Genomic DNA, 57,671 nt, shown 5'->3' on the forward strand with positions numbered 1-57,671 from the left:
ACGTGTCCACTTTTTCAGGGGAACCTCACTCGGCAATCGGGAACGCCGCACCCATCACCAGGTTGGACAACCTGGCTGGGCATCACATCTAGCCAAGCAGGGTGAAGGCGTCGATCCGCGCACCGTCTTGGCGGTCCGGGTTTTCATTCCGACTGGCCGAGATACCAGACGGGGCATCAATAACGCGTCGGCGACGCTGTTCTTCGATCTGTGAAACGGTGCCTTCCTGTCAAGCGCTCGCTGCACTGCGCGTCGACGCTCCTCATCGGTGGGTTCGTGACTCGAACCCGCTGCAAACAGTTTCTCGACGTCCGTAAAGTTGCGTGCAGTCATCGCGCCGATCAGCGGAACGTTGTGAGCGAGTTCGTCGATCGCGTGGCGCGCGTCTGGGTGGTCGTCGCCCCCGAAGTCCTGAACCTCGCGCCGCGATGCCTTCAATCGATCGGACAGACTTGTTGTGATCGAGGCCTCGACCTTCGGGCGATTCCTTGCAAACTCGTCGTTGATGAGCGGCGGGACAACGAGTATCAGTTCGTCGTCGTGCACGAGTTCGTCCAAGACCCGGATCAGACGTTGGCCGTCGCGCCGCTTACCTAGATCGAGCCAGGTCGACGTGTCGACGAGAAGGTGTAACACCAGTTCAGGCTATCCAAGGCTCTGAGTTCGGCTCGCCCCGGTTCCACCCGGTACGCGAGGGGAGATCTCAACGGCTCGTAGGCGTTCGGCGTCAGCGTGGAATCGACGGTCAACGGCGTGCAATCGTACCCTTGAACTGCGGCGATACAGTCGGCCCGGGCGCGTTCCGCAGGTAGGCGCCGTGTACCGGATAGCGGGCCGTCCGTTCCCAAGATCTGCCCAGTGTCGGTTCGAGCCCGACTGGGGGCACCACGCGAGATGCCCCGGCCCGATACCGAAGTCGTCGCCCAAACTTCTGAAGTCTCGGTGAGCCATACCGTCGCCGGCCCGGGAGCTCAGCCGGCAGGGTGGATGACGGACGCGGATGGTGTTCGGGTTGCCGGACAGCCGCTTGCTGGTCGTGTGTCGACGGAAGGATTCCGATATGGCCGAGAAGGTCTGGTTCATCACCGGTACGTCCCGCGGTTTCGGGCGGGAATGGGCGATCGCGGCCCTCGAGCGCGGCGACAAGGTCGCGGCGACGGCGCGCGATACGTCGGCTCTGGCGGACCTGGTCGACAAGTACGGTGACGCGATCCTTCCGATCCAGCTGGACGTCACCGATCGCGCCGCCGACTTCGCGGCGGTCGAACAGGCGCACCAGCGATTCGGTCGTCTCGACATCGTGATCAACAACGCCGGGTACGGGTTGTTCGGCTTCGTCGAGGAGGTCAGCGAACAGCAGGCTCGCGATCAGTTGGAGACCAACGTCTTCGGTGCCTTGTGGATCACCCAGGCCGTGTTGCCGTTCCTGCGGGAACAGGGCAGCGGTCATATCCTTCAGGTGTCGTCGATCGGCGGCATCAGCGCGTTCCCGAACGTCGGCCTCTACCACGCCTCGAAGTGGGCGCTGGAAGGCTTTTCGCAGTCGCTGGCGCAGGAGGTTGCGTCGTTCGGGATCCACGTGACGCTGATCGAACCCGGCGGTTTCGCGACGGACTGGTCCGGGTCGTCGTCGCAGCGGGCGACCGAATTGCCCGCCTACGCGGCCGCGCATGCGGAGGCGGATGCGGCGCGCAAGCAACGGGTGTCGACCCCCGGCGACCCGACGGCGTCGGCTCGCGCCCTGCTGCGAATCATCGACGCCGAGAAGCCGCCGCTGCGGGTCTTCTTCGGTACAGCCCCACTCGCGATCGCCAAGGCGGACTACGAGAGTCGACTCGCGACCTGGGAGCAGTGGCAGCCGGTGGCGATCGAGGCTCAGGGGTAGGCGCGTCGCCGCGCCGGGCGGCCGGCCGCGATCGGTCGCCCGGCTAGCGGAACGCTCGGATGTTGGTCACCACCACACCACCGATCACCACGATCCCGCCGATGATCTGCGCGGCCGTATACGGATGGCCGGCGAGGATGGTGAACGCGGCGGTGAAGACGGTGATCAGGTTGAGGAAGACCCCGGCGCCGCCGGCCGGGATCACCGTCAGCGCGCGATTCCACAGCAGGTACGACAGCACCGACGGGAAGATCCCGATGAAGATCAGCGCCCACAGGGTGCTCGCCGTCGACGGCAGGGTCGGACCGCCGGTGGCGACACTGATCGGCGCCAGCACCAGCACCGCGATGACGGCCTGGATCGCCGTCGAGGTGATCGGCGGCAGCTTCGGTGCCAACCGACCGGCGATCGTATAGGCCGTCCACACACAGATCGCGCCGACCATCAGCAGTTCGCCGCGGCCGAATCCGGTGCCGAACAGCGTGCCGATATCGCCGCGGGAGAGCACGACCAGCACCCCGACGAGGGCTATGGCAACGCCCACGATCGCGAGAGGGGTGAGCCGTTCCCGCAGGAAGATCGCCGCCGCCAGGGTAATCAGCGCTGGATTGAAGGCGTTGATCAGCGAGGCGTTGAACGCATCGGTGTACTGCAGCGCCCCGTAGAGGAACAGGTTGTATCCGAGCAGCCCGAAGGCGCTGAGCATGATGAGCCAGGGCCAGGCGCGCAGCACCTGCCGCCAGTCCGGGCGCTCGACGAACTGCGCGATCAGCAGGAGTGGAACGACGGCGATCGCCCACCGCAGCAGCACGAGGCTGAGCGGATCGATCGTCGCGACCGCCGCGCCGCCGATGACATAGTTGCCGGCCCAGAAGAGGGTCGCCCCGAGCAGGGACGCCACCGCCACCAACAGACCCGTACGGCCGGAGCCCGTCGCCTGTCGCGCCGTCGAGGTGTCCCGGGGCGTCTCGGAAGGGTCAGCCACGGCAGCCGGACATCGATCGGATCCTTTCGCGGGGTGGGGATGTGCGTTCGCCATCTCGTCCCGTCGGACACCCTATGCCCGGTGGGACCCGAGCCGCGACATCCTCCCGTCGCGGGCCGATCGGTCACGGCTGCCCGGGAGTTCGGGTCGGCGGCGGCCGCCGGTGCTACCGTCGAATGGTCGTGACCGATCGAACGGAGGTGAGACCCATGTATGCCGTATCCGCAGCGGGTGCTCCCTCACCGATCACGTTCGCGCGACTCGCCTAGTCGCCCACGGGAGAGCCCGCGAGGACCCCTCGCGAAAGGCCTCCCATGCCCACTTTCTCCACCTCCGACGCGCCCTCCGCCGCACCTGCGGACCGCAACCACCCACAGATCGACGCAGCGAATCGGTTGCCCGGTTCCGGTGAACGAGCCCTGGTCCTCGGCGGCGGGGGTGCGGCCGGCAACGCCTGGCTGATCGGCGTCATCGCCGGCCTGCTCGACGGCGGTCTCGACGTCACCGACGCCGACCTGATCATCGGCACCTCCGCCGGCTCGACCGCCGCCGCGCAGATCACCACCGCCGACCCCGCGCGGCTCTACGCCGATATCGTCGGCGCACCGGCCGGACCGGGTGCGGCGGCGCCGGTGGGAGGCGGTCGCGGGACCGCCGGGACAGTCGCCGACCTGCTCGACCGGACCGGGCGGGTCATCGCCGAGGCCGCGGACCTGCCGCAGATGCGCCGCACGATGGGTGCGATGCTCGCGGCGGCGAGTGCTCCCGGCGGGACCGCGAGGTGGCGCGCCACCGTCGCGAACCGGCTCCCGCGACCGGAATGGCCCGACCGAACGGTGCTGATCACCGCGGTCGACACCGACACCGGCGCACCGATCCTCTTCGACCGAGCGAGCGGCATCGACCTGGTCGACGCGGTCGCGGCCGGTTGCGCCGGCGGATTCGCCTACGAGATCGGCGACCACCGGTACATCGACGGCGGCTACCGCACCAACGCCGACAACGCCGACCTCGCCGCCGGATATGAACGGGTGCTGGTGCTCTCGCCTTTCGGCGGTCGCGCCCGCACCCCCGTGGAATGGGGCACCCACCTCGCCGACCAGATCGATCGGCTCCGACGGGCCGGCAGCCGAGTCGAGACGATGTTCCCGGATACCGCTGCTCGCAAGGCCTTCGGTGAATCGATGATGGACCTGTCGACGCGGGCACCAGCCGCCACCGCCGGCTTCGCGCACGGTCTGCGGCTCGCCGGCCCCCTTGCCAACCTCTGGCGGTGATGTCGGTCGGTGGCGGCTACCCGTCGCGCGACGTCCACCGATACCGGACCTGCGGGCGGCCGGTGCGCCCGTATTCGGTGCTGCGCGCGACGATTCCGTCGTCGGCGAGCGCCTCGAGGTAGCGCCAGGCGGTCACCCGGGAGGAGCCGACGACGTGCGCGGTCTCCGACGCGGTCAGCCCGGCATCGGCATCGCGAATCGCCCGGGCAACGGCGTCCGCGGTCTCCGGCGCGGTGCCCTTGCGGGCGGTGCTGCGCGGGGCGACCGAGCGCAGCTGGGCGAAGGCTCGATCGATATCGCCCTGGCTGACCGCGTCGGAACCGGTCGACATCGCCTCCCGGTAGCGCACGTACTGTTCCAGTTTTTCCCGAAACGCGGCAAAGGTGAACGGCTTCAACAGATACAGCAACACCCCGTGGGCGACGGCGGTGCGTACGGTGTCGAGATCGCGTTGTGAGGTCACGGCGATCACATCGGGTGGCGGGTCGATCGCCGCGAGCGTCGACACGATGTCGATCCCGGACGCGTCGGGCAGTCCGATGTCGAGCAGGACCAGGTCGATCGGCGACTCCTCCCGTGCGGCATTGCGGGCGGCCAGCACGGCGGCGCGGGCGGTCCCGGCGGTCGCGACCACCTCGAATCCGTCGAGGCGGTCGAGATAGGTGTGGTGGCTGCGGGCGATGATCGGTTCGTCCTCGACCACCAGGACCCGAATCACGCGGTGTCCGCCGGGATCGCGTGATCGGCGGTGACGCCGGGCCGGATCAGGTGCACGCTGAGCACCGATCCGTAGGTCTGCTCCGCCGTCGTGGTACCGCCGCGTCGGTCGACGATCCGATCGATCAGATGCAGCCCGAGCCCGCGGCCCAGCTCGTCGCCGCCCGACTTGGTGGAGTATCCGCGGCGGCGGGCTAGTTCGAACTGCTCGGAGTCCATCCCCGGCCCGCTGTCGGCGACCGTCACCCGCAACTCGTTCGCGTCACCGATCACCGTGATCTCCACCCACGGGTCATCCGGGTCGGCGGCGTCCAGGGCGTTGTCGACCAGATTGCCCACCACCGTGTGTAATTCGGCCGGCGTCAACAACGCCGACACCGACGCGTCCAGCCGGGAATCGTCGGTGACCGTCATCGCGATCGACCGGTCCCGGGCGCGGGCCAGCTTGCCCAGCAGCAGGGCCGCCACGCCGGGGTCGCGGATCAGCGCCGACACCCGGGCGATGTCGTCGTCGCGGACCGCGAAATCGCCGGTCGCCAACCGCACCGCCTCCTCGGTCTGCCCCATCTCGACCAGCGACGCGATCGTGTGCATCCGATTTCCCCATTCGTGCGCCTGAGACCGGAGATGCTCGGCGAACTGCGTCATCGCCGCCAACGACCCGGTGGCGGACTGCAACTCGGTGCGATCGCGGATCGTGATGACCGCCGACTGCGCCCGATCGGGCACCGGTGCCCGGTTGACCAACAGGATGCGACCCCCGGCGGCGACATGTGTTTCGTCGATGATCGGTTCGACCCCGTCGGTGATGAACGCCGGCAGGTCCTCGTCCCGGCCCGATTCGGTCAGGCCGAGCAGGCGGCGGGCCTCGTCGTTCACCAATACCGGGCGTCCGCGCTCGACCACCACCAATCCCTCACTCACCGCGTGCAATACCGCGTCGTGATGTTCGTACATCACCCGCAGCTCGTCCGGCGCCAGGCCGCCGGTCTGCCGCAGTAGGCGCCGGCGCAGCAGCCACAATCCGGTGAAGGAGAACGCCAGGGCCGTGACCGCGATCCCGCCGACGATCGGCAGCTGCCGCTGCCAGGAGGCGGTGAGTGAATCGAGGGTGAACCCCGCCGCGACGAGGCCGACGACATCGCCCCGATCGTCGACTACCGGGGCAATCGTGCGAATCGACGGGCCGAGGGTGCCGGTGTAGACCTCGGTATACGTCCCGCCGGCCAGCGCCTCGTCCCGCGAACCGAGATAGTCGCCGCCGATCTGCGCGGGGTCGGTATGGGTGAAGCGGGTGCCGTCCGGGCTCATGATGGTGATGAACGCGGCGCCCGTCACCGCGCGCACCCCCTCGGTCACCGACTGCAGCCGCGCGGTCGGGTCATCGGAGAGCAATGCCTCGAGGGTCGACGGCGCCGACGCCAGGCTCGACGCGATCGCGGCGCTCTGCTTCTCCGCGGTCGAACGCGCGTGCACGTACATCTCGTAGGAGCCGAGCGCCCCGGCGACACACACGATCGCGATCACCATCGCGATCTGCAGGGCGATGGCCCGGCCCGCCAGGGTGCGCGGGCGCGGAAAGCGTTGGGTCCACCGATGAACGAAATGAACGCAAGGGTGACCACCATCACTGTTCACACCCACGATTGTGCACGTCATCGTCGCGAATAGCCGCCGGGTGGGCCGTATCCCGGGCGCGGCGATGGAAGGACCCGCCGTGACCGACTCGACCACCCATCCCACGCCACCCGCTCCGCCCAAGAAGCGTGACCGCACCCACTGGCTGTACATCGCCGTGATCGTCGCCGTTGTCGCGGGTGTGGCGGTCGGCCTCGTCGCCCCCTCGGTGGGCAAGGATCTCGGGATTCTCGGGACCCTCTTCGTCTCGCTGATCAAGATGATGATCGCCCCGGTCATCTTCTGCACGATCGTGCTCGGCATCGGGTCCGTCCGCAAGGCCGCCACCGTCGGCCGCGTCGGCGGCCTCGCCTTCGCCTACTTCCTGGCGATGTCGACCGTCGCCCTGGCGATCGGCCTGGTCGTCGGCAACTTGATCAAGCCCGGTACCGGCCTGAACATCTCCGCCTCGGCCGGTCAGGGTGCGGCGCTGGCGGAGCAGGCACACGAAGCCGGCGGCACCACCGAGTTCCTGCAGGGGATCATCCCGGACACCCTGGTCTCGTCGCTGACCTCGGGAAGTGTGTTGCAGGCGCTGTTCGTCGCGCTGCTGGTGGGCTTCGCCCTGCAGGCTCTCGGCGAGTCCGGCGAGCCGATGCTGCGTGCGGTCGCCTCGTTCCAGAAGGTCGTGTTCAAGGTCCTCGTCATGGTGCTGTGGGTGGCCCCGATCGGCGCCTTCGGTGCGATCGCCAACGTCGTCGGCCAGACCGGGTGGGCGGCCGTCGGCCAGTTGCTGACGCTGATGCTCGCCTTCTACATCACCTGCGTCATCTTCGTCTTCGGCATCCTCGGCTCGCTGCTGTGGTTCACCTCGCGGGTGTCGATCCTCAAGCTGGTGCGCTACCTGGCGCGCGAATACCTGCTGATCTTCGCGACCTCGTCCTCCGAGTCGGCGCTGCCGCGACTGATCGCCAAGATGGAGCACATCGGCGTCCAGCCGACCACCGTCGGAGTTGTTGTGCCCACCGGGTACTCGTTCAATCTGGACGGGACCGCCATCTATTTGACGATGGCGTCGCTGTTCATCGCCGACGCGATGGGCGATCCGCTGACCCTGGGGGAGCAGATCGGACTGCTGGCCTTCATGATCGTCGCCTCCAAGGGCGCTGCCGGGGTCAGCGGCGCCGGGTTGGCCACCCTGGCCGGCGGCCTGCAGGCGCACCGGCCCGAAATGCTGGACGGTGTCGGCCTGATCGTCGGTATCGACCGCTTCATGTCCGAGGCGCGCGCGGTCACCAACTTCTCCGGAAACGCGGTCGCCACCCTGTTGGTCGGGAGCTGGACGCGGACCGTCGACCACCAGCGGGTCAACGACGTGCTCTCCGGCGCACTGCCGTTCGACGAGGACGCGATGGTCGACCCGCATACCTTCGACAAGCCCGCCGACGACGTAGAGCTCACCAAGCGGTAGGCAAGTCCCTCCGTATCCGCCCCCGGTCGCGAGCCCGGGGGCGGTTGCGTGTGTTCGCCCGCGAGAATGACCGGATTGGGGAGCGTGGGAGCCGGCGGGTGGATGCAGAACTCCCCACAGGGTTCAGGGTTCGATGGTGAAGGACTTCAGGGCGCCGGAATAGGACTTCGGGAGCGGGTGGGCGAATTCGCCGCGGTCGGAGGTGCGCAGTCCGAGCCGCACGAGGCCTTCGACCAGCACCGTCGCGGCGGCGACCCCGTCGATGACCGGCACCCCGAGCTGCTTGGAGATCGCCTCGCAGAGGTCGGCCATGCCGGCGCAGCCGAGCACGATCACCTCGCTGCCGTCGGACTCCAGCGCGGCGGCGCAGGCGTCGGTGATGCGTTGCTGCGCAGCCGGATCGGATTCGAGTTCGAGGACGGGGATATCGCAGGCGTGGTAGCCGCCGCAGAAGCGGGCCATCCCGTAGTGGGCGGCGAGATCCTCGGCGCGGCCGATCGTGCGGTCGAGGGTGGTGACCACCGAGAAGCGGCGGCCCAGGAAGCTCGCGGTGTGCATCGCGGCCTCGGCGATGCCGATCACCGGCCCGCGGGCCAGCTCGCGGGCGGCGTCCAGACCGGGGTCGCCGAAGCAGGCGATCACGTAGCCCTGCACCCCGTCGGCGTCCCCGCGCCGGATCTCCTCGAGCAGACCCGGAACCGCGAGGGCTTCGTCGTAGTGGCTTTCGATCGAGGCGGGGCCCATCGACGGGTTGACCGCATCGACGGAGGTGCCCGCGGCGACAACGCCGCGGGCACACCGCTCGATCAGGTCGGTCATCGACGCCGAGGTGTTCGGGTTGATGACGCGGATCTTCGGCGTGGTCACCTGGGTCTGCACACGCCTCAGGATGCCGGCTGGGCGTCGGGGAAGTTGGTCACCGCGAGCTTGGTCCGGGTGGCCAGCAGGTAGTACACCGCGAATCCCACACCGCAGCCGATGAACCAGCTGTACTTCGACGCGGTGGACATGCCCGGGATCTCGGGGATCGCCGCGACCGCCCCGTTGAACAGCACGGTGAACATCGCCAGCGCCGCACCGGCGATCGTCGCGTAGACCGCAGCCGGATTGTAGCCCTTGTTGTACCAGTAGGCGCCGGTGGGTGAGAGGGTGAACAGGGCGTCGATGTCGACGTGCTGCTTGCGGACCAGGTAGTAGTCGGCGATCAGCACGCCGAACAGCGGCCCGATGAACGCGCCCAGGGTCTCGAGCGTCAGGTGGATGACCTCCGGGTTGTTGTACAGATTCCACGGGGTCAGCAGCACCGAACCGACGGCGGCGATCATGCCGCCCGCCCGCCAGCTGATCCGCTGCGGATCGACATTCGAGAAGTCGAACGCGGGCGAGATGAAGTTGGCGACGATATTGATGCCGATCGTGGCGATGGCAAAGGTCAACGCGCCGAGCACGATCGCAAAGGTGTTGTCGATCCGGGCGACCGTCTCGACCGGGTCGGTGATCAGCTCACCGAAGACCGGCACCGTCAGCGACGCGGTGATGACCACCAGGAGCGAGAAGACCAGGAAGTTGACCGGCAGGCCGAGGAAGTTGCCGCGCTTGACCGCGTCGAACGACTTTCCGTAGCGGGAGAAGTCGCCGAAGTTGAGCATCGGGCCGGAGAAGTAGGACACGACCAGCGCAATCGCGCTGAGCATCACCGGAATCGACGACAGGCCGGTGTGCTCCACCTCGCCGAGGGTCAGGTTGATCGATCCCCAACCGGCGCGATAGATCAGGTAGCCGGCGAGGATGAACATCACGACGTAGACCGCCGGGCCGCAGAAGTCGATGAACTTGCGGATCGATTCCATACCGCGCCAGAAGACCGCCGCCTGCAGGACCCACAGCAGGGCGAACGATGCCCACCCCAGAGCGGGCAATCCGAGGAATCCGTACTGGGCGACGTCCGCGTACGGAGCGAGCGACGGGAACAGTTTGATCAGCACGACATCCAATGCCGCGGATGCGAGATATGTCTGAATTCCGTACCAGGCGACCGCGATGAGGCCGCGAATAATCGCCGGAATATTCGCCCCCTTGACGCCGAAAACCGATCGGCAGATCACCGGATAGGGAACGCCGGCCGCCTGGGACGGCTTCGCGACGAGATTGCAGAAGAAGTAGACGATGACGATGCCGACCAGCAGGGCGACGAGCACCTGCCAACTCGCCAGTCCGAGGGCGAATAGTGAACCGGCCGTGACGTATCCGCCGACGCTGTGTACATCGGACATCCAGAACGCAAAGATGTTGTACGACGTCCAGGTTTGCTTCTTCAGAGGAGCGAGGTCCTCGTTGGTCAACGCCGGGTCGTAACTCGGCTTGATGACCACTGCTCCGTTGTGTGCGCTGGATGATCCGTCGTCGACGGGCGAACCCGTCGGAGCGGCAGACGTATCGGACATGGCGTTATCCGTTCGTAGCAGAGCTGTGGGGAATTCGGCAGCATTGACGGCCACAAGTAATAGGACTGGAGATTATGACCGCCCTGTTGCTGGTCGGTTAGATCGAGTTGCCGCCGTGTTTCCCGAAAGATATATCCGGGAATTACCGGACGAATTGCCGCTTATGTCCGAAAATGATAAAGAATTCTACGGTGCCAACAAGCCGATATCGGTGGGCAGCGTCGTCAACACCGCGTTGAGCCGGCGATTGTGTTCCTTGGCCGCGGCCAGCAGCGCGTCCTCGTCGCCGGAGACGAAAGCGTCGAGCATCTCCGCGTGATCGGCGTGCAGACGGTGCCGGTTCTCCGCGGTCACGTGCACCATCGGCTGGACCGGTTCGGTGACGTTCCACGCCGAGTCGAGCATGTGCAGCAGGCGGACCATCCGGGACGGTCGGACCAGCGCGATGTGGAACTCCCGCGAGAGGCGGTGATAGGCGAGCGGGTCCTGCGCCTCGAGCGCGCCGCTCATCGCCTCGTGCACCCGCCGGGCCTCGGCCCGTTCGGCGTCGCCGGCCGCCGGCACGGCCGCCGCCAGCGCCGCGATCTCGAGCGATTCCCGAACGATGTACAGCTCCCGCAACTCCTGGGCGGTCAACTGCGCCACGGCGTAGCCACCGCGCGGGGTGTGCTGGACGAGGCCCTCACCCTGGAGGGTCTTGAGGGCCTCGCGGATCGGGATCGGGCTGACCCCGAAGACCGTGGCGACCTCACCGACGGGGATCAGGCTGCCCGGCGGAACGCCGCCGTGCAGGATCGCGCGGCGGATCTCGTCGAGAATCTCGGCTCCGGACCCGCCGCGGCGGGAGACCGAGAGGGCCGCGACCAGGGGGGAGCGTCGTCGGTGCGGCGGAGCCATCCGCCAAGCCTAGCGGTCCGCGGCGGCCGATACGGTGTGGCCGAGGGCGGGCCGGGCGGTCGGAAGGGTGTGTCGAGGTGACGGGTGAATCCGGCGGACGGGTCCGCGACGCGGGCGCGGCCGCGGTGCCGGTGGTTCTGATTCTGTTGGTGGCGCTCACCCTGCGTCCGGCGTTGACCTCCGTCGGGCCGGTCCTCCCGTGGCTCGGCGCCGACGAGGGTCTCGGGGAGACCGCGCTCGGGCTGCTGGTCGCGCTGCCCCTGGTCGCCTTTGCGATCGTCTCGCCGCTGGTGCATAGGTGGTCCGGACGGCTCGGCATCGAGCGGACCATCGCGGTAGCGATGGTGGTGTTGACCGTCGGGACGGTGCTGCGGTCCTACGGTGGGGCGCCCGGTCTCTGGATCGGCACCCTGGTGACGGGCGGGGCCATCGCGGTCGGCAATGTGCTGGTGCCCGCGGTGATCCGCCGCGACCACCGCTCCCGGGTATCGCGCACCACCGGCCTGTTCTCGGCGTCGATGGTCACCGCCGCCGGCCTCGCCTCGGCGTTGGCCGTACCGATCGCGCAGGGCACCGATTGGCGCTTCGCGTTGGCGATCTGGGCCGGCCTGTCGGTGCTGGTCGGGCTGGCGTGGTTGCCGCGGGCGCGGCGATCGGCCGGCGACCGTCCGACGGTCCACGTGCCGACGGAACCGGGCGACAGCGTGTGGCGCCGACCGACGGCCTGGCTGGTCACCGCGTATATGGGCGTGCAGTCCACCAGCTTCTACATCCTGGTCAACTGGCTGCCCAGTATCGAGCAGGCCGCCGGGATCTCCCTGTCGGTCGCCGGGGTGCACCTGCTGATCTACCAGGTGGTCGGCGTCTTCGCCGGAATGGCCGTGCCGCTGCTGATGCGCGGCGAGAGCCAGACGACCGCGGCCGTCGGCAGTGCGGTCCCGATGGTGATCGCCGCGGCGGGGTTGATCCTGGCGCCGCAGTTGGCGGTGCTGTGGATCTTCTGTGCCGGGGTCGCCTCGGGGGCGGCGCTGGTGGTCGCGCTGTCGCTGATCGCCCTGCGCAGCCGAGCCGAACACGAGACCGCGCGACTGTCGGGCATGGCGCAATCGGTCGGATACGGATTTGCGGCCCTGGGACCGATCGTCACCGGTTACCTGGCGCAGCGCACCGGCGGGTGGGAGGCATCGCTGCTGGTGATCGCCGGCCTGGGGGTGGCGCAGGTGATCATCGGATTCGCCGTCGGCCGGGATCGGTCGGCGCGACCGGTCGCGGGGCGGTGACCGGTCAGGCGCCCGATGTCGGAGGTCGGCCGGCGCCCGAGATCGCGCCGACGGCGGTGATCACCGCGCAGATCAGGACCGCGACGACGACGCCGTGGAGCAGGTCGACGATCGACAGCCGCAGTGCCAACCACGACAACAGGGCGGGCAACGCGAAGCCCAGATAGGTCAGGGCGTAGTAGAGACCGGTCAGCCCCGCGAGGTTGTGGGGGCCCGCCATCGCCTGCACCTCGATGAGACCGGACAGCATGCAGACCCCGAAGGCGCAGCCGAGCAGGATCGCGGCGACCACCGTCAGCCACGGGGAGACCGGGTCGGTATTGACCGCCAGCACGACCGTGCCGATCGCCAACAGCACCAGACCGACCGCGCCGGAGGCGCCCCGGGTGACCGCCATCAGCCGGCGCACCCCGCTTTGAATCAGCAGGCCGGCGCCCAGCGAGACCAGCGACAGCATGCCGGCGAAGGCGATCCCGTAGCTGCCGAGCCGGTCGGCGGCCAGCGCCGGTGCCACGGCGAAGGCCAGCGCCGGCGCGGCGAAGACCCACGGCGCCATCGGCACGACCACCAGCCAGAAACGGCGGCGATATCCGGGCGGAACCGCGATGTCGACCACCAACGAGGTGACCTCGGCGTCGAACGAGCGCGTCTCCGGCACCCGGAACAGCAGGCACGCGGCCGCCGCGGTCGCACCGACCTGGACGACATAGGGCAGCACCGTCGGCCACGGCGCCCACTGCGCCAGGGCGCCGGCGACCACCGCGCCGAGCATGAAGCCGGCGGTCATGGTCAGCGATGCGCGCCGCGCGGCCGTGGCTGCGGGCACCCCCACCGACAGTTCCTTGATCCAGGACGTGCCGACGACCATCCCGATCCCGACCGAGCATCCGGAGATCAACCGCCCGAGCATCATCATCGCCGGCGTGGCGCTGCCGAGGGCCAGCACGATCGCCGCGATCAGGCACAGCGCCAACGCCACGTTGATCAGCGGTTTGCGGCCGTACCGGTCGGACAGGGACCCGGCGACGATGAAGGTGGGGATGATCCCGAGGATGTAGGCGCCGAAGAAGAGGTCGACCTCGAGGGTGGAGTACCCCTCGACCTGCCGATAGAGCAGCAACAGCGGGGTGAACTGGTTGCCCGCCCAGGCGAGCATCAACACCGTCGGCATCGCGGCGAGCCAGGTGCGAGCGCCTATGGTGCGGCCCGCAGTGCCGGGGGACCCGGTTCGGTCCGCAGGGCCGGGGGACCGCCGGTAACCGACCACGCCCGAGACGATACCGACGGCGTGCGCGGTCGCCGGCCGCTTTCGTACACAACGGGCGTATGTCCGCAGCGGCCCATTCCATCGGCATGACGACGGCCGGCCGGTTGTCGACGGCGTGCCGGCCACTCGGGTGAGACGTCCGGTCGACAGACCCGATCACGAGGCAGCCGGGCGCCGCCGTGGTTTCGATCGGCAGCGCCCGCCGTGTTCCGACCCGCGAGTAACTTACCGTGCGGTAAGGTCGCGGATGTGAGCGCAACCACCCCCACGTACGCCGCCTGGCGCCGCCTGCCCTCGAATGCGATCGGCTCGATTCTCTTCTCGGCGGCTATGTGTGCCCGGGTCCCGTACTTCGCGACGATCCTGCCGAGGGTGCGAGAGCTGCGACCGGGCTACTGCGAGGTGACCGCGCCGAAGTGGTTCGGCGTCTACAACCACATTCACACCTTCCACGCGATCGCCGCCTGCAATCTGGCCGAGACCGCGATGGGCATGCTGGCCGAGGCGACCGTGCCGACCACCCACCGCTGGCTTCCGAAGGGGATGACCGTCGAGTACACCGCCAAGGCGACCTCCTCGTTGCGGGCGATCGCGCAGCTCGATACCCCGGACTTTTCGACGATCACCGCGCAGTCGGGCGGGCGGGAGATCGAGGTGCCGATCTCGATCACCGACCGATCCGGCGCCGAGGTGGTCGCCGCCGTCATCCGCATCTGGGTGACCGCCGCCTGACCGTCGCCTCCCGATGGATACCGCTCGGCGGATGCCTGTCGCTCGAGCGCTGCGGCACGTTCCGGACCGGACACCCGGTTGGAGCATCATCCGGAGTGACACCCATTTCGGTGTCATTCACGCGATTCTTTGAACGGCTCGCCCGGACCGATCGCCTGCTAGAGTTTCCGTTTAATTCGACCCTCGACGCGAAAGAATGTCGGGGATCAATCGAGACATATTCAACCGGGGGCTCCATGTCGACCACGGCTATCGGTAACGGAACGGATTTCGAAACGGATCGGGCGAATCGCTGCGATTCACATATGCGGGAGGTTCCTATTCCGGCCGATCCCGTCGGGGATCGCATCTGTCGGCTGGGTGCCGTCGACGATCACGATGTGATGATCGCCGGGCTGCGCAGCCTGCTCGCCGACTACGGCGACGTCCGACTGGAGGCCGGTGCGCGCACCGTCGATCAGTTGTTGTCCGGCGGCACCGCTCTCGATGTCGTCCTGCTCGACCTGCGGTTGGCCGACGGCAGCGTCCCGGAGGCGAACATCCAGCGTCTCGCCGAGGCGGGCGTCAAGGTGCTGGTCTACACCTCCGGTGAGGATCCCTATTTGATGCGTTCGGCGTTGCGGGCCGGCGCCGGCGGGGTGATCCTCAAGTCCGAATCGGTCGAATTGATCGTCGGGGCGATTCGTCAGATCTATCACGACGGCAACGTGATGGGCACCGATCTCGCGCTGGCCATCGACGGCGACGAGGACTTCACCAATGTGCATCTGAGCCCGCAACAGCGTCGGGTCCTCGAGCTCTACGCGTCCGGCGAAACGGTCGGTCGGGTTGGTCGCATGACGGGATTGTCGGTGGACACCGTCAATGGCTATCTGATGCGCATTCGCCAGAAGTACGCCCAAGCGGGTCGTCCGGCGCAAACGAAGACCGAGTTGTTGAAAAGGGCGCTGGAGGATGGGTGGCTGCCGATTCCACGAGTAGCACGGCGTTGGCAGCGCGGGGTGGCGCCCGGGAGCGCCTGACCGTTCTACTCGCTCGCTTCATCGGCGGTGGGTATGTGGCGTTTCTGATACTGCTCGCGCCGAGTATTCGGCGGGAGTATCACGAATATGCCCCCTGGTGGCCGGTCCCGGCGGTGGTGCTGACCTTCGGGCCGCCGGTGTGGATGATGTGGGCGAGCCTGCGTGGCGACCGCGTCGGCGTGGGTCGGGCGGCGATCGCTTGTGCTGTCGGGTACGGGATCGCGGCCGTCACCTGGCCCCTCGCGTGGAACGGAGAGGTGCTGGGCGAAGCACCTCAACCCCCCTGGTTGGGGATGATTCCCGGGTTGCCGGCGCTGGCGTTGGCCCTGGTGGCCAGGATGCCCGTGGCGGCGCCCTATGCGGTGGTCACCATAGTGGTGACCGAGTGGTCCGAGTTCACGCGGATCCCCGGGCCGACGATGCTGCCGCAGATCCTTTCGGGTGCCGGCTTCAGCCTGATCTATGCCACCGCGGTCCGGATGCTGCTGCGCACCGCACAACTGCTCGACAACACCCGGCGAACCAGCCGCGAGCTCGCGGTGGCCGCGTCGGCGAAGCGGGCGGAGGCGGACGAGCGGGCGCGTTTCGACGCCCTCACCCACGACTGGGTGATGTCGACGCTGCTGTCGGCGGCCCGCGGCCCGACCGATCCCGCCGTGCGCCGGCAGGCCCGCGACGCGATCGAACGGCTCGAGGGGCTGCGCGGCGGAGTCCTCCCGGATGGCACGCTCGACGGGGAAGCGGTTGCCGCGCAGCTGCGCTCGGCGGTGACGTCGTTCGACCCGCTGCGCTCCGCGACGATAGACGTGGTGGTCGAACGCGACGGTGACGGGGAGTACCCGGCCGACGCGGTGGCGGCCCTCGGCGCCGCCACCGCCGAGGCGGCCCGCAACAGTCTGCGGCATGCGGGAGCCGATGCGCGGCGGTCGGTCGACATCACGCTGCTGCCGGCGGCGATCCTCGTGGTGATTCTGGATGACGGGATCGGCTTCGATCCCGCCCGGGTGCCGCCGGATCGGCTCGGCGTCACCGCTGCGATCCGCCAGCAGATGGCGACGGTGCCCGGCGGATCCGCCGAGGTGAACTCCGCCCCGGGGCGCGGGACACGCGTCACCCTGCGGTGGGCGGCGGACGATGCCTGAGTCGTGGGACGACCGCCCATACGGCGGCGCGTGGACACTGTTGGGCGGTCGTACGCCGCAGGCGCGGGCGTTTGCGGTCTATCTCGTCGCCTGCAGCATTCTGCAGGTGATGTGGCCGGTCGACGGTGTCGAGAGGTCCTGGACGACCGCGCTGGCGGTGCTCCTGCTGGTGATCACCGTGACGATCATGATGGCGGTATCGGCCGAACCGCTGCCCATGGCGGCCACCGTGGCGTTGATCGTCTTCGGCACCGGGTCGACGGCGGTCGCCCTGGTCGCCGTCCCCGGCCGGATCCTCGAACCCCCACAGGTGTGGGAGGTCGGCTCGCTGATCGTCGTGTACACCTTCCTGTGCATCCGGGGGCGCATCCTGGCCGGCTGGATCGGGACGATCCTGCTGGTCGTGGTCTGTTGTATCTGGGCCTACGCGCGGGGTCTCGGGGTGGCCTACGGACTGTCGTTCTCACTGGTCAACGTCGGACCGATGTTGATGGCCACCGTGTTCGCGATGGTCGTCGCCCCCGCCGCCGCCGAGATCTACGCGCTGCGTCGTGAATCGGCGGACAGGGCGGTAGCCGAGGCGGCCGCGGCCGCCCGGTTGGCCGAGCGCGATCGACAACTCCAGCGTTTCGACCGGCTCGCCCGTCCCAGCCTCGAGCGCATCGCCGCCGGTGGGCCGTATACCGACGGGGAGATCGCCGACTTCGCAGCCCTGGAAGCGCATCTGCGCGATCTGGTGCGCGCCCCCGGGCTGGTACATCCCGATCTCGACGCGGCGGTCTGGGAGTTGCGGCGGCGCGGTGTCGGGGTGCGGATGCACGACGGCCACGCGCTCGACGGGGCACAGTCGAATACCCGCGAGGACATCCGCCGCCGCATCATCGAGGAGATCTCCGGAATCGACTCCGGCACGGTGACCGTGCGCATCCTGCCGCGCGGGCGCGAGCACCTGGCGAGCGTGGTCGCCGACGGGGACGACGGGATCCGCCGGATCGACTTCCTGCGCGACGGCACGATCATCGAGGACGTGGACGCCATCCCCGATGCCGTTGTGGTCGACGCGGCGTCGGATTCACTGCCGGGCGAACGCCTCCCGCCAACCGACGGTGCGCCCGACCCGCAGGATCGATCGCTGGTAGATCCGAGCGGCGACCGCGGATAGCAGCGCCGTCGCAAGGATCATCAGCACGACGGTGGTCACGATCTGCAGCGGTGTCGCCACCCCGGACGCGATCCGCAGCGGCATGAGGATCGCCGAGAACGGCGGTATCCAGCTCAGCGTGGCGATCAGGGTGTTGTCCGGATTGTTGATCGAGAAGATCGCGGAGAAGAACATCGCCATGATCAGCAGGGTCAGGGGAGTCGTCGTCGAGCTGACGTCCTCCTGCCGCGATACCAGCGAGCCGCCGGCCGCGTAGAGGACCGCGAAGAACAGGTAGCCCAGGACGAACCAGCCGAGGACGCTCGCCAGGGTGCCGAGGGCGGCGCCGGTGATCGTCAGCGTTCCGGTGGCCAGGCCCGTCGCGACACCGACGACGCCGTAGACGGTCATCTGCGCCAACCCGACCGCCCCGATGCCGAAGATCTTGCCCCACAGCAACTGCATCGGTCGCAGGGTCGAGAGCAGCAGCTCGACCACCCGGCTCGACTTCTCCTCGACCACCCCCATCGCCACGTACATGCCGAACAACAGGATCTGGCCGTAGAGCAGGATCACCGCGATCATCGAGAGCGCCACCCGCTGGCCGCGTTCCGGATCGGGCGGGTCGATCGCGGAGACGGTCACCACCGCGTCGGCGGTGCGGGCGGCGATCTCGGCGGGGTCGACCCCGACGGCGACAAGCGCCGCAGCCCTGGCCTGTTCGGTCACGGCGGTCTGCAGGATCGACTGCAGCGTGGCGCCGAGCTCCGATGCGGTGATCGCCGTGTAGCTCCCGCCGTCGCCCGGTACCAGCGCCGCGTCCAGATCCCCGGAGGTCACCCGGTCGCGCGCGGTCTGCGCATCGGCGACCTGCTCGACGTCGACCGGCGCGCCGGCGGCATCGCCGACCGCCGCGATCGTCGCCGCTATCGACTGGTCGCCGACCAGCCCGACCGATGAACTCGACGGTTGGCCGTTGCCGGAGAAGATCGAGTAGGCGATGATGCCGCCGACGATCACCACGAGGGTGATCAGGTTGCTGATCAGGAAGCTGCGCTTGCCGACCTGGGTGCGGAATTCGCGACGCGCGACCAGAGCGATCGCGCGGCCGGTGCCGATGGTGCTCACGCGGAGACCACCTCTCGGAAGAGGTCGGTCAAACTTGTTGTTTGTCTGGAGAATTCGTGGACCGGTCCGGTTCGAAGGGCGGCGGTCAGGACCTGTTGGTCGTCGGTGTCCGGGTCGAGGTCGAGCAGGGTGCGCGAGCCGTCGGTCGCGACGGTGCGCACGCCGGGAAGCCCCTCGGCCCAGCCGGGCGGGGCAAGGGGGGCGTCGACCACCAGGCGCACGGGGCCACCGGCCCGCAACTGATCGACGGTGCCGACGGCGCTCATCCGTCCGCCGGCGATGATGCCGACCCGATGACACAGCCGTTGCACCAGATCGAGCTGGTGGCTCGAGAAGACCACGGGCACCCCGGTCGCGGCCTTTTCGACCAGCACCTCGCTCATGACGTCCACCGCCACCGGGTCGAGCCCGGAGAACGGTTCGTCCAGCACGAGGACGAGCGGATCGTGGACCAGCGCCGCCGCCAGCTGGACGCGCTGCTGATTGCCCAGGCTCAGCGCGTCGACCTCGTCGCCGAGCCGGTCGGCGATGCCGAGGCGGTCGGTCCACCGCTCGACCGCCGCGCGGGCGTCGGTGGGCGAGAGCCCGTGCAGTTGGGCCAGATAGCGCAACTGACTGCCGACCTTCATCTTCGGATACAGCCCGCGTTCCTCGGGCATGTAGCCGATCGTGCGGCGTACGTCGAGATCGACCGGTCGACCGCCGAGCCGCACCTCACCGGAGTCGGCGGCCAGCACGCCCAGCACGATCCGCATGGTCGTGGTCTTGCCGGCGCCGTTGCTCCCGACGAAGCCGAAGATCTCGCCCGGTTCGACCGCGAAGCTGACGTCCTCGAGTGCCACCACGTCGCCGTACCGCTTCGCGAGATGTTCGAGGGTCAGTGTCGGTGCTGCCATCGCATGCTCCCCGGGTTGTTCCGACCCGCGGGCCGGTGAAGGGTTCGTCGAAAGGTCTCGGGTCGGATTCTCCGGTTCGGTTGTGGATCGGGTGGGACCCCACGCGGGAAGTATGGGACGTGTCGGCCGGCCGCACGGCGAATTGCGCACACCGGCCGGACGGACACCAACGGCGCGCACCCGGTGGACCGGGCACGCGCCGTTGGTGACGGTGTGGGGAATCGCTTACGGGCGCACGTTCTCCGAGGAGATCATCCAGGCGAGCTTCTCGAGGTCGTCGATGATCTGGTGCAGCAGATCGGCGGTCGAGGGATCCTCGGCGTCGACCCGGTCGTGTACCTCACGCACGGAGGCGACGGCGGCCGCGAGCGCGCCGGTGATCAGGTCGACCACGATGGCGGTCTGCTGCAGGCCCGCCGGGAACGCCGGCAGGGAGGTGGTGGCCGCGACGGTGTCGGTGCGACCGTCGGCCGCGGCCTGGAGGGCGCGCATCCGCTCGGCGATGGTGTCGCTGTGGGCGCGGGCGGTGTCGACCACCTCGTCCAACTGCAGGTGCAGGTCGCGGAAGTTCGGTCCGACGACGTTCCAGTGGGCCTGCTTGCCCTGCAGGTGCAGCTCGGTCAGCTCGACGAGCACCTTCTGCAGGTCGGCGGCCAGTTCGGCGGAGGCGGTGAAGCGCAGGCCGTCCGCGTTGGGGCGCCGCGCACCCGTGGTGATGGTCGATGCGGTCCGTTCGGTCGTGGTCATCTTCGCTCCGTTTCGCTACATTCGTCAGCCGTTACAGCTCATCGGTTTCTGCCGGAATTGGGCTGCTCCGGCACATTTCGTACAACAGGTGCATGCGGCCCGTAATTCCGAATCACGCGGATCTGTGATCGACGTCTCGGCGAAAAGCTCGGGCCGCTTTTCCGCGTTGTCCTCACTATCCACATATGACAGTCTTGCTGTCCAGTATGGCGAGGCTTAGTGAGGTTTGCATGGGTACACACTCGACCAAGTTGCCAGCCTTGCTGGACATGTTAGATAACCCAATGGCATATTAAGTTAGGCAAACGTAAGTCGGAGTTTTGTTCCGAGTGTCGGATCAGGTGATGAAAGTGAATGCAGCGCAGTCGTCGGGTACGGACTCGGCGGAACGTTTTTCTCCCGAATATCGGGAGCGGGTCCAGGCGCTCAGCGGTGATATCGCCGCGTTCTGGCGACGTATGCGCACCGAGCGGGTGGACCACATGCTCACGCCGAGCCAACTGCAGGCTCTCGGCCATCTGCGCCGGGAGGGCGCGATGACCGCCGCACGGCTGGCGCACTTCGAGCAGGTGACCCCGCAGTCGATCGCCCGGACCCTCGCGATGCTCGAGGAGCAGGGCATGATCCGTCGCGGCAGCGATCCCACCGACGCCCGCGCCACCCGCGTCGAGATCACCGACACCGGTCTGGCCACCCTGGCCCTCGACGCCGAGATGCGCACGCTGTGGCTGTGCGAGCTGCTCGACGAGCGCTGCACCGCCCACGAGCGCGAGATGCTCTTCGTCGCCGCGGCGATCCTGCGGGATCTGAGCCGGTGACGGCCACCCGATCCGAGCCGAACGCCGTCGAGACCGCGACGCGCATCCCGCTGTCGACATCGATCGGCCTGGGCACCGGCTCGATGTTGCAGCCGCTCAACTCGTCGATGATCGCGGTGGCCGTGGTGGCGATCGCCGCCCACTACGGCTCGCCGTCGGCGGCCACCTGGGTGATCTCGGCGTTGTACATCGCGACCGCGGTGACCGGACCCGCCGCCGGTCGGCTGGGGGAGTTGTTCGGCGCCCGGCGGGTGTACACCGCCGGCCTGGTGCTGATCGCGATCGGCTCGATCATGGGCACGCTCGCCCCGAGCATCGGCTGGCTGATCGCCGCCCGGGTGATCCTCGGCATCGGAACGGCGACCCAGTATCCGACGGCGATGACGATCGTGCGGACCATGGCCGAACGCACCGGCGCGCGTACCTCCTCGGCGATCGCGGTGCTGTCGGTCTGCGCCCAGTCGATGGTCGCCCTCGGGCCGACGCTCGGCGGCCTGCTGGTGGGGCTGCTCGGCTGGCAGTCGATCTTCTGGGTCAACCTGCCGATGGTGGTGGTGACGTTCCTCTGGGTGCGGCGGGTGACGCCGGCCGATACCCAGCGGATCGGTGGGCTGCGGCCCGCGCTCGCGGCCCTGGACGTACCGGGGCTGGCGCTCTTCCTGGGGCTGCTGACCTCGACGATGTTCCTGCTGCTGTCCCTGGGCGGGAGTCCGGCGTGGTGGCTGCTGCCGGTGATCGTGGTGCTCGCCGCCGGATTCGTCGCCCGGGAGCGGCGCACCACCGGACCCTTTATCGACGTGCGGGCCCTCGTGCGCAACCGGGCCCTGACCCTGACCCTCGGGCGCACCTTCGCGGTCTACACCTGCTTCTACTGCATCTTCTTCGGGGTACCGCAGTGGTTGATGACCGAACGCGGCTTCTCGGCGATGACCGCCGGGCTGTTGATGCTGCCGGTGGCGGTCACCGGGATCTGCGCGACGATGCTGGCCACGGCGATCAATACCCGGGCCGGGGCGCGGGTCACCCTGGCGATCGGCATGGTCGGTCTGCTGATCGCCGGTCTGGCGCTCGGGCTCGCCGAGACGGTCGAAACCCCGCTGATCGGCCTGGTGCTGGTGTCGTTCCTGCTCGGAATACCGAACGGGTTCAACAACATCGGGAATCAGAACGTCATCAATGCGGTCTCGGGTGTGCACGAGGTCGGAACCGCGATCGGCATGTACCGCACCGTGCAGTACATGGCGGCGAATATGGCCGCGGTCGTGCTGGAATTGGCGCTGCGTCCCGGCGACGGAGGACTGCGGACCGTCGGTCTCTTCCTGGTGATCGTGGCCGCGCTAGGGTTGGTCGGCGTCCTCGCCTCGCGGACCCTGCGTTCGGTGCGGTAGTCGATCGGCGGGTGCTCGCACGATCGCCGTCGATTCGAGGAGCCGCCTTGTCCCTGCGCAGATTTCACCAGGTCGACGTCTTCGCCGGCGCTCCTCTCGGTGGCAATCCGGTCGCGGTGATCGTCGACGCCGAGGGGTTGTCGGATCAGCAGATGGCGGCGACCGCGCGCTGGACGAACCTGTCGGAGACGACCTTCGTGCTGCCCCCGACCGATCCGGCCGCCGACTACCGGCTGCGGATCTTCACCCCGGGCGGCGAGTTGCCCTTCGCCGGGCATCCGACCCTCGGCAGCGCCTTCGCCTGGCTCTCGACGGTCGGCGATCCGGGGCGCGACCTGATCCAGGAATGTGGCGCCGGACTGGTCGCCGTCCGGTTCACGCAGGGCCGCCCGGCCTTCGCCGCGCCGGCCCTGGTGCGGACCGGGCCGGTCGACGAACACGCCCTGGGTCGGGTGGCGGCGTCGCTGCGGATCGCCCGTAGCGACATCCTCGATCACCAGTGGGTCGACAACGGACCCGGCTGGCTGGGGGTCCTGCTGGAGTCCGGAGCCCGCGTTCGCGCGCTGGAACCGGATTTCGGCGCGATGGGCGATCTCGCCGTCGGGGTGGTCGGACCGCAGGTGCACCGCGAGGAGACCGCCTTCGAGGTCCGTGCTTTCGCCCCCGGTCACGGCGTCGACGAGGATCCGGTGACCGGCAGCCTCAACGCCGGTCTCGCGCAGTGGTTGCGCGGCGTCGGCCGCGCGCCGGCCACATTCGTCGCCGCCCAGGGCACCGCGATGGGGCGCAGTGGACGCGTCCACATCCACGACGACGGCGAGAACATCTGGGTCGGCGGCTCCTGCGTCTCGCGGGTGATCGGCACCTTCGACCTGTAGCCCCTTCCGAAGAAGTGATCCGCATCGCTACCTGTCCAGTTGGGTGGTGCACGTCATACTTCGCGCCGGCACTCTGGACGGTGGAATCGAGGCGAGGAGGCCAGGGTGACGCAGGCCCGAACAGAGCAGGATGCGACGGGGCAGGACGCCGCGGCGCAGGGTCCGTCGGAAGCGCATCGGATCTATCGAGCGGCGCGCGACACGTTGCTCGCGGCCAACGGCGACTACGACCGGGCCGTCGCCGAATTCCGGTGGCCGCAGCTGCCGGAGACGTTCAACTGGGCCGTCGACTGGTTCGACGTGATAGCGCGGGGCAACGACGCGACCGCCCTGTGGATCGTCGAAGAGGACGGCAGCGAGGCGAAGTACAGCTTCGACGACATCGCGACGCGCTCGGACCGGGTCGCCCGCTGGCTGGCCGGCCACGGTATCGGCAAGGGTGACGCGGTCATCCTGATGCTGGGTAACCGGGTGCAGCTGTGGGAGTCGATGCTCGCGGTCATGAAGCTCGGCGCCATCCTGATGCCGACGACCACCGCGGCCAATGACCTCGCCGATCGCATCGAGCGGGGCGCGGTCAAGGCGGTCCTCGTCGCGGGCGCCGATGCGGCGGTCTTCGACGACGTGCCGGGCGACTTCCTGCGCATCGCGATCGACGGGCTGCCCGAGGGCCGCGAGGGCTGGCTCGACTACGCCGACGCCGAGTCGATCGCCGATCCGGAACCCTTCACCACGGTGACCGTGCCGAGCGATCCGCTGCTGCTCTACTTCACCTCCGGCACCACCAGCCGGCCGAAGTTGGTGCAGCACACCCAGATTTCGTATCCGCTCGGCCACCTGACGACGATGTACTTCCTCGGTCTGAAGCCCGGCGATGTGCACCTGAACATCAGTTCGCCGGGGTGGGCGAAGCACGCGTGGAGCTGCTTCTTCGCGCCCTGGATCGCCGAGTCGACCATCTTCATCTACAACTACGCCCGCTTCGACGCCTCGGCCCTGCTCGAGCAGATCCGACGCGCCGGGGTCACCACCTTCTGCGCGCCGCCGACGGTGTGGCGCATGCTGATTCAGGCCGATCTCAGCGGTGGCGGCGGGTCGATCCGCGAGGCGATCGGTGCCGGTGAGCCGCTCAACCCCGAGGTGATCGCCCGCGTCGAGCGCGACTGGGGGGTGACGATCCGCGACGGCTACGGCCAGACCGAGACCACCGCGCTGATCGCGAACGTCCCCGGCGCGCGGCTCGTGCCCGGTTCGATGGGCCGTTCGCTGCCCGGTGTGCCGGTGGCGGTGATCGATCCGATGACCGGTCGGCCCGCCGACGAGGGCGAGATCTGTCTGGATCTGTCACAGCATCCGCTCAACCTGATGACCGGCTACGCCGACGACCCGGAGCGCACCGCCGCCGCGATGGCCGACGGGTACTACCACACCGGCGACGTCGCGACGATCGACAGCGACGGGTACATCACCTTCGTCGGCCGCACCGACGACGTCTTCAAGGCGTCCGACTACAAGATCTCGCCCTTCGAGCTCGAGAGCGTGCTGATCGAGCATCCGGCGGTCGCCGAGGCCGCGGTGGTGCCGGCGCCCGACGAGACGCGACTGGCGGTGCCGAAGGCCTATGTCGCGTTGGCTGCCGGGTGGGAGCCGACCCGCGAGACCGCCTTCGAGATCCTGCAGTACGCCCGCAAGAACCTCGCCCCCTACCAGCGGGTGCGGCGGCTCGAGTTCTTCGAACTGCCCAAGACGCTGTCCGGGAAGATCCGCCGGGTCGAGCTGCGGGCCCGCGAGCACGGCATCGAGGAACTCGACAACGAGTGGCGCGACAGCCAGTTCCCCGAACTGCGGAGCTGACCGACGCGACCAGGTGTTGCGGACGGAACCCATACGGGGCGCGGACACGATATCTGTGTCCGCGCCCCGTATGGGTTCCATCCACAACACGCTTCGGTGGGTCAGCGGCGTTGCCGGGTGCCGATCAGCTTCTTGTTCGCGAACTCGTTGAAGCCGAGCACGCCGAGTTCGCGGCCGACACCCGACCGCTTGACCCCGCCGAACGGCCAGGGCGCCTCGCTGCGGCTGGTGCCGTTGACCCACGCCATGCCGACCTCGAGGGCATCGGCGACCCGTTGGCCCTGCTCGTCGTCGTCGGTGTAGACCGATCCGGCCAGCCCGTACGGGGTCTCGTTGGCCAGTTCGACCGCCTCCTGCTCGGAGGACACCCGATAGACCACCGCGACCGGGCCGAAGAGCTCCTCGCGATAGGCGCGCATCCCCGGCGTCACGCCGGTCAGCACGGTCGGCTGGAACCACGCGCCGGGCCGCTCGATCGGCTGCCCGCCGACCTCGACGGTGGCACCCTTGTCGACCGCGTCGCGCACCTGCTCGGTCAACAGGTCGACCGCCGCGGTCGACGACAGCGGCCCGAGGAAGGTCGACGGCTCGCTCGGATCGGCCGGTGTCACCGCACCCATCGCCGCCGAGAATCCGGCCAGGAAGTCGTCGTAGACGTCATCGACGACGATGAATCGCTTGGACGCCGTGCACATCTGACCGCCGTTGAGGACCCGGTTGCCGAGGGCCGCCTTGACCGTCCGATCCAGGTTGACCGCGTCGAGCACGATGAACGGGTCCGAGCCGCCGAGCTCGAGGACGAACTTCTTGAGGTTGCGGCCGGCGATCTCGCCGACCGCGGAGCCCGCCCGCTCCGAGCCGGTCACCGATACGCCGGGCACCCGCGGGTCGGCGATGATGTCGGCGACCTGGGCATGGGTGGCGAAGATGTTGGTATAGGCGCCCTCCGGCAGACCCGCCTCGGCGAACAACTCGGCGATCGCCAACGCCGACTGCGGGCAGTTCGGGGCGTGCTTGAGCACGATGGTGTTGCCCAACATCAGATTCGGCGCGGCGAACCGGGCGACCTGATAGAAGGGGTAATTCCACGGCATGATCCCGAGCAGCGTGCCGATCGGTTCGGTGCGCACCAGCGCGGAGATGCCGCCGATCGATTCGAGCTCCTGATCGGCGAGGAAGTCCGCTCCCCGGTCGGCGTAGTAGTCGAAGATGTTCGCGCAGAGCGCGATCTCACCGGCCCCCTGCTTGACCGGCTTGCCCATCTCCAGGGCGAGGATCGGGGCGAGCTCGTCGGAGCGCTTGCGCCACAGCGCCCCGATCGCGCGCAGCACCTCGGCGCGCTCGGCGACCGGGACCGTTCGCCACGATCGGTAGGCCGCATCCGCCGCATCGAGGGTGGCGGCGATCTCGGCGTCGGTCGCTTCGGTGAACTCGGCGATCCGTTCCCCGGTGGCCGGATTGACGGTGGCGTACTCGCTCAACGGTGACTCCTTCGGCAGCGTGGCTTCTTTCGCACACCGTCCATCCTGCGTCACCGCTCGGCCGTACCCACCACGATTGCCCCGATCGATCCCGACCGAGATCGGCGAGCGGCGATCCGGCCGGGAACGTCAGGCGAAGGTCAGGCGAAGGTCGCCGGGATCTCCCAGTGCTCGAGGGCGCGGCGCACGATCGCCTCCCACTGCGCCTGATCGACCTCGCCGCCGCGACCGAGGGCGGTGGCGAACAGGGTGGCCCGATCGCCTTGCACGGTCAGCCAGGTACCAGGGCCGGTGGCGATCGCCTGCAGGTCCTCGTGGCTGCGGCATCGGAACGACGCGAAGAACGTGGTCGACGCCGCGCGCACGCCGCCGATGATCGCTGCCTCCGGCGGGATGGTGCCCATATACGAGCTCATCACCGTCGGGGGCATCGACGGCAGTCGTCGGTAGGCGGCGTGCGGAAGGGTCTGCAGCAGCACGCTGAGCCGCGAGTCGGTCGGCTGCGCGAGGATCTCCGCGTAGCCGGCCTTGCACCGCCGACGGATGCCGGCGAGGTCCATCCGTGCCAGCTCGTCGGCCGGCGTATCGATCGCGGCGGCGCGGGTGGTGTTCGCCGTCCACAGGTCACCGGGCAGGCGGCGGCTGACGGCGGAGTAGACGATCTCGGCGGGATCGTCGATCGAGGCGCCCGCCATACTCGCGCCGAGCGCGATCAGCAGGCTGTTGACCGTGCCCTGGTGACGGCGAGCGACCGACCGCAGGTCCTCCGCGCTGCACTCGGCGATCACCCACGGCGGCGTATAGGACCCCACCGGGCCGCGGGATCGGGCGGCGCGGGTACTCGGGATGCGCACCATCGGCGACGGCGCGTCGGTGACGATCGCGTGGTCGTTACCGGCGTCGGACGGGCGGGCGATCGCACCGATACGGTCGGCGGCGTCGCGCAGGTCGTCCCGCCACCGCGCCCAGCCGCGTGGTGCCGCGGGCAGCGGGGCCACCCGGCGCCCCGCGCCGAGCTCGGTCACGATGCCGAGGAAGGCGGGGCCGTCGATGACCAGGTGCGCCCCCGACAGCAGGACCACGGTCGATCCGTCGCGCAGAGTGGCCCAGCTCAGGTCCCACATCGGTCCGCGGTGGATGTCGAAATGGACGGAACGGATCGTCTCGTCGACCCACTCGTGCACGCGGTCCGGCTCCAACGGCGTCGGATGACGCCGGATCGGAGGGATCGCGGTCGCGCGCGCCCAGCGGTGCCGGGCGCCGGGGACGCGCGGGGCGACCACCCGGCGGGAGATCGGGCTGTCGGCGAGGCGTCGGTGCAGGTCGGCGATGGCATCCGGGTGCATCGGCTGATCGAAATGCCAGTAGGCGTGACCGACGGAAATAGGAATCTCGGTGTGAAATGCCCGTAGGAATCTCGAATCTTCCAGCGTCAATCTGACATCGTGGACGGACTGCGCGCCGGTGACCATTGTTCTCCCGTTCGGACCGCGGCGGCGTGGTGATAGTTCATGGTGGTGATGCCGCGATTCCGATGAATATAGCCATTGTTGAAGTCGGAAAGTCGGCAGGTCTCAAGTTTTGTCAAAGCGTTACCTACGAGCGAGCAATCGATCGGTACGCGACGACCGCAGGTATGTCGTTTGGTTGGATGATACGGCGGGCCCGAGCGGATACCTTTTGCGCAAACGACCCCGAATACGAGGATCGATACCCGGAATCAGGCCCACAAAAGAGACCGTTTGCAGGTCTTCGGCGCCGGAGAACGGTCGGCTCGACGGCGGCCGGCCGGCCGGCGGATTCCGCCCGGAATGGCGCTCCCCGGGCCGGGGAAACGGGAGGTGATCACTCCCGCTCGGCGCTGGTGCACAGGCATACCTCGTTGCCCTCCGGGTCGGCGAGCACCCAGAACGAGGGTGCATCCGCATCGCTGACCAGCCGCCCTCCGGCCGCGAGCGCCGTCGCTATGCGGTCGTCGATCTCGTCGCGGGGAACCCAGACGTCGAGGTGAACGCGATTGCGCTGTCGTCGCGGCTGGTCCATCTGCTGGAACCAAAGGGTCGGAAGCTTTCCGGTCGGGTCGGCCAATTCGACGGGGTCGGTCTTGTTGGCGCGCAATCCGAGCGTGCTGCGCCAGAATTCTTTCACCCGCGGAATATCCAGTGCGTCGATCGCGATTTCCAACCAGGCCGGACCGCTATCGGCGGGAGGCAACTCCAATTCGGCGGCGATCGCCGAAATCTCGGCCGCCAGATCGAGATCGAACCGGGTGATTCCGCCGGCGGTCCAGGTATTGAGGGTCAACAGGACGGTGCCGTACCGCAACAGGATGTCCGGATGATGATTCCGGCGTTCGGCGGCTGCGACGATTCGGTCGACAAAAACGATCCCGGACGCCATCGACCCGGTCGCGAAGACGGCCTGCAGATGCTGCCCCTGTGCGACCCACGGTCGGGCGACCTGCTGGTCGGCCAGCGCGGGAGCGATCGGGCTGCGGGGATCGGCGGAGTCGGTCATGGTGTCAGCGTAGGACCGCGCCCGCCGTCGAGGATCGAAACGATCGACCCGAGGATCGGTCAGGCGTTCCAGCGGTCGATCGTGGATACCCCGCGGCTGCTGCCGAGTTGGCTGACCGCGGTGGTGCCCAAGGGCAGGTGGGAGCCGAGCGTCAGCGGTTGGTCGATCCAGCGCACGGCCAGGCTGCGCAGGATGTGGCCGTGCGCGAAGAGCAACGTTCGGCCGCCCAGTGCGCGCAGGCGAAAGATCAGGTGATCGACCCGGTCCGCGATCTGGTCGGGGGATTCCCCGTTCGGGCAGCCGTCGCGCCACATCAGCCAGTCCGGCCTCGTCGCGCGGATCTGCTCGCGGGTCAGGCCCTCGTAGTCGCCGTAGCGCCACTCGGTCAGATCCGGCTCGATGGTCGGGTGCGTAAAGCCCGCCAGCTCCGCGGTCCGACGTGCGCGCAGCAGCGGGCTGCAGAGCACGCGGTCGAAGGCGTGGTCCGATAAGCGGTCGTGCAGGTTCACCGCGGCCTCGACTCCGATATCGGTCAGGTCGAGGTTGGTGGTGCTGGTGTGCCGGCCGTCGCGACTCCACTCGGTCTCGCCGTGTCGGACCAGCCAGAGCTGTGCGGGCGCGGTCATGCTGTCTCGTCCATCACCGCCATCGAAGCACACCGGCCTGCGACGGTCGGCCGTGACCGGCGTCGATCAGGTCGGGCGCTCACCTTGTGCGACCGGGGCGACCCGATCGATCGCCGCGGACAGGTCCTTCAGGGCCGTCACCATCTCGGCGAGGCGCTCGGCTCCGAGATCGCGGACCAGGGCGTCGGCGACGCGCGCGTGGCCGGGTGAGATCCGGCGGACCGCCGCGAACCCGGCCGCGGTCGGCGCCACCAACTTGGCCCGCTTGTGCGCCGGGTTGTCGCGGTACTCGGCCAGACCCGCGGCGACGATGTCGTCGGCCACCCGTTGGACCCCCTGTCGGGTCATCCCCATCGCCCGGGCGATCCCGGCGACCGGCAGCGGGGTGGGCAGGATCGCGCCGAGCACCTGCCAGCGGGCCGCGGTCAGATCGGCCGCCGACGCCATGTCGTTGGCGATGCCGAGGAACTGTCCGTTGAGTTCGAAGGCGGTCAGCGCCAGCGTCGACAGCAGGGTCTGCGCTGGTGTGACCGTCGCGGGGGAGGCGGATGCCGGGTCCGCGGCGATCGGCGACTCAGGCATCGACCAGATCGTAGTAGGCGGACGCGTCCTGGTGCCGGTAGAGCCGGAACCAGGCGTCGAGCTTCGCCGGATCGCAGACGTCGAGCAGGTCGAGCACGTCGCGGGCGAATTCGACCGGTCCGACCGGGCTGGCGGTGACGACCAGGCCGTCGCTCACCGAGGGCTGCGGCCGGTAGAACGCCGCGCCGGCGTACCCCGAGGAGGCGATGAAGCCGGGGTCCGCGCCGGTATGGGGGTGGGAGTCGAGCAGGCCGGCCTTCGCGATGCCGAGCACCGCCCCGCAGATCGCCGCCACCGGCACGCCCGCGTCGACAAACGTCCGCGCGGCCGCGGCGAAGTCGGCCAGTCCGTCGAACCACAAATTGGCGCCGGGCAGCACCAGGATCGAGCTGTCGGCGGGGCTCAGATCCGCGATCGCCATATCCGGAACGACCGTCAGTCCGCCGATCGTGCGGATCGGTGCGGTGGTCGGCCCGACGGTGATCAGCCGGATCGTCTCCGGGTCACGTGTCGGCGGACCGGCCAACGCGGCGGTCAGGTACCCGATCTCCCAGTCGGCGAGGGTGTCGTAGACGGCCAGATGCACGGTTGTCGTGGTCATGCGTCCAGTCTCGCCATATGGCAGCGTGCTGTCAATACGACAGTATGCTGTCATATTGAGAGGAGTGCGCGGGCGTTGTCGTGCAGCACCAGGCGCAGCCAGTCGTCGCCGAGGTCGAGCTTCACCACCGCCTCGAGGGCGTGCAGATAGGAATAGGGGATGTTCGGGTAGTCGCTGCCGAAGAGGATGCGATCGCCGGCGTCGACGAGCCGGGAACGGTGGTCCGGTGGGAACGGCATCATCGCCTCGACGAAGTCGGTGAAGGCCATCGTCGTATCGAGATGCACCCGGTCGTATCGGTCGACCAGGTCGAGGAAGTCGGCATACTCGGGCATGCCCATATGCGCGATGATCAGCGGCAGGCGTGGGTGGCGGGCGAGGACCTCGCCGATCGGCCCCGGCCCGGTGAACCGCCCCGGCGCGGGACCCGACCCGCAGTGGATCACCGTCGGGACACCGCTGTCGGACAGCGCCCCCCAGACCGGGTCGAGCAGCGGGTCGCGCGGGTCGTAGTCGCCCACCTGCACATGCGCCTTGAAGATGCGCGCCCCGCCGGCGATCGCCTCCGCGACGTACGCCCCGGCGTCCGGCTCCGGGTAGTAGGTGGCCGTCGACAGGCAATCGGGTGTCTGCGCGGAGAAGCCGGCCGACCACTCGTTGAGCCACCGCGCCATCCCCGCCTTGTGCGGATAGACCATCGACGTGAACGCCAGGACCCCGAAGTTGCGCAGGGTGTCGAGCCGCTCCGGCTCGGTATAGCGATAGGTGATCGGCCACGCCGGGCCGATGTCGTAGGCCGATTCCGGCCCGCCCACCTGATCGAAGAAGGCCCACACCTTCCGCAGCACCGACTCCGGCAGGAAGTGGGTGTGCACGTCGATCAGGCCGGGCAGGCCCAGGTTCTGCCAGATCCGGCGCACCGGCTCGGGGTCGTTCTGCGGCAGGGACGGGCTGGAATCGGTCGCCGGTTGATCGGTGAACGTCCGGTTCGGCATGTCACACATGACGCCGACTCTGCCGGCCGCGGCAACTCGGTGAACCCGAATTCACTCGGAAAGCCCCGTTTCGGAAAGCCCCGACTCGGGCAGCTTCGACGCCGACCGGGCGGTGATCGCCGCGCACAGTCCGGCGGCCACCACGCACAGTCCGGCGGCGATGTAGAAGGCGGTGCTGTAGCTGCCCTGCATGTCCCGAATCCAGCCCGCTCCCGCCGCGGCGACGGCGGCACCGATCTGATGGGAGGCGAAGACCCACCCGAAGACGACGGGGGCGCGCTCGCCGAACTCCTCGCGGCACAGCGCGATCGTCGGCGGCACGGTCGCGACCCAGTCGAGGCCGTAGAAGATGATGAACACCCAGGTCGACGGTTCGGCGTGCGGCGAGAGCAGCGACGGCAGGAGCACCAGCGAGATGCCGCGGCCGATGTAGTAGATCACCAGCAGCACCCGCGGACTGATCCGATCGGTCAACCAGCCGGACAGCACCGTTCCGGCGATATCGAAGATGCCGATGGTCGCCAGCAGGCTCGCCGCGACGGTCGTCGGCATGCCGTGGTCGCCGGCGGCCGGAATGAAGTGGGTGGCGATCAGGCCGTTGGTGGTCATCCCGCAGATCGCGAAGCTGCCCGCCAGCAACCAGAAGGTCCGGTTGCGCATGCCGATGACCAGGCCGTCGAAGGCGGACCGGAAGCCGGCCGCCGGTGGGGCCTGCGGCGCCGGGCCGGTGTGTCCGTAGGGGAGCAGGCCCACGTCCGCGGGGCGGTCCCGGATCACCAGAATCACGGGGATCACCACCGCGAGCGCCGCACCCGCGACGACCATCGTCGCCGTCCGCCAGCCGGAGGACTCCGCGATCATCGCGATCAACGGCAGGAAGATCAGCTGACCGGTCGCGGAGCCGGCGGTCAGGATGCCGGTGACCAGGCCACGCCGTTTGACGAACCAGCGGGTCGAGATCGTGGCGACCAGGCCCATCGAGATCGAGCCGGTGCCGATGCCGACCATGACGCCCCAGGTCAGCAGCAGTTGCCAGCTGGCGGTCATCAGGGTGCTCGCCGCGGTACCCGCCGCGATCAGCAGCAGCGCCATCGCCAGGATGCGGCGTACCCCGTAGCGGTCCATCAGGGCGGCGGCAAAGGGTGCGGTGGTGCCGAAGAGCACCATGTTGATCGCGACGGCCATCCCGATCGTGCCGTGCGACCAGCCGAATTCCTGGTGCAGCGGGTCCATCATCACGCCCGGGACCGAGCGGAAACCCGCGGCTCCCAGCAGGGCGACGAAGGTGGCGACGGCCACCCACCAGGCCCAATGCAGGCCGCGCCCCGCCCGGGCGGGGGACGAATCCGAAGTCTCGGTCAGGCTCACCGGATCAGGTTGGCAGTCGGGTTCGCGGCGAACAATTGGCAGATATGACAATGTTCGTTAAATTCGTGCCATGCGATCGGACGTGGGGGATGCGGGGGATCGGGGTGCGGCTCCGGCCGGCGTGCACCGGGTGGCGGTCCTGCTGCTCCCGACGGTGATCGGCTTCGACGCCACGATCCCGCCGATGATCTTCAGCACCGCCAACGAGAATCTCGACGGCGACCGGTTCTACGAGGTGACCCTCTGCGGGCTGTCCACCGAGGCGGTGCGCGCGTCGACCGGATATGCGCTGGTCCCGGCGGCCGGGCCGGAGGCGCTCGACGACGCGGACACCGTGATCGTGCCGGGGACGCGCTACCGACCGGCGCGCCGCGACGGCATCGTCGAGGACGAGGTCGCCGCCGCCCTGGCACGGGTGCCCGCGCACGCCCGGCTGGTGTCGATCTGTACCGGCGCCTTCGTCCTGGCGGCGGCCGGTCTGCTGAACGGTCGGCGGGCCACCACGCACTGGCAGTACGCCGACGACTTCCGCGAACTCTTTCCCGCGGTGACCCTCGACGAGAACGTGCTGTTCGTCGAGGACGGGCCGGTGTTCACCTCGGCGGGGCTCGCCGCCGGCCTCGACCTGTGCCTGCACCTGATCCGTACCGACCTCGGCTCCCGCGTCGCCAACGACGTCGCCCGGCACTGCGTCGTCGCCCCGTGGCGCGAGGGTGGGCAGGCGCAGTTCATCGCGCGGGAGGAGCCGCACGCGCGCGGGCAGTCCACCGCCGAGGTGCGGCAATGGGCGCTCGAGAACCTGGCCGAACCCCTGTCGGTGCGGCAGCTCGCCGACCGCGCCTGCATGAGCGTGCGCACCTTCAACCGGCGGTTTCGCGAGGAAACCGGCCTGGCCCCCGGCGAATGGGTGCGCTCCCGCCGCCTCGATCACGCCCGCGAACTGCTCGAACATCAACGCCTGCCGATCGACGAGGTCGCCCGTCGCTGCGGCCTCGGCACCGCCGCCAACCTGCGCCACCACATGCGCCGCGGGGTGGGCATGTCACCGACCGGATACCGGCGCACTTACCTGGGGGCGTGAGTCGGACGATCGGGTTCGCTGTTGATCAACCGACATCCAGAGAATGACGTCGAGCAGGCGGAGAGTGGACACGATGTCGGGCACGATCGAGGCTTCCTCGCGAACGTCGCCCAGCCAATTCCAAATGGTGTGATCATCGGCAACCAGGACCTCGCGGAATCGACGCCAACTGTCCGGAGTGTCGACACCTGTCGCCTCGTTGACGAAACTGTCCCATATCGGAATGAGGTGAGGTCTCTTCGCGGCCAGCAGCTTGCTCGTGATGGTGGGGCCAACACCGTCCCGTCCCCGTCGAAGAAGGTTCCACAGTTGGCTGGCAGTCGAGTCGGGAGCCAAGCTGTCAGGATCGACATCGATGATTGTGCGATCGGTCGGGATTTGTTCGAGGAGAAGCGTGATGTGCTGCGCGTCGGGACCAAGTATGCGGATGGCTGCCTGGCCAGGGACGGAGACGCTGAGGGTCGACACCGCCACGAGATCGGCTGGACCGATGCGATTCGGGTCCGTGTTGAGAGCGGCTATGGATTCGAACCGTGATCCCGAGTAACGGGGAGTGTTGTTTGCTCGCAACGAGTAGTACCGGCGTACCAACTCTGCTGCCCGCGCGGTTTTCGTCTCCGTGACCACTGACGGCCATCGCTGCCGCCATTCGTTGTATTCCGGCTGCGTCATTGCCAGACCTTCCTCGGTTCGGGATCGCTGAGGCGTTGCCGCGCGATACAGGCTCCCCGGCGCCGAACGGTGGCCTGTCGATTCAACACTCGACGACCGATGTCGCCGGCACGATTCGCGAATGATCACCGAGTTATGGGCGTTCCGGTGATTCTCGGGACGGCCGGGCGGGTTGTCGTGATACCCGGCGGGAGCAGCCGGCTCACCTGGATCGGCCAGTTCGAGTCCAAGGTTCTCGACCGGCGCAGCTCGGCCCCGGGCGCTCGAATCCGACGATCGGCCTACCGCACCGCACGCACGGTCACCAGGCCGCCGGAGGCGGGGATCATCGTGACGTTGCGGTGCGAGGCGGGCTCGGCCGGAGCGGAGGTCGTCTCGAGTTCGGTGCGCCGCAGAAACTCGCCGACGACGGCGCGCAGTTCGGCCATCGCGAGGTTCGCGCCGAGGCAGCGCCGGTTGCCGCCGCCGAAGGGCATCAGGGTGTTCGGCGCCGGGCGCACCCCGACGAAGCGTTCGGGGTCGAAGGCGAAGGGACGCTCGTACAGATCCGCCCGGTGGTGCAACAAGACCGTCGACATCAGCACGACGCTGCCCGCCTCGACCCGATACGCGCCGAACCGCCACGGCACGGTCACCTGGCGGGCGAAGATCGGAATGACCGGCCGCGACCGCATCGACTCGTTGAGCACCGCCGTCAGATAGACCTCGTCCTGGTCGATCGCGGCCTTCCGCGCCCGGGCGTAGATCTGCGGGTGGCGCACCAACCGTTCGAACGTCCACGCGATGGTATTGGCGGTCGTCTCGTGCCCGGCGAGCAACAGGGTGAGCAGTTCGTCGCGAATCTCGCTGTCCGACAGGGCCACCCCGGCTTCGTCGCGAGCCGACAGCAGGATCGACAGGATGTCGTGGCCCTCGCCGCCGCTGCGGCGCCGCTCATCGACGACCTCCTGGATCGACCGATCGACCGGCCGCAGGATCAGCCGCAGGGGCAGACTCGGCTCGGGGCGCCCCAGATTGACCAACTGCACCAGGTTTGCCGCCGCGCTTCGGGTCGACCAGAACAGCAGCCGCAGCACCGCCTGCCGCAGCCGGTGCTCCGCCGGGCTCGCGGTCGACGGATCGGCCACCCCGAAGATGCCGGACATGATGACGTCCAGGGTGATCGACTGGCCGATGCGCGACATCCGGATCGGGGTTCCGACCGGCAGGGTGTCGATGCGGTGGGCGGTGGCCCGCTCGATCGCCTCGGTGTAGTTGGCGACCGACTTGCCGTGGAACTGCGGCATCAGCAGGGCCCGCTGCCGGCGATGCCGATCACCGATCGCGGTCAGCACCGAGTCCGGTCCGATGATCGGCCGCAGCGGTGAGAACGACGTCGCCGACGGCGCGAGATCCGGTTCGGCCAGCAGCGACTTGATGTGCGCGGGATTGCTGATCACCACGCTCGGCCCCGGCCGACCGGGGAACGGATATGCGACGACATCGCCGAGGCGTTCGACATCGGCCAGGAAGGTATCGGCGCCGCGGGTGAGCACCCGGATGCCGGTGCGAACCGCGTTGCTGCTCGCCCGGGGAACGGGGCGGCCGCGCGCGTCGGTTGCCGGGCCGGCCGCCTCGTCGACGGTCGCCGGAACACCGGGATGGTCCGGGTCGATCAGGTGCCAACGCGGACGGGACTCACGTGTCGGAATCTGCAGTAACGCGTTCATGAATCGAGACTAGGAATCTCTGCGAGCCCGGTCAGGCGATCGGGGGAGGGATTGTTTCCGGGTCGACGGGTGGAAGCCGTCTCCGTCCCCGGGCGGAGGCGAACGGTGATCTCGGACACTACGATCGGACGGTGCTCTCGGCCACGGCTCACCGGATGAACCGTGCGATGGCCGTGTCCGGAATTCACTATCCGATGGCGTTCCCGATCATCGCGGACGTGGCGACCATCGTGTGTCTGCTCGGCATCGTCATCGAGGCGGCCGTCGCGGGTGTCACCGGGATGTCGTGGCTCGTCGTGATCGCCGCGATTGCCTTGGCCCTCGTACCGATGACGATGTTCACGCTGCTCGCCCGCGCACCGCGACTGCACGGTCTGATGTTCTGGCAGATCGCGGCGATCGCCGCGCTGTGGACCCTCCCGGTGCACCTGGTGCTGCCGCCGCTGCTGTTGGTCCTCGCAGGCACGATGCTCGGTGCGGTGCTACCGCCGAAGGCCGCGGTGTGGGAGCTGCTGATCGCCACCGCGGTGATCGTCGTCGGCACCCATCTGGATCGGCTCGCCCCGAACCAGCTGTACGTCACCATGCTGTGGTTCGGCGCCGTCGTCGCGGCGCTGCTGCGGGCCCAGATGCTGATGACCCGGCAGGAACAGCAGGCCCGGATCACCGACGCCGCGCTCGAACGCGCGTCGATCGCCCGGGAGGTCCACGACGTCGTCGCCCATTCGCTGAGCGTCGTGCTGCTCAACGTCACCGGTGCCCGCCGGGCGCTCGACGACGGCGATACCGCCGACGCCTCCGCGGCCCTCGCCGACGCCGAACACGCCGGCCGCGAGGCGATGGCGGATATCCGCCGCACGATAGCGCTGCTGCGCACCGACATCCCCGGTCCCGGAGCGCCGCAGCCGGGTCTGGCCGATGTCGACGACCTGATCGATTCGCTGCGCCGCGCCGGCACGCACATCACCGCCGACCTGCCCGGCGAGGCCGTCCCGATGACCGGGGCGGGCGGATTGGCCGCCTATCGCATCGTCCAGGAGTCGCTGTCGAATGCGATCCGGCACGCCCCCGGCGCGCCCATCGAGATGCGGATCGGTGTGGAGGACCGGTCGACCGCCGGCGGGCGGGTCGGGGACATGGTCCGGATCGAGGTGACCCAGCCGCTTCCGGTCGGGCCGCGCCGGGGTCCGGACAGCCGGGGCGCGGAGGGGCGGGCCGGGGACGGCAGGGCCGGTGACGGCCTGGGAATCGCCGGAATGCGCGCTCGCGCGGAACAACTCGGCGGCACCTTGAGCGCCGGGTTCGACCGCGACCGATGGCGGGTCGAGGCCCGGCTCCCCGTGGCAGTCGCGCGCGGCGACGGGGACCGGCTGGGAGTGCGGCCGTCCGATCGAGCGGGGACCGACCATGGATGAGCGAACGGTTCGGGTGCTGCTGGTCGACGACCAGGAGTTGGTCCGCTCGGGTCTGCGCCGGATCCTGCGGCGCAAGGACGGCTTCGAGATCGTCGGCGAATGCGCGGACGGCGACGAGGTGATCGCGGCGGTCTCGGCGCATCGGCCCGACGTCGTCGTGATGGATCTGCGGATGCGACGGATGGGCGGTATCGACGCGACCCGGCTGCTGTCCGCGACCACCGCCGCGCCACCGGTGCTGGCGCTGACGACCTACGAGGACGACGAACTGCTGTCCGGGGTGCTGCGTGCCGGCGCCTGCGGATACGTCCTGAAGGACTCGCCGGCCGAGGAGTTGATCCGCGCGGTGCGGTTGGTCGCCGCGGGCGAATCGGTGCTCGACCCGGCCGTGACCGCGCGGGTGCTGCGAACCTACCGGTCGGCGCCCGCGCCCGGCGCCGCCCGGTCGGCGGACCTCGACCGACTCACCGGACGCGAACGCGAGGTCCTCGCCCGCATCGGTCGGGGACTGACCAACGACGAGATCGCCCGGGACCTGTCGATCTCGGTCGTCACGGTCAAGAGCCACGTCGGCAGCATCTTCGCCAAGCTCGGGGTCCGCGACCGGGCGGCGGCGGTTGTCTTCGCCTTCGACCACGGGGTGGTCGCGCCCGGCGGCGCGTAACCGTTCCCGAGGCTGCCGACCGGTGCCGGCCGATCCGGGCGTGGCCGATCGCCGGGGCCGTACCATGCTCGGGTGCCCGACAACCCCGATGTGCTCGACCGCGAGGCCGTTCTGCGCGCCCTGCGTCGGCGCCCGGATATCGAGGCGCCGAACCTCTACGCGGTCGACGCCACCGACCGCCTGCTGCTCGACACCGCCGACGACCTCGCGGCCGCCGGCGACGGACTGCGCCGCGGCCCGATCGCGGTCATCGGCGACCGGTACGGCGCCCTGACGCTCGGGGCGGCGGTCGCCTTCCCCGACGCGACGATCGGCACCCACCAGGACCCGATCACCGGGGTACACGCCCTGGCGGCCAATGCCGCAGATCTGGGCTTGACCGACCGCTACCGGCAGGGTGCGGTCGAGGACGTCGCCGACGGCGCCCGGCTGGTGCTGATGCAGTTGCCGCGCGGCCGAGCGGAATTGACCGAACTGGTCACCGCGGCCGCCCACGGGATGCACCCGGACGGTGTCCTGCTCGCCGGCGGCCGGGTCAAACATATGGCGATGATGATGACCGATGTGCTCGCCGGATCGTTCCGGGACGTCACCGCCGGTTTGGCCCGGCAGAAGTCGCGGGTGCTGACCGCCCGCGGACCCGAACCCGACGTCGCGGTCGTCGGACCCCGGATCGGCCGCGTCGCCGAACTGAACCTGGACGTCGTCGCCTACGGTCCGGTCTTCTCCGGCGCGACCGTCGACCACGGCACGGCCGCCCTGCTCGGCCGGCTCGACGCGATGCTCGGACCCGACGTTCACACCGCCGTCGACCTCGGCTGCGGCACCGGAATCCTCGCGGTCGCGCTGGCGGCCCGCGGCCTGTCGGTGATCGCCACCGACCGTTCGGACGCCGCGATCCGATCCGCTGCCGCCACCGCCGGCCGCGCCGGGGTCGCCATCGAGGTGCTGCACGACGACGCGGCCGCATCGATCCCGGACGGCTCGGTCGACCTGGTGGTCTGCAACCCGCCCTTCCACGAGCACACCGCCGTGCACGTCGGCGGCGCGCTGAAACTCTTCGCCGCCGCGGGCCGCATCCTGCGCCCGGGCGGGCAGCTGTGGACGGTGCACAACACCCACCTCGGCTACCTGCGCGCCCTGCGCGACGCCGTCGGCCCCACCGAGTCGATCGCGCATACCGGGCGCTATACGGTGACCCGGTCGGTGCGCGCCGCCCGCGACTGACGCGAAGGATCGGACCGACCCGAACGGTTCCGCGGCGAGGCGCGACACCCATCCCCTCGACTCTCCGCGGTCGGGTGCGACCGGTAGGGTGACTACCACGTCCAGAATGTCCGGATCACTTCTTGGTAACGGTGACTCGATCGGACCGAAGCGGGACGTCGGGGATGTTCGCCGATGGAACTAACCGCGGGCCCGAGCCGTTGACTTGTATGTACGTGAGTGGGCTTCGACGTGAGGTCCGCACAGGAAAGGGAACTACGGTGCGAAGCACATCCAACCCGGTGTTCCGCAACTTGCCCGAGCGTGGCAATGGCGGATACGCGACCTTCGGATCGGCAGCCGCCGGTGGCGCGCAGGCTGTCCAGAATTTCGAGCGCCCGCAGTACTCGCAGGTCGAGCCCACGACGCCCGGCCGCGCGATCACGATCGATGACGTCGTCACCAAGACGGGCATCACGCTCGCCGTGCTGACCGTCACCGCCGTCCTGTCGTATGCGCTCGTCCTCGGCAACCCCGGCCTGATGGTCCCGTTCGTGATCGGCGGCGGCCTGATCGGCCTGGTGCTGGTGCTGGTCGCCACCTTCGGTCGCAAGTCCGACAACCCGGCGATCGTGCTGGCCTACGCGGTGGCCGAGGGTTTCTTCCTCGGTGCCCTGTCGTTCATGTTCGCCAACCTCGTCGTCGGCGGGGCGAACGCCGGCGTGCTGATCTCGCAGGCGGTGCTCGGCACCTTCGGCGTCTTCTTCGGCATGCTGGTCGTCTACCGGACCGGAGCGGTGCGGGTCACCCCGCGCCTGACCCGCATGGTGGTCGGTGCGCTGATCGGTGTGCTGGTGCTGGCCCTGGGCAACCTGGTGGCGAGCTTCTTCATCGACGGTGGTCTGGGACTGCGTGACGGCGGCCCGATCGCGATCATCTTCAGCCTGGTCTGCATCGGCATCGCGGCCTTCAGCTTCCTGCTGGACTTCGACGCCGCCGATCAGCTGATTCGGGCGCAGGCTCCGGAGCGGGCGGCCTGGGGCGTGGCCCTCGGTCTGACCGTCACCCTGGTCTGGCTGTACGTCGAGATCCTGCGACTGCTCAGCTACTTCCAGAACGACTAGTACGGTCGACGCCGCGAGCGTCGGCCCGACCCGAAAGGCGCGTCACCCCACCCGGGTGGCGCGCCTTTCGCGTGCCCGCACGTTTGTGGAGATCCACCCGTGCCCACCGCGGCCAACCCTCCCGGATCGTCGGCCCGACAGGCGGGTGCGCCCCCGGCCGGCTCGGCAGGGGGCGCACCCGTGTGGTGGTCGGTCACCAGGGCAGCGGCACCCAGTTGTTGAAGAACCAGAAGCCCTGACCCTGCGGCTGCGGCTGCTGCTGTTGGGGCTGCTGCGGTTGCTGCTGCCAGGGAGCCTGCCACTGCTGGCTCTGCTGCTGCGGGACCGGCTGCTGATTGCCCCAGGGCTCGGCCGACGCGACACCGGCGCCGATGCCGAGCAGTCCGGCGGTCACCGCGCCGACGGCGGCGACCTTGACCAGTCGGGCTCGACGGGGTGTACGGGTGGCCGGTGCGGCCGGCTCGGTGACATCGGCGGGTGCGGACATGTCGAACTCCTGACTCGAACGGGTGGCGCGGCGGTTGCCGCGGCGTCCCCGAGAGTTGTCGGCGAACCTCGAGCGGGCCTTCGCTCGACCCGGGATACAGCCGGCACCGAGGCCCCGCCGGACTCAGGGTTCCGCGTGGCGCAGAACGGCAACCGAGGCGAGCATCGCCAGCAGCGCGCAGCCGGCGGGCACCGCGCCGAGCAGTACCAGCCGCGGTGTCTCCGCGAACCATTGCCCGACCGCCGACCAGGCTTCCCATCGGGTGATCACCGCCACCGACAGGCCGCTGAGCAACAACACCGTCAACGACAACACGTAGAGGCCGGGTGCCCGCCAGCGTCGGTACAGCGCCCCCAGGAAGAGTCCGAGAGTCGTCGACAACAGCATCACCGCCACCATGCACAGCAGGGTCGCGGCCTCGCTGTCCGGCAGAATCGCCGGACGGAAGAAGGGCGCCCCCAGCCACCACCCGTCGGTTGCCCGTTCGATCAGACTCAGCAGCCACACGATCGCTCCGAAGGCGACCGATATGCCGACGGCCAACAGAGCGGTACCGGCCAGATAGACACTCCTGCCGAAGCCGAGCCCGATTGCCAGGGCGAATCGCTGCGTGGCGGCCATCGCGAGGACCACCCCCGTCGAGACCATCAGCGAGCTGATCGCGCCGTTGTAGGGGGTGTCGTCTATGCCCGCCCACCGCATGGCCCCGGCGATCATCAGGATGATCGCGAAGGCTCCGGCGGTCACCATCCAGGGGACGCCGGCCACCTCCCGAATGTTCACCAGGTGTAGGCGAACAACGCTGACGGTGCGGTTCATCGGGCCACCTCCTCGAGAGTGGGGGATTCGGTGCGGCCGGTCAGTGCCACCATCAGTTGCTGGAGGGTCAGCGGCTCCACGTCGAGACCCGCGGCGACCGCCTCGGCCCGGGTCGAGGCATCGAGTTGGTCAACCGACACCCGCTCGAGCCCGCCGAGTGTTTCGCGCCGCAGCACATCCCGCTGCGGAACGATGCGGCCGACGTCGGACGTGCGTCCGCTGATCAGGTGGCCGCGATCGCGCAGCCGGTCCCGGTCCTCGGAGACCACCGCCCGGCCGTCGTCGATCAGGATCACGTACTCCAGCAGGTCGGCGATCTCCTCGATCAGGTGGGTCGACAACACGATCGTGCGCGGGCGCACCGCGTAGTCGGCGAGCAGCAGATCGTAGAACTGCTGCCGGGCAACGGCATCGAGACCGAGGTAGGGTTCGTCGAAGAGGGTCAGTGGCGCCCGGGAGGCCAGGCCGATCACGATGCCGACCATGGAGGTCATGCCACGGGAGAGCTTCTTGATCCGCCGGTCGATCGGCAGTTCGAAGCCGTCGAGCAAGGTGCGGGCGTAGGCGTCGTCCCAGAGGGGGTAGGCGATCCGCGCCGCGGCGAGAGCGTGCGAAATCCGGAAGCCGTCCGGATAACTCATCGATTCGCGAATGAATGCGATTCGGGAGGTTACGGCGTCATTGTCGTAGGGCTCGGATCCCAATACTGCAACCCGGCCGGAGGTCTGCCGAATATGTCCGGCAACGATTTTCAGCAGGGTCGTCTTGCCGGCGCCGTTGCGACCGAGTAACCCGGTGATCGAATTGCGGGCGATGTCCACATCGACGCCGGTCAGAATGTCCTTGTCACGGTAGTGCTTCGTCAGACCGCGCGTCGCGACGATCGGCCCGGCCAACTCGTGGTGCGGCATCGAATCGACGCTCGATGAATGGGTCATCATCGCGTTCCCTTCTCGATCATGTCGATCAGTTCCCCGTCGGTGATTCCGAGTTTCTCCGCCTCGGCCAGCAATGGCCGCAGGAATTGCTCGCCGAATGCCTTGCGGCGGCGCTTGATCAGCTGTTCGCGGGCGCCGGGGACGACGAACATCCCCATACCGCGTTTCTTGTAGAGCACACCGTCGACCACCAGTTGATTCAGACCCTTGGCGGCGGTGGCCGGGTTGATCCGGTGGAAGACGGCCAACTCGTTCGTCGACGGCGCCTGCGTGTCCTCGGCGAGCGCACCGTCGACGATGGAGTTCTCGATCTCCTCGGCGATCTGCCGAAACAGCGGGCGCCCGTCGTCGGTGTTCACCATCGTCGTCGACGTCCGAGGACCGCTGGTTCATTAGTCATGTAATGAACCATAGCACCGAAGAGGCTTCATCGCGGGGCATGCGGGGGGTAACTAATTGACAATGATTGTCATTTCCGGATAGAACACTGGGCATGTCTGTACCCCATCGCCGCCTCGTGGTCTTCTCCGCTGCCGCCGCCCTGCTGGCGGCGTGCTCGAGTTCCGGACAGCCGACTGTCGATGCCGTCGACGCGTCCACGCCGTCGACGACGGTTCCCGCCGAACCGGTCGAGTCCGCGACCGCCCAACCGCGTCTGGCGATCACCTACGACGGTGGGTTGCTCGTGGTCGACGCGAATACGCTCGAACCCGTCTCGGACATCGCGCTGGACGGCTTCAACCGGGTATCGCCCGCCGGCGACGACCGGCGCGTATTCGTATCGGTCGGCGACGGGTTCCGGTTGCTCGACACCGCGAGTTGGTCGGAGGGCCACGACGACCACTACCACCACTACGTCGGCGATCCGGTGCTCGCGAGCACCACGATCGCCGCCGACAAGCCGGGACACGTGGTGCCCCATCACGGTCGCGTCGCTCTCTTCGACGACGGCACCGGCGCGATTCGGATCCTGCGCACCGACGCGCTCGGTGACGTCGACAACGGCAATCGTGGACGCGAGGTGAACCTGCCCGAGGCGCATCACGGGGTGGCCGTACCGCTCGACGGTGAGGGTCTGTTGGTGACGCTGGGCAACGAGGAGCAGCGCACCGGCATCGCGATCCTGGACGCCGCCGGAACCGAACTGCAGCGCAACGAGCAGTGCCCCGGCGTCCACGGTGAGACCACCGCGGCGGGGGACGCCGTCGTCGTCGGCTGCCAGGACGGCGCGCTGATCTTCCGCGACGGGACGATCACCAAGGTCGACGCGCCGGATCCGTACGGGCGCATCGGCAATCAGGCCGGCTCGGAGGCCTCCCCGATCGTGCTCGGCGACTACAAGACCGACCCCGACGCCGAACTCGAGCGTCCGGAGCGCGTCGCGCTGATCGACACCGCGACCGCTCAGTTGCGGCTGGTCGATCTGGGTACGAGTTACACGTTCAGGTCGCTGGGGCGCGGCCCGGAGGGTGAGGCGCTGGTCCTGGGCACCAACGGCGAACTGATCGTGATCAACCCCGAATCCGGTGCGATCGACCGTCGGATCCCGGTCATCGAAGCGTGGACCGAGCCCGACGACTGGCAGCAGCCGCGCCCGGCGTTGAAGGTCGACGGGTCGGTCGCCTATGTCACCGACCCGGCGAATCAGGCGATTCACGCGGTCGACCTGACCACCGACGAGCTACGCACCGTCGTGCTGGGCGAGACCCCCAACGAGATCAGTACCACCTGACCCCCGACACACCTGAACCCCGACACACCTGAACCCAGACACACCTGACCCCCGACACACCTGACCCCGACAACCGAGAGCCCCCGGACCGCGAACGGTCCGGGGGCTCTCGAGGTTCGCGGCGGCTACCGCCGGCTCAGGACAGCCGCTCGAGCACCATCGCCATGCCCATACCACCGCCGACGCACATCGTCTCGAGGCCGAACTGCTTGTCGCGGGACTGCAGGTTGTTCAGCAGGGTCGCGGTGATGCGCGCGCCGGTCATGCCGAACGGGTGGCCGAGCGCGATCGCGCCGCCGGAGACGTTCAGCTTGTCCGGGTCGATCTTCAGCTCGCGCGCCGACCCGATCACCTGAACGGCGAAGGCCTCGTTGATCTCGACCAGGTCGATATCGTCGATCGTCTTGCCCGCCAGGGCCAGGGCGCGCTTGGACGCCTCGATCGGGCCCAGGCCCATGATCTCCGGCGAGAGCCCCGACACCGCGGTCGACACGATGCGCGCCAGCGGGGTCAGGCCCAACTCGGCGGCCTTGGTATCGCTGGTGATCACCAGGGCGGCGGCGCCGTCGTTGAGCGGGCAGGCGTTGCCGGCGGTGATGGTGCCGTCCGGGCGGAAGACCGGCTTGAGCTGGGAGACCTTCTCGTAGGTGACACCCGGTCGCGGGCCGTCATCGGTCGAGACGACCGAGCCGTCCGGCAGGGTCACCGGGGTGATCTCGCGGGCGAAGAAGCCGTCGGCGATCGCCGCCTCGGCGAGGTTCTGGCTGCGCACCCCCCACTCGTCCTGCTCCTGACGGGTGATGCCGGTGATCTGCGCGACGTTCTCGGCGGTCTGCCCCATCGCGATGTAGGCGTCCGGCAGCAGACCCGACTCGCGCGGGTCGGACCACTGCTTGCCGCCGGCGTAGAACTCGGTGGTGCGGGCCTCGGCGTCGGCGAACAGCGGGTTGTGGGTATCGGGCCAGGAGTCGGAGGTGCCCCGGTCGAACCGGGAGACCGTCTCGACACCGGCGGAGATGAACACGTCCCCCTCGCCGGCCTTGATGGCGTGCATCGCCATCCGCGTGGTCTGCAGCGACGACGAACAGTAACGGGTGATCGTCGCTCCCGGCAGGTGGTCGTAGCCGAGCAGGACGGCGACGTTGCGGGCCATGTTGAAGCCGGATTCCCCGCCGGGCAGTCCGCATCCGAGAAGCAGGTCGTCGATATCGGTCGGATCCAACGCGGGAACCTTGTCCAGCGCGGCCCGCACCATCTGCACGGTCAGGTCGTCCGGCCGCATGGCGACCAGCGAACCCTTGCCGGCTCGGCCGATCGGCGACCGGGCGATGGAGACGATGACGGCTTCGGGCATTCGAGCACTCCTCGCGTGTGACGGGACGTCAGCCGAGCCCGCAGCGTGACGATCGCGAGCGACACCGGTCCGACGTTTCGACTCGAGAGTAGCCCGCCGCATCGGTGGTGCTCCGTGAGCGCTACCGCCCGCTGTGCTGCGCCCTTCCGGGCGCCCGCCGCCGACGGCCGCACCTCGGGGCGCCTACAGGAGGCCGCATGCCGGAGAGGCGCCCGCCGGGACCGCCGCCTCCGCGAGGCGGCGGCGCACCGGAGGTCGGGTCAGGCGAGCTCGGGGACCGCGCTGCGCTGCGGGGCCACAGTGATCCGTGCCGCCGTCTCCCGGTCGCGAGCGAGAGTCTCGATCAACGTCGGGACCAACCGCTCGGCGGCCAGCGCGTAACCGTCGCCGGACGGGTGGAAGCGGTCCGGGGCGAGGTAGCGGTCCGGCTCGGCGTAGAACAGATCGGCCAGTTCGCCCAGATGGATCGCGACGCCGCCCGCCCGGACGGTCGCCTGCGCCTGGGCGCGGGCCAGACTTCGACCCCACTGGCGGATCAGCGCGCGCAGCGGCTGCGGGATGTCCGGCACCACACCGAGATCCGGGCAGGTGCCGACGACGACGGTCGTGCCGCTGGCGCGCAGCCGCGAGACCACCGATCCCAGCCGACCCGCCGCCCGCGATACCGGAGCCTTCTTGGTGACGTCGTTCGCCCCCACCAGGATGATCGCCGCATCCGGCGGGGGACCGACGATGTACATCGCGTCGAGCTGGCCGACCAGGCCCTTGGAGGTGGCGCCCTGGATCGCCTTGGTGGACAACCGGACCCGCATACCGGTGGCCTCGGCGACGCCGCGGGCGACCCGGACCCCCGGGGTCTGGTCGGCGTACCAGCAGCCCTGACCGGCGGCGGTCGAGTCGCCGAAGATCATCAGGTGCAGGTCGTGCGGGCGGTCGCGCAGCCACGGCTGCACCGGCAGACCGGCCTCGTAGATCCCGTCCGCGCGCGGCGGAATCCGGGTATCGCGACCGATGATCTGTCGAGCGGTCGCCGCCTGGGCGAGCAGGCGGTTGTAGGCCGCCGCCGCGCCGGCACCGGAACAGGCCGCCAGGGCGGCTCCGGTCACCGAAACCGCCCGCATATCCGGACGTGTCACCATGCCGATACCTCCCGTCGGCCAGAAGTGGGTAGAAGCCACGATTCTAGCGATTGCGGGGCCGGGTGCGTCGGGGATCGCCCGCGGGCCGGGGTGACGGGCCCAGTATTGCTCTGGGACAATCGGACCATGCGCATCGCGGACAGCGTCGTCGATCTGATCGGCGGGACGCCACTGGTCAAGCTCAATTCGGTGGTTCCCGCAGGGGCCGCCACCGTCGCGGTCAAGGTGGAGTACCTCAATCCCGGCGGTAGCTCCAAGGACCGCATCGCGGTGAAGATGATCGACGCCGCCGAGGCATCGGGGGAGTTGCGGCCCGGTGGCACGATCGTCGAACCCACCTCGGGCAATACCGGCGTCGGACTGGCGCTGGTCGCCCAGCAGCGCGGCTACAACTGCATCTTCGTCTGCCCCGACAAGGTCGGCGAGGACAAGCGCAACGTCCTGCGCGCCTACGGAGCCAAGGTCGTCGTATGTCCCACCGCGGTTCCCCCGGAGCATCCGGACAGCTACTACAACGTCTCCGATCGGCTCGTCCAGGAGATCGAGGGCGCCTGGAAGCCCAACCAGTACGCCAACCCCGCCGGCCCGCAGAGCCACTACGAGTCGACCGGACCGGAGATCTGGAACGACACCGACGGCACGCTGACGCACTTCGTCGCCGGAGTCGGCACCGGCGGCACGATCACCGGCACCGGCCGCTACCTCAAGGATCAGAACCCCGACGTCCAGGTGGTCGGCGTCGACCCGGAGGGGTCGGTCTACTCCGGCGGCACCGGCCGGCCGTATCTGGTCGAGGGTGTCGGCGAGGACTTCTGGCCCGCGGCCTACGACCCGTCGGTGCCCGACCGCATCATGGCGGTCTCCGATGCCGACTCCTTCGAGATGACCCGTCGGCTCGCCCGCGAGGAGGGCCTGCTGGTCGGCGGCTCCTGCGGCATGGTCGTCGTCGCGGCGGTCGAATTGGCCAAGGAGATCGGGCCGGACGGGCTGATCGTCGCGCTGCTCCCGGACGGCGGACGCGGCTACCTCGGCAAGATCTTCAACGACGCCTGGATGGCCTCCTACGGCTTCCTGCGCCACTCGCTCGACGGCGACAAGCCCGCGCCCACGGTCAAGGACGTGCTGCGCGGCAAGTCCAAGGAGCTGCCCGATCTGGTGCACACCCACCCGTCGGAAACCCTGCGCGATGCGATCGAGATCCTGCGCGAATACGGGGTCTCCCAGATGCCCGTCGTGGGCGCCGAGCCGCCGATCACCGCGGGCGAGGTCGCCGGCAGCGTCAGCGAACGCAACCTGCTCAGCGCGGTCTTCGAAGGGCGCGCGACCCTCTCGGATGCGGTGTCGAAGCATATGGAACCCGCCCTCCCGTTGATCGGCGCCGGGGAGGACATCTCGGTGGCGACCAAGGAGTTCGGTGATACCGACGCGTTGATGGTGGTCGAGGACGGCAAGCCGATCGGCGTGATCACCCGACACGACCTGTTGGGCTTCCTGTCGGCCACCCGCTGACCCGCGGCCGACGGAATCGGCTGCACGAAATCGTTGACATCCGGCGGGTCCGCGACGACGAATCGGTCGTCGCGGACCCGCCGTTTTCGTCCGTCGGCGGCTCGCTACGCTGGGCCGATGAGCGAACGACGCAGTCGAACGGACGCGACATCGTGGCAGGGGTTCTCCACGCGCGCCGTACACGCCGGCTACGAGCCGGACCCCGTCACCGGTGCGGTCAACGTGCCGATCTTCGCCAGTTCGACCTTCAAACAGGACGGAGTCGGGGGGCTTCGCGACGGATTCGAGTACGCCCGCACCGGTAACCCGACCCGTCGCCCGTTGGAGGACAACCTGGCGGCCCTCGAGTCCGCGGCCTACGGTCGCGCGTTCTCCTCGGGTATGGCCGCGACCGACTGCCTGCTGCGATCGGTGCTGCGCCCCGGCGATCACCTGGTGATCCCGAACGACGCCTACGGCGGCACCTTCCGGCTGATCGACAAGGTCTTCACCGAATGGGGAATCACCCATTCGGTGGCGCCGGTATCCGATCCGGACGCCGTGCGCGCCGCGATCCGCCCGGAGACCAAGCTGGTGTGGCTCGAGACCCCGACCAACCCGCTGCTGAACATCGGTGATATCGAGGCGTTGGCCGATATCTCCCATCAGGCCGGCGCGAAGCTGGTGGTGGACAACACCTTCGCCTCGCCCTACCTGCAGCAGCCGATCTCCCTCGGCGCCGATGTGGTGCTGCATTCGACCACCAAGTACATCGGCGGCCACTCCGACGTCGTCGGCGGCGCCCTGGTGACCAACGACGAGGAACTCGACACCAAGTTCGCGTTCCTGCAGAACGGCGCCGGCGGCGTGCCGGGCCCCTTCGACGCCTTCCTGACGCTGCGCGGCATCAAGACCCTCGCCCTGCGGATGGACCGGCACAGCGACAACGCCGAGCGGGTTGTCGATTTCCTGACCGGGCACGCGGCGATCTCCCGGGTGCTCTACCCGGGCCTGGCCGACCATCCGGGCCATCTGGTGGCGCAGAAGCAGATGAAGCGCTTCGGCGGCATGGTCTCGGTGCGTCTGGCCGGTGGCCGCGAGGCCGCCGAGGCGCTGTGCTCGCGGACCGAGATCTTCATCCTCGCCGAGTCGCTCGGCGGCGTCGAGTCGCTGATCGAGCATCCGGCCGCGATGACCCACGCCTCGACCGCGGGATCGCTGCTGGAGGTTCCGGACGATCTGGTGCGCCTGTCGGTGGGCATCGAGGACGCCTCCGACCTGGTCGGCGACCTGGAGAATGCGCTGCGCGGTCTGTAGGACCGTTCGACGAAAGACGGCCGGGGCGCCGTGCGGACCGACGGTCCGTACGGCGCCCCGGAGTCGTTTCTCAGGACCCGGCGTGCGCGGTGTTGTTGACGGCGGTGTTCTCGACCGCCCTGTCTTCGGCCGGCTCGGTGAACGTCAGACGCACCGAGATCGGATCGCTCTCCATCGCCCGGAAGGCCGCGCCGAAGACCGGCGCGAGCGCCGGCGTCGGGGCGAAGCCGCGGGCGCGGGCCACCACGTCGTCGTCGGGCAGTAGCTGCGCGGTCGCCTCGACCCATCGGCCGTCCCGCTTGATCCGTACCTTCGGCTGGGCGGCGACGTTCTGCGCCCACCCCGACCGCATCCCGTGCTGGCTGATCACCCAGGCGCCGGTGGTATCGAAGTTGGCGGTCACCGGAACCACCCGGGTCTGCCCGCTCCGGCGGCCGATGGTCTCCAGTTCCGCGGCGAGGGAGGAGGTCAGGCCCAGTCGGGAGAGCGCGGCGACCGTCGGATTCATCACGTACCGACCGGCGGCCCGGTCGAGGTGAAACTTGCGGCGGGCCCGCGTCGTCGGATCCTGCGCGGTGCGGCGGGACCCGCGCAGCGCGTCGAATCCGTTGCGCTGCACGGTCGTCACGGCGGTCCGCCAGAGGGAGCGATCGGCGTCGGAGGGCAGGCCCGCGCCGAGCCGGTGCAGTTGGTCGGTATGCCATTGCAGATCGAGGGCGCCCTCGGCGCTGCGCCGGGTACTGCCGCCCACCCCGGCCGGCAACGGCAGCCGCACCGCATGGGTCGGCAGGGTGTCGAGCTCGCCGGTGAGCAGGGCGCGTGCCGCGTCCGGTACCACCGCGGCGGGCCGACCGATGCCGACCACATCGCAGGCGCCGGAGGCCAGGGCCTCCTCGATACCGGCGCGGGTGCGGAACCCACCGGTCACCGCCAGCGGGATACCGGGCGCCAGATCCCGCACGGTGGCGGCATAGTCGAGGAAATACGCCTCGCGGGCACGGGTGCGGGCCGACTTCTCCGCCTGTCCCATCATCGCCGGCGATTCGTAGCTGCCGCCGCTGATCTCGAGCAGATCGATGCCCTCGTCGGCCAAGAGCGAGATCACCGTGCGCGACTCGTCCTCGGTGAAGCCGCCGCGTTGGAAATCGGCGGAGTTCAACTTCACGCCGACCGCGAAGCCCGGAGCGACAGCGGCGCGGACGGCCCGCACGATCTCGAGCAGGAACGCCGCGCGCGCCTCGATCGACCCACCCCACGCGTCGGTGCGCCGGTTGGCCAGCGGCGAGAGGAATTGGGAGATCAGGTAGCCGTGGGCACCGTGGATCTCGACACCGTCGAATCCGAAACGTTGGGCCAGGCTCGCGGTGGTCGCGAAGCGCTCGATGATCTCGCGAATCTCCGTGTCGGTGAGTTCGCGAGGTGCCGGGATGCCGGGGATCGCGAGGCCGACGGCGGAGGGGGCCACCGTGCGCCCGATCGTCGTGATCGGATTCGCCTGCCGGCCGGGATGATTGATCTGCATCCAGACCGGGGTGCCGCCGGCGCGGGCGTTGTCGGCCCACCGGGTGAACGCCTCGGCGTGCGCGTCGGACTCGAGCACGACATTGCCCGGCTCACCGAGGTAGCGACCGTCGACCATGACGTTTCCGGTGATCACCAGCCCGTAGCCGCCCTCGGCCCACCGGGAGTAGAGCCGGTCGAGACGCTCGTCGGGGCGGGCGAGGTCGTCGCCGAGCCCCTCGCTCAGGGCCGCCTTCATGATCCGATTCGGCAGGGTGAGGCCGGCCGGCAGCGTCAGTGGGGTGGAAGGGGTCACGGGGGTGGAGGGGGTCACGGTCGTATCCGGCATCGCGGGCCTTTCACGGCTGGTGATGGGTGAAGCCTCCGATCGGCTTCTATGTATTCCAGCATAGTCACAGAAGCCGGTGGGCCATCCGGAGTGATCCGGTCATCGGGGACGTGGCCGGCCGCGGACCACGGGCCCGGCGGTCGTGCGACGTCGGCGGCGAAGGCCGGATCGGTTCAGAGCGGAGCGGCGACGAGCCACTCGATCATCTGCGCGAAGGTGGCGTTGGGCATCTCGAACTGAATCAGGTTGTCCCGGTAGGGATCATCCTCGAACAGCACGAGGACCCAATTGCCTTCCGGGGACTCGAATCGGTACATATTCATCCGCGTCCCACGGTCGCTGACGTGGGTATACGGGGTGGGCAGGGCGGTCGGCAGGTTGTTGACGTACTGCTGGACGCCCGATGGATCGGCGTAGGTGAACAGTTCGAAGTCGGCGCCACCGCGCGCGGCGCAGTCGAACTTCGACTGGAACTGCGCGTAGACCGGCCCGTCCGCGGTATCGGTCGCCAGGCAGGCCATATTCAGATACCCGACCGCCAGCGGCGCCGCCGGCAGGATCTCGGAGAACTCCGAGCGGGTCTGGGCCGCGGCCGCCCAGATGGCTTCCTCCGCGGAGGAGCCGCTGCCGGTCGCCGCCGTGGTGGTCGAGGCGATCGTGGAGGCGGCGGTGGTCGCGGGCGCGGCGGAGGCGACGGTTGTTGTCGTGGCGCCGCCGGCGGCCTGGCTGTCCGAGCCGCCGCCGAGCACCAGGAATGCGGTGATGCCCGCGGCGATCAGCAGCACGACCCCGGCGATCGCGGCGCCGATCACCAGGCCCCGGTTCGACTCGGTCGGTGGGGCCGGGGCAGCGGCCGAGGTGCTCGTCGAACCGATCAGCTGCGAGCGCGATCCGGTCCACTCCACCGTCGGCTCCGGCTCGGGGCGCGACCGCGCGGGCGGTGAGCCCGCACGCTCGCTCTCCCGGTAGGGCGGGTTCGATGGATGTGCCGGGCTGCCGGCCGGGTGGCCCGAGGTCGGTGGGCCGCCCGCCGAGGGAGGGCCGGACGGGTAGGGGATCGCGCCGGACGGATACGGAACGGCTCCCGGCGGCGGGGTGGCGCCGCGCTGAGCGTCCGAGTGCGGGCCGGAACGGTACCCGTCGGAAGGCGGGCCCGAGGAGCGGCCGTCGGACGGCGGCCCGGACCGGTACCCGTCGGAAGGCGGGCCCGAAGCGCGGCCGTCGGAGGGTGGGCCCGAAGCGCGGCCGTCGGAGGGTGGGCCCGAGCGGTAGCCGTCGGGCGGGGGGCCGGACGATCGGTAGCCGGTGGACGGCTGTCCGGAGCGGTGGGGCGGGTTCGCGGCGGGCGGCGCGCCCGCGCCGGGGCCGAAGGGGGCGGCGGTCGGACCCGGGACGAAGGGGGCGGCGAAACCGGCCGGGGCCTGCGGCTGGGACCGGGGACCCGACGGGTGCGAGCGCGCCCCGGAAGGATGCCGGCCGACAGACGCGGGGCCGGGAGGTTGGGAGCCCGGAGATTGCGAACGCGGCCCGGATGGCGCGCCCGGTCCCTGCGGCGGAAAGCCGGGCGGCGGATACGGAGGTGCGATCTCGGTCGGTCGCAGCGCGGGCCCGACCGGGCGCAGGGCGGCCCGGGCGGCGGCGGCAAAATCGGCGCAGGACGGGAACCGGTCGGTCGACTCCTTGGCCATCCCGCGCTCGATCACCGCGTCCAGTGCGGGCGACACGTCCCGACGCCGCTGAGCGAGTGCGGGCACCCGACCCGACAGATGCCCGGCGACGATCTCCGCCTGGTTCGGCCCCGGGAACGGCGGCGCCCCGGAGAGCAGCGCGAACAGGGTGGCGGCGAGGGCGTACTGGTCGGTGCGGCCGTCGAGGGTGCGCCCGTACAGCACCTCGGGAGCGGCGAACGGCAGCGAGGAGATGATCGTGCCGGTCTCGGTCAGCCCGGTCTCTTCGGCGACGGCCTTGGCGATCCCGAAGTCGGTCAGCAGGACGCGTTCGGGTCCCTGCGGCGTCGGCGAGAGCATGATGTTCGCCGGTTTGACGTCGCGGTGCAGCACCCCGAGCGAGTGCGCGTGATCGAGCCCGCGGGCGATCTCGGAGACGATGTACACCGCCCGGTCCACCGCGAGCGGGCCCTCGGCGATCACGGTGGCCGCGGCGTCGCTTCCCGAGATGAACTGCATCGAGATCCACGGATGGCCGTCGTCGAAGCCGCGGTCGTACACGGTGACCACGTTCGGGTGCTCCACCCGGGCGGCGTGATCGGCCTCGCGTTCGAACCGGGTGACAAATGTCGGGTCGGCGGTATGCGTCGGGGTGAGCATCTTGAGCGCGACGGCGCGAGGCAGCCGCGGATGGCGGGCCCGGTAGATCCGACCCATGCCGCCTTGACCGATCAAGGTCTCGATCGTGTAGCCGGCGAAGACGTCGCCGGGGCGCAGTCCGTCAGCCACCGTTATTCACCCCCCCACCGCGGTCACCCCATCGCCGTGGGATCGAACAGCAGGCTATCGGACGTAGACGGCGAACCGTACGTGACCCGAAGCCGACCGGGCGGATCGTTCCGGGCCCGGGGAGCGGCGCTCGGGGCGTCACGTCACGACAGGATGCGGGCCACGCGCGCGGCCCGCAGCCAGTCCGGGAACTCGCCGAGCAGCCGGCGGTAGAGTTCGGCGTCGTCGATCCGGTCGATATCGGCGACCGAGAAGAAGCCGACATTGTCGACCACCCGGCCCTCCATCTCGTCGAGTTGGGACAGCAGGCCGAAGTTGTTGTTCCCGATACCGACGAACTGCCAGAACGCCGGCAACTCGGCCGCCCGCTTCAGCAGATCGCGGATCTGGGTGCGCTTGCTGAACCCGCCGTCGGTGAAGAAGAGCACCAGGGTGGGTGTCGACTGCCCGCGCAGTGTGTCCAGCAGGTGCTCCATGATCGGGATCTCGTCGTTGACCGCGCCGATCGCGTTGTAGTCGTACCCCTCGTGCGTCCCGCGCATGTGGACGAAGTCACCCAACCACCGGTCGAGGTATTCGACCTTCACATCCGGTACCCGGAGGAACTTCTTGGCGTAGAAGTAGGCCTCGAGCGAGCCGTCGTCGTCGAGGGCGATCGCGACGGGCACCATCTTCTCGATCACCCGATGCACCACCCCGGTGCGGTATTCGGCGGACATCGAGCCGGTCTTGTCCATCACCAGCACGATCCGGGCGCGTTCGTGCTGCGCCTGCTTGGTCAGCAGGACCTTGTGCACCTGCTCCTTGCGCAGGTTGAGGGTGCGCCGCTTCTCCAGGGAGAGCTTCTCCTCCCCGGCGACCGAACGGACCCCGCCGGCGGGTGCCGGGGACTGCGGTGTGGGGGACGCGGATGTGGGGGACGCGGATGTGGGGGAAGGCGGCGCCGCAGCAGGCGTGGCCGGCGCCGGCGAATCGTCGACGACGACGCCGTGTTCGCGGACCAGATCGGCGAACCCGCCGTCCCATCCGGCCGAGACGTTGCGGATCTTCCAGGCGCCCTGGCGGCGGTAGATCTCGATCAGGACCGCAGAGCGCTCCGAGGTCAGGCCCGCCGACGGCGCGGCGATCGACGTCCCGCCGTCGGCGGTCACCACCGCGAGCCCGGGAATCCCCGCCAACGATCCGGGGACGGCGTCGTCGAGGGTCACCGCCACGGCGAGGCGCTCGATCGCGGCCGGTACCCGCGACGGGTCGATCGCCAATCGATCGGGTGCGGTCAGGCGCACGCCGCCCTCCGGCGAGGTGGGCTGATTGAAGAAGACGAAGTCGGCGTCCGTGCGCACGGTGCCCGCCGCGGTCAATTGGAAGACCATCAGATCGACCGTGCCCTGCCGGGCGCCGGAGACGGCGATGTCGAGCGGTGCACCGGACAGGGACGTGTTGGCCCCGCGGCCGAGGTCGGGCGACATATCCGCACCCTATCGACAGGGTCGGACAGCGGGCATGAGTAGGACCACCCCCATCGCACCGGAATGTTCGCGCCGACCGGGGCGTTGGAGTTCGTGTACCGGAAGTCTCCGTCGCGGACGTCTTCGACCGGTGGGCACAGCAGGGATTGTGTACATCCGGGACCGCGATCGGGATCATGGACCACGGACCGTTTCACGACGGTGGAACAGGGAGGATCACGAATGACCGAGCGCGCGATTCTGGCCGGCGGTTGCTTCTGGGGCATGGAGGAGCTGATCCGCAGGCGGCCCGGGGTACTGGCGACCCGCGTCGGCTACACCGGTGGCGACGTGCCGAACGCGACCTACCGCAACCACGGCACCCACGCCGAGGCGATCGAGATCACTTTCGACCCGGCGACCACCAGCTATCGGGACCTGTTGGAGTTCTTCTTCCAGATCCACGACCCGAGCACCCGCAATCGGCAGGGCAACGACATCGGCCTGTCCTACCGTTCGGCGATCTACTACCTCGACGACGAGCAGCGCCGCGTCGCCCTCGACACGATCGAGGACGTGAACGCCTCCGGGCTGTGGCCGGGACCGGTGGTCACCGAGGTCGAGCCCGCCGGACCGTTCTGGCAGGCCGAGCCGGAGCACCAGAACTACCTGCAGCGCTACCCCAACGGCTACACCTGCCACTACCCGCGGCCGGGGTGGAAGCTGCCGAAGCGCGAAACCGCGCAGTGACGACCGGGCCGGCGAGAACGTGGAGCACACCGTGACCGAGACGGTGCCGTCCACCACAGCGGTGGGCGCGCCGACCCTCGACGACGGCTACGCCCGCGATCTCGACGGCCTGTACGTGCCGTGGCGTCCGTCGCCGGCCCCCGCGCCGGCGGCGGTGCGCCTCAACACCGAGCTGGCCGACGACCTCGGCATCGATCCGCGGTGGTTGGGCTCGCCGGAGGCGCTCGCGGTGTTCTCCGGCTCGGTGATTCCCGACGGGACGCGCCC

At 69.2% G+C, this 57,671-nt stretch carries 52 protein-coding genes (1 of these 52 running past the window's edge); 22 read left to right on the top strand and 30 right to left on the bottom strand.

Going from position 1 to position 57,671, the window contains the following annotated elements; all coding sequences use genetic code 11:
• Positions 1 to 54 precede the first annotated feature (54 nt).
• Positions 55 to 636, bottom strand: a complete 582-nt coding sequence (locus MB1_RS25570) for a PIN domain-containing protein (protein ID WP_157083934.1) — start codon at positions 634 to 636, stop codon at positions 55 to 57.
• A 424-nt stretch (positions 637 to 1,060) separates the two neighbouring features.
• On the opposite strand from MB1_RS25570, the gene MB1_RS06650 reads away from it, so the two are divergent.
• On the top strand, positions 1,061 to 1,885 hold the full coding sequence (locus MB1_RS06650) for an SDR family oxidoreductase (protein ID WP_066905555.1): 825 nt from the start codon (positions 1,061 to 1,063) through the stop codon (positions 1,883 to 1,885).
• Between the two features lie 43 nt (positions 1,886 to 1,928).
• Here the strand turns inward: MB1_RS06650 and MB1_RS06655 are convergent, their stop codons facing one another.
• Positions 1,929 to 2,870 carry a DMT family transporter gene (locus MB1_RS06655; RefSeq protein WP_218000196.1) on the bottom strand — a complete coding sequence of 314 codons (942 nt, stop codon included), beginning with the start codon at positions 2,868 to 2,870 and terminating at the stop codon, positions 1,929 to 1,931.
• Positions 2,871 to 3,184: 314 nt separating this feature from the next.
• Here MB1_RS06655 and MB1_RS06660 point away from each other — a divergent pair, with 314 nt between their 5' ends.
• Positions 3,185 to 4,147: a patatin-like phospholipase family protein gene (locus MB1_RS06660; RefSeq protein WP_066905094.1), complete on the top strand. Its 963-nt coding sequence runs from the start codon at positions 3,185 to 3,187 to the stop codon at positions 4,145 to 4,147.
• 16 nt (positions 4,148 to 4,163) lie between these two features.
• Here the strand turns inward: MB1_RS06660 and MB1_RS06665 are convergent, their stop codons facing one another.
• Together MB1_RS06665 and MB1_RS06670 are read right to left on the bottom strand one after the other, a co-directional pair.
• Complete coding sequence (locus MB1_RS06665) at positions 4,164 to 4,865, bottom strand: response regulator (RefSeq protein WP_066905096.1); 702 nt, start codon at positions 4,863 to 4,865, stop codon at positions 4,164 to 4,166.
• On the bottom strand, positions 4,862 to 6,394 hold the full coding sequence (locus MB1_RS06670) for a sensor histidine kinase (protein ID WP_066905558.1): 1,533 nt from the start codon (positions 6,392 to 6,394) through the stop codon (positions 4,862 to 4,864). The genes MB1_RS06665 and MB1_RS06670 overlap by 4 nt, the downstream gene beginning before the upstream one ends.
• 172 nt (positions 6,395 to 6,566) lie before the next feature.
• Between MB1_RS06670 and MB1_RS06675 the strand changes: the two genes are divergently transcribed.
• Entirely contained in the window at positions 6,567 to 7,952 is a 1,386-nt protein-coding gene (locus tag MB1_RS06675) for a cation:dicarboxylate symporter family transporter (protein ID WP_066905560.1), read from the top strand.
• Positions 7,953 to 8,075: 123 nt separating this feature from the next.
• Here MB1_RS06675 and MB1_RS06680 read toward each other — a convergent pair whose 3' ends face one another.
• The 3 genes from MB1_RS06680 to MB1_RS06690 form a co-directional block, all read right to left on the bottom strand.
• Positions 8,076 to 8,831: an aspartate/glutamate racemase family protein gene (locus MB1_RS06680; RefSeq protein ID WP_281189871.1), complete on the bottom strand. Its 756-nt coding sequence runs from the start codon at positions 8,829 to 8,831 to the stop codon at positions 8,076 to 8,078.
• 5 nt (positions 8,832 to 8,836) lie between these two features.
• On the bottom strand, positions 8,837 to 10,396 hold the full coding sequence (locus tag MB1_RS06685) for an NCS1 family nucleobase:cation symporter-1 (RefSeq protein ID WP_084351080.1): 1,560 nt from the start codon (positions 10,394 to 10,396) through the stop codon (positions 8,837 to 8,839).
• A 186-nt stretch (positions 10,397 to 10,582) separates the two neighbouring features.
• Positions 10,583 to 11,293 (bottom strand): GntR family transcriptional regulator, encoded by a 711-nt coding sequence (locus MB1_RS06690; RefSeq protein ID WP_066905100.1) that lies wholly within the window; start codon positions 11,291 to 11,293, stop codon positions 10,583 to 10,585.
• A gap of 77 nt (positions 11,294 to 11,370) precedes the next feature.
• Here MB1_RS06690 and MB1_RS06695 point away from each other — a divergent pair, with 77 nt between their 5' ends.
• A complete protein-coding gene (locus tag MB1_RS06695; RefSeq protein WP_218000197.1) occupies positions 11,371 to 12,573 on the top strand; it encodes a CynX/NimT family MFS transporter in 1,203 nt (400 codons plus the stop codon).
• A 4-nt stretch (positions 12,574 to 12,577) separates the two neighbouring features.
• Here the strand turns inward: MB1_RS06695 and MB1_RS06700 are convergent, their stop codons facing one another.
• Complete coding sequence (locus tag MB1_RS06700) at positions 12,578 to 13,744, bottom strand: MFS transporter (RefSeq protein WP_084351082.1); 1,167 nt, start codon at positions 13,742 to 13,744, stop codon at positions 12,578 to 12,580.
• Positions 13,745 to 14,089: 345 nt separating this feature from the next.
• Here MB1_RS06700 and MB1_RS06705 point away from each other — a divergent pair, with 345 nt between their 5' ends.
• From MB1_RS06705 to MB1_RS06720, 4 genes are all read left to right on the top strand, one after another.
• On the top strand, positions 14,090 to 14,572 hold the full coding sequence (locus MB1_RS06705) for a hotdog fold domain-containing protein (protein ID WP_066905104.1): 483 nt from the start codon (positions 14,090 to 14,092) through the stop codon (positions 14,570 to 14,572).
• 305 nt (positions 14,573 to 14,877) lie between these two features.
• Complete coding sequence (locus MB1_RS06710) at positions 14,878 to 15,594, top strand: response regulator transcription factor (RefSeq protein ID WP_066905106.1); 717 nt, start codon at positions 14,878 to 14,880, stop codon at positions 15,592 to 15,594.
• A gap of 35 nt (positions 15,595 to 15,629) precedes the next feature.
• Entirely contained in the window at positions 15,630 to 16,736 is a 1,107-nt protein-coding gene (locus tag MB1_RS06715) for a sensor histidine kinase (RefSeq protein ID WP_157083935.1), read from the top strand.
• A complete protein-coding gene (locus MB1_RS06720) occupies positions 16,729 to 17,898 on the top strand; it encodes a DUF8320 family protein (protein WP_157083936.1) in 1,170 nt (389 codons plus the stop codon). Before MB1_RS06715 ends, MB1_RS06720 begins: the two co-directional genes overlap by 8 nt.
• Here the strand turns inward: MB1_RS06720 and MB1_RS06725 are convergent.
• From MB1_RS06725 to MB1_RS06735, 3 genes are all read right to left on the bottom strand, one after another.
• Positions 17,809 to 19,005 carry an ABC transporter permease gene (locus tag MB1_RS06725; protein WP_066905111.1) on the bottom strand — a complete coding sequence of 399 codons (1,197 nt, stop codon included), beginning with the start codon at positions 19,003 to 19,005 and terminating at the stop codon, positions 17,809 to 17,811. The two genes, MB1_RS06720 and MB1_RS06725, sit on opposite strands and share 90 nt — an antisense overlap.
• The gene (locus tag MB1_RS06730; RefSeq protein WP_066905113.1) at positions 19,002 to 19,901 is read right to left on the bottom strand and encodes an ABC transporter ATP-binding protein; all 900 of its coding nucleotides are present in this window, start codon (positions 19,899 to 19,901) and stop codon (positions 19,002 to 19,004) included. The genes MB1_RS06725 and MB1_RS06730 overlap by 4 nt, the downstream gene beginning before the upstream one ends.
• 225 nt (positions 19,902 to 20,126) lie before the next feature.
• The gene (locus tag MB1_RS06735; protein WP_066905114.1) at positions 20,127 to 20,648 is read right to left on the bottom strand and encodes a Dps family protein; all 522 of its coding nucleotides are present in this window, start codon (positions 20,646 to 20,648) and stop codon (positions 20,127 to 20,129) included.
• Positions 20,649 to 20,992: 344 nt separating this feature from the next.
• Between MB1_RS06735 and MB1_RS06740 the strand changes: the two genes are divergently transcribed.
• The 4 genes from MB1_RS06740 to MB1_RS06755 all read left to right on the top strand — a co-directional run bounded on the left by MB1_RS06740 (position 20,993) and on the right by MB1_RS06755 (position 25,586).
• Complete coding sequence (locus MB1_RS06740; RefSeq protein ID WP_084351189.1) at positions 20,993 to 21,466, top strand: MarR family winged helix-turn-helix transcriptional regulator; 474 nt, start codon at positions 20,993 to 20,995, stop codon at positions 21,464 to 21,466.
• On the top strand, positions 21,463 to 22,854 hold the full coding sequence (locus MB1_RS06745) for an MFS transporter (protein ID WP_066905116.1): 1,392 nt from the start codon (positions 21,463 to 21,465) through the stop codon (positions 22,852 to 22,854). The genes MB1_RS06740 and MB1_RS06745 overlap by 4 nt, the downstream gene beginning before the upstream one ends.
• 47 nt (positions 22,855 to 22,901) lie before the next feature.
• Positions 22,902 to 23,732, top strand: a complete 831-nt coding sequence (locus MB1_RS06750) for a PhzF family phenazine biosynthesis protein (RefSeq protein WP_084351084.1) — start codon at positions 22,902 to 22,904, stop codon at positions 23,730 to 23,732.
• Between the two features lie 180 nt (positions 23,733 to 23,912).
• Entirely contained in the window at positions 23,913 to 25,586 is a 1,674-nt protein-coding gene (locus MB1_RS06755) for an AMP-binding protein (RefSeq protein ID WP_066905569.1), read from the top strand.
• Between the two features lie 101 nt (positions 25,587 to 25,687).
• On the opposite strand, the gene MB1_RS06760 is transcribed toward MB1_RS06755, so the two are convergent.
• From MB1_RS06760 to MB1_RS06795, 8 genes are all read right to left on the bottom strand, one after another.
• Entirely contained in the window at positions 25,688 to 27,067 is a 1,380-nt protein-coding gene (locus MB1_RS06760) for an NAD-dependent succinate-semialdehyde dehydrogenase (protein ID WP_066905118.1), read from the bottom strand.
• Between the two features lie 140 nt (positions 27,068 to 27,207).
• Entirely contained in the window at positions 27,208 to 28,413 is a 1,206-nt protein-coding gene (locus tag MB1_RS06765) for a non-ribosomal peptide synthetase family protein (protein ID WP_157083937.1), read from the bottom strand.
• A 499-nt stretch (positions 28,414 to 28,912) separates the two neighbouring features.
• Positions 28,913 to 29,584, bottom strand: coding sequence for a 4a-hydroxytetrahydrobiopterin dehydratase (locus MB1_RS06770; protein WP_066905122.1), 672 nt, complete (start codon positions 29,582 to 29,584; stop codon positions 28,913 to 28,915).
• Positions 29,585 to 29,643: 59 nt separating this feature from the next.
• Positions 29,644 to 30,210, bottom strand: coding sequence for a histidine phosphatase family protein (locus tag MB1_RS06775; RefSeq protein ID WP_066905124.1), 567 nt, complete (start codon positions 30,208 to 30,210; stop codon positions 29,644 to 29,646).
• 66 nt (positions 30,211 to 30,276) lie between these two features.
• Positions 30,277 to 30,792, bottom strand: a complete 516-nt coding sequence (locus MB1_RS06780) for a MarR family winged helix-turn-helix transcriptional regulator (protein WP_084351088.1) — start codon at positions 30,790 to 30,792, stop codon at positions 30,277 to 30,279.
• Entirely contained in the window at positions 30,785 to 31,393 is a 609-nt protein-coding gene (locus tag MB1_RS06785) for a DJ-1/PfpI family protein (RefSeq protein ID WP_066905126.1), read from the bottom strand. The genes MB1_RS06780 and MB1_RS06785 overlap by 8 nt, the downstream gene beginning before the upstream one ends.
• 50 nt (positions 31,394 to 31,443) lie before the next feature.
• Positions 31,444 to 32,397: an amidohydrolase family protein gene (locus tag MB1_RS06790; RefSeq protein WP_218000198.1), complete on the bottom strand. Its 954-nt coding sequence runs from the start codon at positions 32,395 to 32,397 to the stop codon at positions 31,444 to 31,446.
• Positions 32,398 to 32,439: 42 nt separating this feature from the next.
• Positions 32,440 to 33,750, bottom strand: coding sequence for an MFS transporter (locus tag MB1_RS06795; RefSeq protein WP_157083955.1), 1,311 nt, complete (start codon positions 33,748 to 33,750; stop codon positions 32,440 to 32,442).
• A gap of 76 nt (positions 33,751 to 33,826) precedes the next feature.
• On the opposite strand from MB1_RS06795, the gene MB1_RS06800 reads away from it, so the two are divergent.
• A complete protein-coding gene (locus tag MB1_RS06800; protein WP_245650069.1) occupies positions 33,827 to 34,837 on the top strand; it encodes a GlxA family transcriptional regulator in 1,011 nt (336 codons plus the stop codon).
• Here the strand turns inward: MB1_RS06800 and MB1_RS24905 are convergent.
• Positions 34,799 to 35,509, bottom strand: coding sequence for a DUF6308 family protein (locus tag MB1_RS24905; RefSeq protein WP_084351092.1), 711 nt, complete (start codon positions 35,507 to 35,509; stop codon positions 34,799 to 34,801). The genes MB1_RS06800 and MB1_RS24905 overlap by 39 nt on opposite strands.
• 281 nt (positions 35,510 to 35,790) lie before the next feature.
• On the bottom strand, positions 35,791 to 37,218 hold the full coding sequence (locus MB1_RS06805) for a cytochrome P450 (protein ID WP_066905128.1): 1,428 nt from the start codon (positions 37,216 to 37,218) through the stop codon (positions 35,791 to 35,793).
• Positions 37,219 to 37,349: 131 nt separating this feature from the next.
• Between MB1_RS06805 and MB1_RS06810 the strand changes: the two genes are divergently transcribed.
• The 4 genes from MB1_RS06810 to MB1_RS06825 all read left to right on the top strand — a co-directional run bounded on the left by MB1_RS06810 (position 37,350) and on the right by MB1_RS06825 (position 41,627).
• Entirely contained in the window at positions 37,350 to 38,633 is a 1,284-nt protein-coding gene (locus MB1_RS06810; RefSeq protein ID WP_157083938.1) for a sensor histidine kinase, read from the top strand.
• A complete protein-coding gene (locus tag MB1_RS06815; RefSeq protein WP_066905130.1) occupies positions 38,626 to 39,297 on the top strand; it encodes a response regulator in 672 nt (223 codons plus the stop codon). Before MB1_RS06810 ends, MB1_RS06815 begins: the two co-directional genes overlap by 8 nt.
• A 72-nt stretch (positions 39,298 to 39,369) precedes the next feature.
• The gene (locus MB1_RS06820) at positions 39,370 to 40,524 is read left to right on the top strand and encodes a class I SAM-dependent methyltransferase (RefSeq protein ID WP_245650070.1); all 1,155 of its coding nucleotides are present in this window, start codon (positions 39,370 to 39,372) and stop codon (positions 40,522 to 40,524) included.
• A 260-nt stretch (positions 40,525 to 40,784) separates the two neighbouring features.
• A complete protein-coding gene (locus tag MB1_RS06825; RefSeq protein WP_174531938.1) occupies positions 40,785 to 41,627 on the top strand; it encodes a Bax inhibitor-1/YccA family protein in 843 nt (280 codons plus the stop codon).
• Between the two features lie 193 nt (positions 41,628 to 41,820).
• On the opposite strand, the gene MB1_RS06830 is transcribed toward MB1_RS06825, so the two are convergent.
• From MB1_RS06830 to MB1_RS06845, 4 genes are all read right to left on the bottom strand, one after another.
• Positions 41,821 to 42,114 carry a hypothetical protein gene (locus MB1_RS06830; RefSeq protein ID WP_066905137.1) on the bottom strand — a complete coding sequence of 98 codons (294 nt, stop codon included), beginning with the start codon at positions 42,112 to 42,114 and terminating at the stop codon, positions 41,821 to 41,823.
• A gap of 123 nt (positions 42,115 to 42,237) precedes the next feature.
• Positions 42,238 to 42,933 carry a hypothetical protein gene (locus tag MB1_RS06835; protein ID WP_066905139.1) on the bottom strand — a complete coding sequence of 232 codons (696 nt, stop codon included), beginning with the start codon at positions 42,931 to 42,933 and terminating at the stop codon, positions 42,238 to 42,240.
• Positions 42,930 to 43,871: an ATP-binding cassette domain-containing protein gene (locus tag MB1_RS06840; RefSeq protein ID WP_245650071.1), complete on the bottom strand. Its 942-nt coding sequence runs from the start codon at positions 43,869 to 43,871 to the stop codon at positions 42,930 to 42,932. Before MB1_RS06840 ends, MB1_RS06835 begins: the two co-directional genes overlap by 4 nt.
• Positions 43,871 to 44,233 carry a GntR family transcriptional regulator gene (locus tag MB1_RS06845; RefSeq protein ID WP_066905141.1) on the bottom strand — a complete coding sequence of 121 codons (363 nt, stop codon included), beginning with the start codon at positions 44,231 to 44,233 and terminating at the stop codon, positions 43,871 to 43,873. The genes MB1_RS06840 and MB1_RS06845 overlap by 1 nt, the downstream gene beginning before the upstream one ends.
• A 131-nt stretch (positions 44,234 to 44,364) precedes the next feature.
• On the opposite strand from MB1_RS06845, the gene aztD reads away from it, so the two are divergent.
• Positions 44,365 to 45,603 carry a zinc metallochaperone AztD gene (gene aztD, locus MB1_RS06850; protein WP_066905143.1) on the top strand — a complete coding sequence of 413 codons (1,239 nt, stop codon included), beginning with the start codon at positions 44,365 to 44,367 and terminating at the stop codon, positions 45,601 to 45,603.
• 136 nt (positions 45,604 to 45,739) lie between these two features.
• Here aztD and MB1_RS06855 read toward each other — a convergent pair whose 3' ends face one another.
• Positions 45,740 to 46,957 carry an acetyl-CoA C-acetyltransferase gene (locus MB1_RS06855; RefSeq protein WP_066905145.1) on the bottom strand — a complete coding sequence of 406 codons (1,218 nt, stop codon included), beginning with the start codon at positions 46,955 to 46,957 and terminating at the stop codon, positions 45,740 to 45,742.
• Between the two features lie 260 nt (positions 46,958 to 47,217).
• Positions 47,218 to 48,096, bottom strand: coding sequence for an SGNH/GDSL hydrolase family protein (locus MB1_RS06860; protein ID WP_245650072.1), 879 nt, complete (start codon positions 48,094 to 48,096; stop codon positions 47,218 to 47,220).
• Positions 48,097 to 48,222: 126 nt separating this feature from the next.
• Between MB1_RS06860 and MB1_RS06865 the strand changes: the two genes are divergently transcribed.
• Positions 48,223 to 49,605, top strand: a complete 1,383-nt coding sequence (locus MB1_RS06865) for a cystathionine beta-synthase (RefSeq protein ID WP_066905149.1) — start codon at positions 48,223 to 48,225, stop codon at positions 49,603 to 49,605.
• Positions 49,606 to 49,722: 117 nt separating this feature from the next.
• Complete coding sequence (locus MB1_RS06870) at positions 49,723 to 50,901, top strand: cystathionine gamma-synthase (RefSeq protein WP_066905150.1); 1,179 nt, start codon at positions 49,723 to 49,725, stop codon at positions 50,899 to 50,901.
• Positions 50,902 to 50,971: 70 nt separating this feature from the next.
• Here MB1_RS06870 and MB1_RS06875 read toward each other — a convergent pair whose 3' ends face one another.
• From MB1_RS06875 to MB1_RS06885, 3 genes are all read right to left on the bottom strand, one after another.
• Positions 50,972 to 52,735: a nitroreductase family deazaflavin-dependent oxidoreductase gene (locus MB1_RS06875; RefSeq protein ID WP_281189876.1), complete on the bottom strand. Its 1,764-nt coding sequence runs from the start codon at positions 52,733 to 52,735 to the stop codon at positions 50,972 to 50,974.
• A 188-nt stretch (positions 52,736 to 52,923) separates the two neighbouring features.
• Positions 52,924 to 55,206 carry a serine/threonine-protein kinase gene (locus tag MB1_RS06880; RefSeq protein ID WP_066905151.1) on the bottom strand — a complete coding sequence of 761 codons (2,283 nt, stop codon included), beginning with the start codon at positions 55,204 to 55,206 and terminating at the stop codon, positions 52,924 to 52,926.
• Between the two features lie 143 nt (positions 55,207 to 55,349).
• A complete protein-coding gene (locus tag MB1_RS06885) occupies positions 55,350 to 56,675 on the bottom strand; it encodes a vWA domain-containing protein (RefSeq protein WP_066905153.1) in 1,326 nt (441 codons plus the stop codon).
• A gap of 222 nt (positions 56,676 to 56,897) precedes the next feature.
• Between MB1_RS06885 and msrA the strand changes: the two genes are divergently transcribed.
• Together msrA and MB1_RS06895 are read left to right on the top strand one after the other, a co-directional pair.
• Positions 56,898 to 57,404: a peptide-methionine (S)-S-oxide reductase MsrA gene (gene msrA, locus MB1_RS06890; protein ID WP_066905156.1), complete on the top strand. Its 507-nt coding sequence runs from the start codon at positions 56,898 to 56,900 to the stop codon at positions 57,402 to 57,404.
• A gap of 31 nt (positions 57,405 to 57,435) precedes the next feature.
• Positions 57,436 to 57,671, top strand: partial view of a protein adenylyltransferase SelO gene (locus MB1_RS06895; protein ID WP_439646927.1) — the start only. Its footprint extends 1,354 nt past the window's final position; the window shows 236 of its 1,590 coding nt (coding positions 1–236); the start codon lies at positions 57,436 to 57,438; its stop codon lies beyond the right edge, outside the window.

Origin of the sequence: Millisia brevis NBRC 105863, assembly GCF_001552615.1 — a bacterium.
GTDB lineage: Bacteria > Actinomycetota > Actinomycetes > Mycobacteriales > Mycobacteriaceae > Millisia > Millisia brevis.

Bases quoted from the DNA above. Each gene is read 5' to 3' on its own strand.
- msrA (WP_066905156.1), top strand. From the start codon at position 56,898: ATGACCGAGCGCGCGATTCTGGCCGGCGGTTGCTTCTGGGGCATGGAG.
- aztD (WP_066905143.1), top strand. From the start codon at position 44,365: ATGTCTGTACCCCATCGCCGCCTCGTGGTCTTCTCCGCTGCCGCCGCC.
- MB1_RS06785 (WP_066905126.1), bottom strand. From the start codon at position 31,393: ATGACCACGACAACCGTGCATCTGGCCGTCTACGACACCCTCGCCGAC.
- MB1_RS06690 (WP_066905100.1), bottom strand. From the start codon at position 11,293: ATGGCTCCGCCGCACCGACGACGCTCCCCCCTGGTCGCGGCCCTCTCG.
- MB1_RS06675 (WP_066905560.1), top strand. From the start codon at position 6,567: ATGGAAGGACCCGCCGTGACCGACTCGACCACCCATCCCACGCCACCC.
- MB1_RS06840 (WP_245650071.1), bottom strand. From the start codon at position 43,871: ATGACCCATTCATCGAGCGTCGATTCGATGCCGCACCACGAGTTGGCC.
- MB1_RS06865 (WP_066905149.1), top strand. From the start codon at position 48,223: ATGCGCATCGCGGACAGCGTCGTCGATCTGATCGGCGGGACGCCACTG.
- MB1_RS06770 (WP_066905122.1), bottom strand. From the start codon at position 29,584: ATGACCGACTCCGCCGATCCCCGCAGCCCGATCGCTCCCGCGCTGGCC.
- MB1_RS06775 (WP_066905124.1), bottom strand. From the start codon at position 30,210: ATGACCGCGCCCGCACAGCTCTGGCTGGTCCGACACGGCGAGACCGAG.
- MB1_RS06780 (WP_084351088.1), bottom strand. From the start codon at position 30,792: ATGCCTGAGTCGCCGATCGCCGCGGACCCGGCATCCGCCTCCCCCGCG.
- MB1_RS06845 (WP_066905141.1), bottom strand. From the start codon at position 44,233: ATGGTGAACACCGACGACGGGCGCCCGCTGTTTCGGCAGATCGCCGAG.
- MB1_RS06830 (WP_066905137.1), bottom strand. From the start codon at position 42,114: ATGTCCGCACCCGCCGATGTCACCGAGCCGGCCGCACCGGCCACCCGT.
- MB1_RS06740 (WP_084351189.1), top strand. From the start codon at position 20,993: ATGAAAGTGAATGCAGCGCAGTCGTCGGGTACGGACTCGGCGGAACGT.
- MB1_RS06805 (WP_066905128.1), bottom strand. From the start codon at position 37,218: ATGAACGCGTTACTGCAGATTCCGACACGTGAGTCCCGTCCGCGTTGG.
- MB1_RS06835 (WP_066905139.1), bottom strand. From the start codon at position 42,933: ATGAACCGCACCGTCAGCGTTGTTCGCCTACACCTGGTGAACATTCGG.
- MB1_RS06730 (WP_066905113.1), bottom strand. From the start codon at position 19,901: ATGGCAGCACCGACACTGACCCTCGAACATCTCGCGAAGCGGTACGGC.
- MB1_RS06710 (WP_066905106.1), top strand. From the start codon at position 14,878: ATGCGGGAGGTTCCTATTCCGGCCGATCCCGTCGGGGATCGCATCTGT.
- MB1_RS06870 (WP_066905150.1), top strand. From the start codon at position 49,723: ATGAGCGAACGACGCAGTCGAACGGACGCGACATCGTGGCAGGGGTTC.
- MB1_RS06790 (WP_218000198.1), bottom strand. From the start codon at position 32,397: ATGTGTGACATGCCGAACCGGACGTTCACCGATCAACCGGCGACCGAT.
- MB1_RS06885 (WP_066905153.1), bottom strand. From the start codon at position 56,675: ATGTCGCCCGACCTCGGCCGCGGGGCCAACACGTCCCTGTCCGGTGCA.
- MB1_RS06720 (WP_157083936.1), top strand. From the start codon at position 16,729: ATGCCTGAGTCGTGGGACGACCGCCCATACGGCGGCGCGTGGACACTG.
- MB1_RS06765 (WP_157083937.1), bottom strand. From the start codon at position 28,413: ATGCACCCGGATGCCATCGCCGACCTGCACCGACGCCTCGCCGACAGC.
- MB1_RS06650 (WP_066905555.1), top strand. From the start codon at position 1,061: ATGGCCGAGAAGGTCTGGTTCATCACCGGTACGTCCCGCGGTTTCGGG.
- MB1_RS06660 (WP_066905094.1), top strand. From the start codon at position 3,185: ATGCCCACTTTCTCCACCTCCGACGCGCCCTCCGCCGCACCTGCGGAC.
- MB1_RS06670 (WP_066905558.1), bottom strand. From the start codon at position 6,394: ATGGTGATCGCGATCGTGTGTGTCGCCGGGGCGCTCGGCTCCTACGAG.
- MB1_RS06685 (WP_084351080.1), bottom strand. From the start codon at position 10,396: ATGTCCGATACGTCTGCCGCTCCGACGGGTTCGCCCGTCGACGACGGA.
- MB1_RS06855 (WP_066905145.1), bottom strand. From the start codon at position 46,957: ATGCCCGAAGCCGTCATCGTCTCCATCGCCCGGTCGCCGATCGGCCGA.
- MB1_RS06800 (WP_245650069.1), top strand. From the start codon at position 33,827: ATGCGATCGGACGTGGGGGATGCGGGGGATCGGGGTGCGGCTCCGGCC.
- MB1_RS06700 (WP_084351082.1), bottom strand. From the start codon at position 13,744: ATGCCGACGGTGTTGATGCTCGCCTGGGCGGGCAACCAGTTCACCCCG.
- MB1_RS24905 (WP_084351092.1), bottom strand. From the start codon at position 35,509: ATGACGCAGCCGGAATACAACGAATGGCGGCAGCGATGGCCGTCAGTG.
- MB1_RS06735 (WP_066905114.1), bottom strand. From the start codon at position 20,648: ATGACCACGACCGAACGGACCGCATCGACCATCACCACGGGTGCGCGG.
- MB1_RS06815 (WP_066905130.1), top strand. From the start codon at position 38,626: ATGGATGAGCGAACGGTTCGGGTGCTGCTGGTCGACGACCAGGAGTTG.
- MB1_RS06860 (WP_245650072.1), bottom strand. From the start codon at position 48,096: ATGGTGACACGTCCGGATATGCGGGCGGTTTCGGTGACCGGAGCCGCC.